General features: G+C 37.8%; 56 protein-coding genes (1 of these 56 only partly in view). 35 read left to right on the forward strand and 21 right to left on the reverse strand.

Features of this window, described 5'->3' with window-relative positions; genetic code table 11:
* The 4 genes from H6G25_RS21520 to H6G25_RS11875 all read right to left on the reverse strand — a co-directional run.
* Positions 1–127 carry the 5' portion of a hypothetical protein gene (locus tag H6G25_RS21520; RefSeq protein ID WP_277881750.1) on the reverse strand. The gene continues 2 nt to the left of window position 1, outside the view, so 127 of the gene's 129 nt are visible here — the first part of the coding sequence; its start codon is at positions 125–127; the stop codon is cut by the window's left edge — 1 of its three bases falls inside, at position 1.
* 44 nt (positions 128–171) lie between these two features.
* On the reverse strand, positions 172–1080 hold the full coding sequence (locus H6G25_RS11865) for a DUF4351 domain-containing protein (protein WP_190392660.1): 909 nt from the start codon (positions 1078–1080) through the stop codon (positions 172–174).
* A 167-nt stretch (positions 1081–1247) separates the two neighbouring features.
* Complete coding sequence (locus H6G25_RS11870; RefSeq protein ID WP_190392661.1) at positions 1248–1499, reverse strand: type II toxin-antitoxin system HicA family toxin; 252 nt, start codon at positions 1497–1499, stop codon at positions 1248–1250.
* On the reverse strand, positions 1492–1644 hold the full coding sequence (locus tag H6G25_RS11875) for a hypothetical protein (protein WP_190392662.1): 153 nt from the start codon (positions 1642–1644) through the stop codon (positions 1492–1494). Before H6G25_RS11875 ends, H6G25_RS11870 begins: the two co-directional genes overlap by 8 nt.
* Positions 1645–1950: 306 nt before the next feature.
* Here H6G25_RS11875 and H6G25_RS11880 point away from each other — a divergent pair, with 306 nt between their 5' ends.
* Positions 1951–2262: a hypothetical protein gene (locus tag H6G25_RS11880; RefSeq protein WP_190392663.1), complete on the forward strand. Its 312-nt coding sequence runs from the start codon at positions 1951–1953 to the stop codon at positions 2260–2262.
* 113 nt (positions 2263–2375) lie between these two features.
* On the opposite strand, the gene H6G25_RS11885 is transcribed toward H6G25_RS11880, so the two are convergent.
* A complete protein-coding gene (locus H6G25_RS11885; RefSeq protein WP_190392664.1) occupies positions 2376–2534 on the reverse strand; it encodes a hypothetical protein in 159 nt (52 codons plus the stop codon).
* Positions 2535–2782: 248 nt separating this feature from the next.
* Here H6G25_RS11885 and H6G25_RS11890 point away from each other — a divergent pair, with 248 nt between their 5' ends.
* The 8 genes from H6G25_RS11890 to H6G25_RS11925 all read left to right on the forward strand — a co-directional run bounded on the left by H6G25_RS11890 (position 2783) and on the right by H6G25_RS11925 (position 7709).
* Positions 2783–3004, forward strand: a complete 222-nt coding sequence (locus H6G25_RS11890; protein WP_190392665.1) for a hypothetical protein — start codon at positions 2783–2785, stop codon at positions 3002–3004.
* On the forward strand, positions 3001–3420 hold the full coding sequence (locus tag H6G25_RS11895; RefSeq protein ID WP_190392666.1) for a type II toxin-antitoxin system VapC family toxin: 420 nt from the start codon (positions 3001–3003) through the stop codon (positions 3418–3420). Before H6G25_RS11890 ends, H6G25_RS11895 begins: the two co-directional genes overlap by 4 nt.
* Before the next feature lie 71 nt (positions 3421–3491).
* Positions 3492–4346 carry an ATP-binding cassette domain-containing protein gene (locus tag H6G25_RS11900; protein WP_190392667.1) on the forward strand — a complete coding sequence of 285 codons (855 nt, stop codon included), beginning with the start codon at positions 3492–3494 and terminating at the stop codon, positions 4344–4346.
* A 25-nt stretch (positions 4347–4371) separates the two neighbouring features.
* Positions 4372–5157: an ABC transporter permease gene (locus H6G25_RS11905; RefSeq protein ID WP_347239176.1), complete on the forward strand. Its 786-nt coding sequence runs from the start codon at positions 4372–4374 to the stop codon at positions 5155–5157.
* 19 nt (positions 5158–5176) lie between these two features.
* Positions 5177–5635, forward strand: a complete 459-nt coding sequence (locus tag H6G25_RS11910) for a MarR family transcriptional regulator (RefSeq protein WP_190392669.1) — start codon at positions 5177–5179, stop codon at positions 5633–5635.
* Positions 5601–6866 (forward strand): MFS transporter, encoded by a 1266-nt coding sequence (locus H6G25_RS11915; RefSeq protein ID WP_190392670.1) that lies wholly within the window; start codon positions 5601–5603, stop codon positions 6864–6866. Before H6G25_RS11910 ends, H6G25_RS11915 begins: the two co-directional genes overlap by 35 nt.
* Before the next feature lie 100 nt (positions 6867–6966).
* Positions 6967–7386, forward strand: a complete 420-nt coding sequence (locus H6G25_RS11920) for a XisH family protein (protein WP_190392671.1) — start codon at positions 6967–6969, stop codon at positions 7384–7386.
* Positions 7374–7709 carry a XisI protein gene (locus H6G25_RS11925; RefSeq protein ID WP_190392672.1) on the forward strand — a complete coding sequence of 112 codons (336 nt, stop codon included), beginning with the start codon at positions 7374–7376 and terminating at the stop codon, positions 7707–7709. Before H6G25_RS11920 ends, H6G25_RS11925 begins: the two co-directional genes overlap by 13 nt.
* Positions 7710–7740: 31 nt before the next feature.
* Here the strand turns inward: H6G25_RS11925 and H6G25_RS11930 are convergent, their stop codons facing one another.
* From H6G25_RS11930 to H6G25_RS11950, 5 genes are all read right to left on the reverse strand, one after another.
* Positions 7741–9561 carry a tetratricopeptide repeat protein gene (locus tag H6G25_RS11930; RefSeq protein WP_190392673.1) on the reverse strand — a complete coding sequence of 607 codons (1821 nt, stop codon included), beginning with the start codon at positions 9559–9561 and terminating at the stop codon, positions 7741–7743.
* Between the two features lie 81 nt (positions 9562–9642).
* Complete coding sequence (locus H6G25_RS11935; RefSeq protein ID WP_190392674.1) at positions 9643–10242, reverse strand: thioredoxin family protein; 600 nt, start codon at positions 10240–10242, stop codon at positions 9643–9645.
* Positions 10243–10327: 85 nt separating this feature from the next.
* A complete protein-coding gene (locus tag H6G25_RS11940; protein ID WP_190392675.1) occupies positions 10328–11236 on the reverse strand; it encodes a TauD/TfdA family dioxygenase in 909 nt (302 codons plus the stop codon).
* Positions 11237–11280: 44 nt separating this feature from the next.
* Positions 11281–11952: a glutathione S-transferase family protein gene (locus H6G25_RS11945; RefSeq protein ID WP_190392676.1), complete on the reverse strand. Its 672-nt coding sequence runs from the start codon at positions 11950–11952 to the stop codon at positions 11281–11283.
* Between the two features lie 157 nt (positions 11953–12109).
* The gene (locus H6G25_RS11950; RefSeq protein ID WP_190392677.1) at positions 12110–12715 is read right to left on the reverse strand and encodes a nitroreductase family protein; all 606 of its coding nucleotides are present in this window, start codon (positions 12713–12715) and stop codon (positions 12110–12112) included.
* A 176-nt stretch (positions 12716–12891) separates the two neighbouring features.
* On the opposite strand from H6G25_RS11950, the gene H6G25_RS21525 reads away from it, so the two are divergent.
* The 10 genes from H6G25_RS21525 to H6G25_RS11995 all read left to right on the forward strand — a co-directional run bounded on the left by H6G25_RS21525 (position 12892) and on the right by H6G25_RS11995 (position 23243).
* Positions 12892–13014: a hypothetical protein gene (locus tag H6G25_RS21525; RefSeq protein ID WP_265915503.1), complete on the forward strand. Its 123-nt coding sequence runs from the start codon at positions 12892–12894 to the stop codon at positions 13012–13014.
* Positions 13015–13422: 408 nt separating this feature from the next.
* Complete coding sequence (locus H6G25_RS11955) at positions 13423–14766, forward strand: LLM class flavin-dependent oxidoreductase (RefSeq protein WP_190392678.1); 1344 nt, start codon at positions 13423–13425, stop codon at positions 14764–14766.
* A gap of 216 nt (positions 14767–14982) precedes the next feature.
* On the forward strand, positions 14983–16347 hold the full coding sequence (locus tag H6G25_RS11960) for an LLM class flavin-dependent oxidoreductase (protein WP_190392679.1): 1365 nt from the start codon (positions 14983–14985) through the stop codon (positions 16345–16347).
* 405 nt (positions 16348–16752) lie between these two features.
* On the forward strand, positions 16753–18291 hold the full coding sequence (locus tag H6G25_RS11965) for an amidohydrolase family protein (RefSeq protein ID WP_190392680.1): 1539 nt from the start codon (positions 16753–16755) through the stop codon (positions 18289–18291).
* Positions 18292–18459: 168 nt separating this feature from the next.
* Entirely contained in the window at positions 18460–19122 is a 663-nt protein-coding gene (locus H6G25_RS11970; protein ID WP_190392681.1) for a PHB depolymerase family esterase, read from the forward strand.
* A gap of 167 nt (positions 19123–19289) precedes the next feature.
* A complete protein-coding gene (locus H6G25_RS11975; RefSeq protein ID WP_190392682.1) occupies positions 19290–20288 on the forward strand; it encodes an aldo/keto reductase in 999 nt (332 codons plus the stop codon).
* Positions 20289–20378: 90 nt separating this feature from the next.
* A complete protein-coding gene (locus tag H6G25_RS11980; protein ID WP_190392683.1) occupies positions 20379–22214 on the forward strand; it encodes an ABC transporter ATP-binding protein in 1836 nt (611 codons plus the stop codon).
* Positions 22215–22339: 125 nt separating this feature from the next.
* Entirely contained in the window at positions 22340–22627 is a 288-nt protein-coding gene (locus tag H6G25_RS11985) for a DUF1778 domain-containing protein (RefSeq protein WP_190392684.1), read from the forward strand.
* Positions 22627–22800, forward strand: coding sequence for a hypothetical protein (locus tag H6G25_RS11990; protein ID WP_199319739.1), 174 nt, complete (start codon positions 22627–22629; stop codon positions 22798–22800). Before H6G25_RS11985 ends, H6G25_RS11990 begins: the two co-directional genes overlap by 1 nt.
* Before the next feature lie 98 nt (positions 22801–22898).
* Complete coding sequence (locus tag H6G25_RS11995; protein WP_190392685.1) at positions 22899–23243, forward strand: hypothetical protein; 345 nt, start codon at positions 22899–22901, stop codon at positions 23241–23243.
* 51 nt (positions 23244–23294) lie between these two features.
* Here H6G25_RS11995 and H6G25_RS12000 read toward each other — a convergent pair whose 3' ends face one another.
* Entirely contained in the window at positions 23295–24071 is a 777-nt protein-coding gene (locus H6G25_RS12000; RefSeq protein WP_190392686.1) for a sulfite exporter TauE/SafE family protein, read from the reverse strand.
* Between the two features lie 220 nt (positions 24072–24291).
* On the opposite strand from H6G25_RS12000, the gene H6G25_RS12005 reads away from it, so the two are divergent.
* From H6G25_RS12005 to H6G25_RS12030, 6 genes are all read left to right on the forward strand, one after another.
* Complete coding sequence (locus H6G25_RS12005) at positions 24292–24963, forward strand: glutathione S-transferase family protein (RefSeq protein WP_190392687.1); 672 nt, start codon at positions 24292–24294, stop codon at positions 24961–24963.
* 206 nt (positions 24964–25169) lie between these two features.
* Positions 25170–26129, forward strand: coding sequence for a sulfurtransferase (locus H6G25_RS12010; RefSeq protein WP_190392688.1), 960 nt, complete (start codon positions 25170–25172; stop codon positions 26127–26129).
* A gap of 113 nt (positions 26130–26242) precedes the next feature.
* Positions 26243–26380, forward strand: coding sequence for a hypothetical protein (locus H6G25_RS12015; protein WP_190392711.1), 138 nt, complete (start codon positions 26243–26245; stop codon positions 26378–26380).
* Positions 26381–26391: 11 nt separating this feature from the next.
* Entirely contained in the window at positions 26392–27378 is a 987-nt protein-coding gene (locus H6G25_RS12020) for a formylglycine-generating enzyme family protein (RefSeq protein WP_190392689.1), read from the forward strand.
* Positions 27379–27502: 124 nt separating this feature from the next.
* Positions 27503–29842 (forward strand): arylsulfatase, encoded by a 2340-nt coding sequence (locus H6G25_RS12025; RefSeq protein WP_190392690.1) that lies wholly within the window; start codon positions 27503–27505, stop codon positions 29840–29842.
* 88 nt (positions 29843–29930) lie between these two features.
* Positions 29931–30803 carry a bile acid:sodium symporter gene (locus H6G25_RS12030; protein ID WP_190392691.1) on the forward strand — a complete coding sequence of 291 codons (873 nt, stop codon included), beginning with the start codon at positions 29931–29933 and terminating at the stop codon, positions 30801–30803.
* Between the two features lie 160 nt (positions 30804–30963).
* On the opposite strand, the gene H6G25_RS12035 is transcribed toward H6G25_RS12030, so the two are convergent.
* Positions 30964–31770 carry an SDR family oxidoreductase gene (locus H6G25_RS12035; RefSeq protein ID WP_190392692.1) on the reverse strand — a complete coding sequence of 269 codons (807 nt, stop codon included), beginning with the start codon at positions 31768–31770 and terminating at the stop codon, positions 30964–30966.
* A gap of 175 nt (positions 31771–31945) precedes the next feature.
* Between H6G25_RS12035 and corA the strand changes: the two genes are divergently transcribed.
* The gene (gene corA / locus H6G25_RS12040) at positions 31946–33094 is read left to right on the forward strand and encodes a magnesium/cobalt transporter CorA (protein ID WP_190392693.1); all 1149 of its coding nucleotides are present in this window, start codon (positions 31946–31948) and stop codon (positions 33092–33094) included.
* A gap of 660 nt (positions 33095–33754) precedes the next feature.
* Here the strand turns inward: corA and H6G25_RS12045 are convergent.
* The 3 genes from H6G25_RS12045 to H6G25_RS12055 form a co-directional block, all read right to left on the reverse strand.
* Positions 33755–34111: a Rieske (2Fe-2S) protein gene (locus H6G25_RS12045; RefSeq protein WP_028091133.1), complete on the reverse strand. Its 357-nt coding sequence runs from the start codon at positions 34109–34111 to the stop codon at positions 33755–33757.
* A gap of 83 nt (positions 34112–34194) precedes the next feature.
* Positions 34195–35250 (reverse strand): tellurite resistance TerB family protein, encoded by a 1056-nt coding sequence (locus H6G25_RS12050; protein ID WP_190392694.1) that lies wholly within the window; start codon positions 35248–35250, stop codon positions 34195–34197.
* 28 nt (positions 35251–35278) lie between these two features.
* Entirely contained in the window at positions 35279–35683 is a 405-nt protein-coding gene (locus H6G25_RS12055) for a hypothetical protein (RefSeq protein ID WP_190392695.1), read from the reverse strand.
* A 204-nt stretch (positions 35684–35887) separates the two neighbouring features.
* On the opposite strand from H6G25_RS12055, the gene H6G25_RS12060 reads away from it, so the two are divergent.
* The 4 genes from H6G25_RS12060 (at position 35888) to H6G25_RS12075 (ending at position 41867) form a co-directional block, all read left to right on the forward strand.
* Positions 35888–37384, forward strand: a complete 1497-nt coding sequence (locus tag H6G25_RS12060) for a phospholipid carrier-dependent glycosyltransferase (protein WP_190392696.1) — start codon at positions 35888–35890, stop codon at positions 37382–37384.
* A gap of 466 nt (positions 37385–37850) precedes the next feature.
* Complete coding sequence (locus tag H6G25_RS12065) at positions 37851–40115, forward strand: ATP-binding protein (protein WP_190392697.1); 2265 nt, start codon at positions 37851–37853, stop codon at positions 40113–40115.
* Complete coding sequence (locus H6G25_RS12070; protein ID WP_190392698.1) at positions 40105–40551, forward strand: response regulator; 447 nt, start codon at positions 40105–40107, stop codon at positions 40549–40551. Before H6G25_RS12065 ends, H6G25_RS12070 begins: the two co-directional genes overlap by 11 nt.
* Positions 40552–40706: 155 nt before the next feature.
* Complete coding sequence (locus tag H6G25_RS12075) at positions 40707–41867, forward strand: hybrid sensor histidine kinase/response regulator (RefSeq protein ID WP_190392699.1); 1161 nt, start codon at positions 40707–40709, stop codon at positions 41865–41867.
* A 238-nt stretch (positions 41868–42105) separates the two neighbouring features.
* Here H6G25_RS12075 and H6G25_RS12080 read toward each other — a convergent pair whose 3' ends face one another.
* Positions 42106–42750: a DUF3386 domain-containing protein gene (locus tag H6G25_RS12080; protein WP_028091127.1), complete on the reverse strand. Its 645-nt coding sequence runs from the start codon at positions 42748–42750 to the stop codon at positions 42106–42108.
* A 103-nt stretch (positions 42751–42853) separates the two neighbouring features.
* Between H6G25_RS12080 and H6G25_RS12085 the strand changes: the two genes are divergently transcribed.
* The 3 genes from H6G25_RS12085 (at position 42854) to rlmN (ending at position 45766) form a co-directional block, all read left to right on the forward strand.
* A complete protein-coding gene (locus H6G25_RS12085) occupies positions 42854–43519 on the forward strand; it encodes a LuxR C-terminal-related transcriptional regulator (RefSeq protein ID WP_190392700.1) in 666 nt (221 codons plus the stop codon).
* A gap of 98 nt (positions 43520–43617) precedes the next feature.
* Positions 43618–44448 carry a metallophosphoesterase gene (locus H6G25_RS12090; RefSeq protein ID WP_190392701.1) on the forward strand — a complete coding sequence of 277 codons (831 nt, stop codon included), beginning with the start codon at positions 43618–43620 and terminating at the stop codon, positions 44446–44448.
* A gap of 247 nt (positions 44449–44695) precedes the next feature.
* Positions 44696–45766 carry a 23S rRNA (adenine(2503)-C(2))-methyltransferase RlmN gene (gene rlmN, locus H6G25_RS12095; protein WP_190392702.1) on the forward strand — a complete coding sequence of 357 codons (1071 nt, stop codon included), beginning with the start codon at positions 44696–44698 and terminating at the stop codon, positions 45764–45766.
* A 259-nt stretch (positions 45767–46025) separates the two neighbouring features.
* On the opposite strand, the gene H6G25_RS12100 is transcribed toward rlmN, so the two are convergent.
* From H6G25_RS12100 to H6G25_RS12115, 4 genes are all read right to left on the reverse strand, one after another.
* Positions 46026–46205, reverse strand: a complete 180-nt coding sequence (locus tag H6G25_RS12100; protein WP_190392703.1) for a replication restart DNA helicase PriA — start codon at positions 46203–46205, stop codon at positions 46026–46028.
* Between the two features lie 399 nt (positions 46206–46604).
* Entirely contained in the window at positions 46605–47381 is a 777-nt protein-coding gene (locus tag H6G25_RS12105; protein ID WP_190392704.1) for a sulfite exporter TauE/SafE family protein, read from the reverse strand.
* A gap of 308 nt (positions 47382–47689) precedes the next feature.
* The gene (locus H6G25_RS12110; protein WP_190392705.1) at positions 47690–48007 is read right to left on the reverse strand and encodes a hypothetical protein; all 318 of its coding nucleotides are present in this window, start codon (positions 48005–48007) and stop codon (positions 47690–47692) included.
* Positions 48008–48118: 111 nt separating this feature from the next.
* Positions 48119–49384 carry an acetylornithine/succinylornithine family transaminase gene (locus H6G25_RS12115; RefSeq protein WP_190392706.1) on the reverse strand — a complete coding sequence of 422 codons (1266 nt, stop codon included), beginning with the start codon at positions 49382–49384 and terminating at the stop codon, positions 48119–48121.
* Positions 49385–49902: 518 nt separating this feature from the next.
* Here H6G25_RS12115 and H6G25_RS12120 point away from each other — a divergent pair.
* Together H6G25_RS12120 and H6G25_RS12125 are read left to right on the forward strand one after the other, a co-directional pair.
* Positions 49903–50127, forward strand: coding sequence for a 2-oxoisovalerate dehydrogenase (locus tag H6G25_RS12120; protein WP_190392707.1), 225 nt, complete (start codon positions 49903–49905; stop codon positions 50125–50127).
* Positions 50124–50369 carry a type II toxin-antitoxin system HicA family toxin gene (locus H6G25_RS12125; RefSeq protein ID WP_028091119.1) on the forward strand — a complete coding sequence of 82 codons (246 nt, stop codon included), beginning with the start codon at positions 50124–50126 and terminating at the stop codon, positions 50367–50369. Before H6G25_RS12120 ends, H6G25_RS12125 begins: the two co-directional genes overlap by 4 nt.
* 472 nt (positions 50370–50841) lie before the next feature.
* Here the strand turns inward: H6G25_RS12125 and H6G25_RS12130 are convergent.
* On the reverse strand, positions 50842–52751 hold a 1910-nt coding region (locus tag H6G25_RS12130; protein ID WP_347239175.1), incomplete at its 5' end, for a type ISP restriction/modification enzyme.

Below are 52751 nucleotides of genomic sequence, written 5' to 3' on the forward strand. Positions count from 1 at the left end.
AGCTTACAACCTTTCCTAAAAAACTGTCGAAAGAATTACTATTTATTAACCCATTTTCTGCCAATACTCGACGCACAGCTACCAAATGCACAGGTTGAACATACACCTGTTGTGCGTAAGCTGGCAAAATGACCAAAGTTCCTGACAATGGATATTGATAGATTTAATGAATTAGATTAAGTGTTGGGTTAACCAAGCTTCTAAATCAGCAACACTAGAAAAGTCTAATAATGCCTCTCCTAAATTTTCTAACTGTTCAATTGATAATCCTGTAATTCGCTCGATTAATAACGCATCAATTTCACCAATCCGACGATGTAGTAAACGCAGTATTAAGTTTTTTTCTCCTTCTTGCTTTCCTTCTTGTCTTCCTTCTTCTTTAGCTTGTTCTCTATTTCTTTGATAAAGTGGTTCTAGTCGCATAATTAACTCCCTATCATCTGTTTCTAGTTTTTGATTTACTCTCAAATTTTCGCGCAAGTTGTAAACTAATTCCAGGGTGGTTTTTTGGTAAGGGTGATCTAATGGTAACGCTTGCAACTCGATAATTGCTTGTGATTGTACGCTTCCCCTACCTAAAAGCCTCAACCATAAAGTCTCCGGTGTTTGTGGTAGTTGGTGTATTACCACAATTGCTGTTCGCAAGGGATCTGCTAAAAAGTGTACTCCCGATAACCAACCTTCTTTTTGGATAGTTCTAAAGCTAGATAAACGAGTTTCAGAGATAGTGGGGGTTAAAATCCACAATTTAGGAATTTCTGACTCCTGAAGTTTGATTTTATTGGCTTTGGCTTCTCGTCGCAATGAAGCCTTGACTTCTAATAACTTGAGAATACAGTCGCAGATTTCATCGCTAGAAGCTGGATTGCGGTATGGTTCTATTATTGCAGGATTTTCGGCAAGTCTTCCTAGTAACCCCAGTATTTGTAATTTAGAACTTTGTTGTTTAGCAGGTGTGAATAAAACATCAATTTCTTTAATTTCTCCTGAGACTTTTTCTGATGCTTTGACTTCTCCATAATCTTTTAATAATTCTTCTAGATAGTCTTTGGCGAATTTATCATGTATAAACCTAGTCATTAAATTTTAATTTTGAGTAAAATCTGGGAAATAACTTAGACTTCTATTATATAGCATTTAGCAATTGATTATGCACAAGTTCTGAAACCTGCTTTATCTTTTGAACAGGAAACTTGGGTAAGGGAGATTTTGGATAAAATTTAGACAGTGTAATTATAGGTGAAATTTTAGCTTGCAACCTTTGCTAAAAAACTGTCCAAAGAATTGGTACTGATTAACCCATTTTCTACCAATATTCGACGTACAGCTACCAAATGCACAGGTTGAATATAAGCCTTTTGTTCGTAAGCTGGTAAAATGACCAAAGTTCCTGACAATGGATATTGATAGATTTGTTGAGAACCTGTTGTTGGTACTTTAGTAAAACCTATTTTGAAAAGCAACTGTTCTAGGTCAGTAAACTGAATATCTCTAACCATGATGACGAATCACTCCCTTTAACTGTTTTAAAATATCATTCCGGTATTCAGCGAATTTCTGAATTGCCTCTTGATCTAGTATATTTGTTTTGGGCAAATGAACGGTAACACTTTCACCAACTTTAGATAGATCAAAACTTGGCAAAGTTTAGCAAGTGGAGCTTATTAATGATTACAATAGTCTTTGGTTAAGAGTTTTTGTAGGTTGGGTTAAGCGACAGCGCAACCCAACAAACGTCCGTAAATGTTGGGTTTCCTAACGTCAACCCAACCTACCTGATTTAATGTTTTTAGATTATAACTACCTGACAAATAATGTATTGGTGATGCTTGTATATTTTATCAGAAGTTAGGCATAACGCAATCATAAAATAATCATTAATTATACAGGATTGGATGTATTTGGGTTTACGGTAGTATTTAGTTCTTTAACTTTTATCTTATATATCCCATGAAACCTCAAGATGTAGTTGAAATTTACAATACCGCAAAGAAAGTGATCGCACCATTTTCCTGGGTCAAGTCAGCCACTGAAACCTTCCAGTTTTACATGAATGCTGGAAAGTGGGTTTGGAAAACGATTTCTGATTCTTCTAATTCTGATAGGTCGGGGCAGTGGCGCGTTACGGTTCGTCCAAAGTACGGAAGGGATTTTGGTGCGGTTAACGATCAGCACTTTTACTTTGAATCTAAATCGGATGCACAAGATTTCGTAGACATGAAGGAACTAACTGATACCGAGTCAATGTTTCTAATTTCGTAGACATGAAGGAACTAACTGATACCGAGTCAATTGTTTACATTTATAAGCCGAGAGGATAAGTTATGGATTAGACATTTCCGAAAAATAATGTAGAGACGTTCCATGGAACATCTCTACAATGGTTTCAAACTATGGACATAAAATGTAGTGCGATGCTTGCGGCAGCAGTTAGCGATCGCACCATAGGTATCGCACTTTAACCAGAAATAGCGATAGACAAAATTGGCGATCGCCTGATACTTTCGCAATAGTTCTATTTTTTTGTAAATCAAACGAGATTCCTATACAAAATTAGCAGTTGTAGCGGCTAAAACCTATCCACAATAGACGTGTCCATTACATAAGCGTTTTCTAAAACCCCTGTAAAGACGTTCTATAGAACGTCTCTACATTAATTTTCACCAAATATCTAATAAATAATAGTATAGCGATCGCCTACACCAGTGCGGAAAGCGATCGCTCCATTTAAATGAGTAGACACTGAAAGTACAATAAAATTATCCTTCATTTAAACCCCATCATGGTTATCCCGGAACTCGAACAACAACTCCTTCAGCTTTCGCATAACGATAAACTGTATATTATTCAACTCCTTGCCCAAAGCCTAACTACAGGTAATACCAACTCAGAACAACCTACTAAAATCTCAGAATTTTTCCGTCAATCCCCCTTGGCTGAACTCGCTGAAGAACTCGACTTGAACCGCGATCGCAGTCTACCCCGCGATACCTTCAACCCATGACCTACCTTCTTGATACTTGTCTAATTTCTGAACTTGTTGCCAAACAACCAAATCAAAAAGTTTTAGATTGGGTAGATGCCCAAGTTCCAGAAACACTTTACCTCAGTGTAATTACTATTGGCGAAATCGCTAGAGGCATCTGTAAACTTACTCCATCTAAAAGAAAAGAATCTCTCACAACTTGGCTAAATGAAACCCTACCCAATCGCTTTGAAAACAGAATCTTAACTATAGATGTCTCCACAATGGTGTTATGGGGAAATTTAATCTGTCAACTAGAACAGAATGGCCGACCTTTACCCGCTATGGATTCTTTAATTGCCGCTATCGCACTTCAACACTCTCTATCACTTGTTACTCGTAACGAAAAAGATTTTGCTGGTACTGGAGTTGTCATCATTAATCCTTGGTCTTGACTTTTAGAAAAAATATGCCAAACTAATATTTAGATACTCTAATTATTTGAAAAAGGAAGTGTCTTCCAATCGTGACGAAACTTACGGGAAGAATAGAATCTGCGGAAATATCTGCACAAGTCCCAAAGTCGCTAATATTGCAAACCTTGGAACTGACGCGCCGCTTTGAAAAATTTACAGCCGTTGATAACTTAAATATCTCCGTAACAGCAGGAGAGGTTTTTGGTTTACTAGGTCCCAACGGTGCGGGAAAAAGTACAGTAATTAAGATGTTAACTACCTTGCTACCAGTCAGTAGCGGAAAAGCATACTTAGCCGGTTATGATGTGACTCGTCAACCTGATGCAGTCAGAAGAGTAATAGGTTATGTACCCCAGGCTTTATCAGCAGATGGGACTTTAACAGGTTATGAAAATCTTTTAATATTTTCCAAATTGTATGATATTCCGCCTCGACGCAGAAAACAGCAAATTGCTGAGGTGCTGGAATTTATGGGTTTAGAGGATGCAGCACATCGCTTAGTGAGAACCTTCTCTGGAGGAATGATTCGTAAGTTAGAAATTGCCCAAGCCATTTTACATCAACCCCAAATCTTATTTCTAGATGAGCCAACAGTGGGATTAGATCCAGTTGCAAGAACCCAAGTATGGCAACTTGTACAGCAACTCCGTAGAGAGTACGGTACAACGATCTTTTTAACTACCCACTTTTTAGAAGAAGCGGATAATCTTTGTAACCGAGTGGTGATTATGAACCAAGGTAAAGAAATTATCACCGGTTCACCTTCAGAATTAAAAGCTGTCATAGAAAAACCAGACGCAACTTTAGATGATGTCTTCATCCACTACGCAGGAAATCAATTAGTATCAGGAGTGAGTTACAGTGAAACTGCAAGAACTAGACGTACCTCCCAACGATTGGGTTGAACCGAAATATAATCGCCCCAAAGGGATTTTTTCTGGCATCAAAGAACTATTTACCAAAACCCTGGTAATTACTGAGTTAGAAGTACGAAAACTGCGCCATGATCCTAGTGATTTAGTGATTAGGGCTGTACAACCGGCTTTATGGCTAATTATTTTTGGACAAGTTTTTACTCGCACTCGTGCTATCCCTACAGGTAATATACCTTACTTGGATTTTATGACTCCCGGTATTTTGGCTCAAAGTGCCTTATTTGTGGCCATTTTCTCTGGGGGAATGACGTTAATTTGGGAACGCGATTTAGGCATTGTTCATAAATTTCTGGCCGCACCCATCCCCCGCGCTGCCATTGTTTTAGGTAAAGGTGTAGCTTCTGGTGTGCGTTGCTTTTCTCAAGTGGTGTTTATTTATATCTTGGCTTTGTTGTTAGGTGTACACTTAAATCACAATCCTTTGGCTTTTTTACAAGTAGTTTTGATTGTGTTTTTAGGTGCTGGTTGTTTTTGTACTTTTTCCTTAATTATCGGTTGTTTGGTGAAATCACGGGAAAGGTTTACAGGAATTGGGCAATTAATCACCATGCCGTTATTTTTTGCCAGTAATGCGATCTATCCTATTTCCTTGATGCCAAGTTGGTTAAAATTAATTTCTCACTTGAATCCTTTGACTTATGAAGTGGATGCTTTACGCGGTGCAATGCTGGCCAATGGCTCAAGTATTTATGGATTTGGGTTAGATTGTACAATTCTCTTGCTAACATTAATAGGTTTAACCTACATCTGTGGCCGACTTTATCCACGGGTAGCAATGTAATCTGGAGAAAAACAGTCTTATGAGTTTGGATAAACCCTCTAAAGAATGTGCAGCTAGGGTGATGGAAACAGTTCCCTTATTGATGCGGTTTATCCGAGCCGAAATGCGGACTCACAGTTCTGACTCTTTATCTATACCACAATTGCGATCGCTCGCGTTTCTCAATCGCAATCCTGGTGCATCCTTGTCTGAGGTAGCAGAACATTTAGGTGTCACCTGTGCTACAGCATCCACAACTATAGAAAAATTAGTGCAACGAAATCTGGTGCAACGTACAGATAACCCTCAAGAACGACGGCGAGTAGTCCTGAATTTGACGAGAGAGGGAAAACTGCTTTTAGAGCAGTCCCAGGAAAAAACTCGCGGGGAAATTGCGGAAATTCTGGAGGGTTTGACACCAGAACAAGTATCAAAAATTGAAGAAGGGTTAAGTCTACTAAAAAATGTCTTTGAGCAAACAGAAACAAATCCTCCCTAATATTCAGGCTGCACACGATCCTTTTGCAGCCATGAGATATCGAGATTATCGGTTATTTACTATTGGGCGTGTTCTCTTATTTACAGGAGGACAAATGCAAACCGTGGCCATTGGTTGGGAATTATACGAGCGTACCCATTCTCCTTTGGCGCTGGGTGGAGTGGGATTAGCCCAAGTAACACCCATGATATTACTCACATTAATAGCAGGTCATGTTGCTGATAAGTATAATCGCCAACGCACTACTTTACTAGCAATTTTCCTCCTGGCAGTATGTTCCCTGGTCTTAGGGGTTATTTCTTATACTCAAGGGGCAATTTTCCTAGTTTATGGCTGTTTAGTATTAATGGGTGTAGCTAGGGCATTTCTCAAACCAGCCAGTGATGCTTTAATGTTTCAGTTGATACCGACTAATCTTTTTTCTAATGCGGCGACTTGGATCAGTAGTAGCTTTCAATTAGCATCGGTGATAGGTCCATCCTTGGGAGGATTGGGTATTGCTTTGTTCAAAAGTGCTACAGGAGTATATGTAGTAGCAGCGATCGCCTCACTATTATGTTTAGCCTCTGTAGCCGCCATTAAACCCCAACCAACGAATTTTAGCAAAGAACCAGTATCTTTAAAATCCCTAGCTGCGGGGGCTGAATTTGTCTGGAATAATCAATTAATTCTCGCAGCCATTACCCTTGATTTATTTGCCGTTTTATTTGGTGGTGCTGTAGCATTATTACCCGTTTTTGCAAAAGATATTTTACACGCTGGTCCGGTGGAATTGGGCTATTTACAAGCTGCCCCATCTATAGGCGCATTGATTATGGCAGCATTATTAGTATATTTACCACCTATCCGCAAAGCTGGAGCGGCTTTACTGTGGTCAGTTGTGGGATTTGGGGTTGTAACAATTGTTTTTGGTTTATCTCGTTGGGTGTGGTTGTCGTTGTTGATGTTGGCATTCAGTGGGGCGTTAGATAGTATTAGTGTGGTGATTCGTCATACTTTGGTGCAAATTAAAACCCCTGATCATTTACGGGGAAGAGTTGCGGCTATCAATAGTGTGTTTATTAGTGCATCTAATGAGTTAGGAGGTTTTGAGTCTGGTTTGACTGCGGCTTTATTTGGTCCAGTGTTGTCTGTTGTTGGTGGGGGTATTGGGACGATTCTGGTAGTGGTTGCGACGGCGATGATTTGGCCGGAGATTAGGAAGTTGGGGGCTTTGCATGAGGATTTATAGGGGAAAGTATCTCACGCAAAGGCGCAAAGGCGCAAAGGCGCAAAGGAAGAAATGCGTTAATATTGTAAGATATATGTAGGAAATATAATTAGGGATCAGTATGTCGGCTAAAGATGTCTTTCATGAAGTTGTCAAAAAAGCTCTACAGAAGGACGGTTGGCAGATTACTCACGATCCCCTATCAATTAGTGTAGGCGGGGTAAATTTGTCTATTGATTTAGCCGCAGAAAAGCTGATTGCGGCGGAAAAACAAGGAGAAAAAATTGCTGTTGAAATCAAAAGTTTTTTGGAGAGATCATCTGCAATTTCGGAATTTCATACAGCGTTAGGACAGTTTATTAATTATCGAGGTGCATTAAGAAGACGACAGCCAGATCGGGTTTTGTATTTAGCAGTACCTTTAACAACCTATAAGACATTTTTTAATCTTGATTTTCCTAGAGATATGATTGAAGAGAATCAAGTCAAAATGATTATTTATGATGTAGAGCATGAGGTGATTACAGAATGGATAAACTAACTAAATATCGCCAGCTTGTACAGCAGATTTTACAAGAATATAGCGAACAAAAACCTGCTAACGGGAATATAGAAGTTGAGACAATTTTTGATACACAACGTGACCACTATCAAATAGTTCATGTAGGTTGGGAAGGTCAAGAATGGATACATAGTTGTATTATTCATATTGATATTAAATGTGAAAAAATTTGGCTGCAATGGAATGGTACTGAAGATGATATTGCAGAAAATTTAGTTGCTGTGGGAGTTCCCAAGGAGGATATTGTTTTGGGATTTCAGTCTCCTTTTATGAGGAAGTTTACAGAATATGCTGTGGGTTAGGGTTTGATGGTAGTCCAGATAATCTGATTATTTATTCTTGCAATAATGCTTGAAACCGTGGGTCATTGCGAATGTTGTCAAAATCAGAATCAGTTCTTGCTAATTCTCGACATTCTTCAGAATTTAGATTAATGGCTTGTTGTAAGTTATAGATTGCTTGATCAAGATTTTTTAATGAGATGTAACAGCAAGCTTTATTGTACCAAGCTTCATAGTAATCAGGTTTGATATTGATAGAAGTATCATAAGCAATTATTGCTTCTTTCTTTTTACCTAATGCAGATAGGGTAAGACCTCTATTATACCAAGCTTCATGATCATCAGGTTTGATATTGATAGAAGTATCATAAGCAATTATTGCTTCTTTATAGTTACCTAAATCATAAAAAGCATTACCTTTATTGTACCAAGCTTCGTAGTCGTCAGGTTTAATATTGATGGCAGCATCATAAGCATTAATTGCTTCTTTTTTATGACCAAATTGAGAAAGCTCATATCCAAAGTTAAATATAGAAGATAACATTTCTGTAGGATATTGCCTTTCTAGTTCTACAAGCAAATTCGATAACTGTAATATATATTTACCTGATTCTATCCGTCTTCCTTTTGCTTCAATTTGTCCATCACGTGGTTCTAAAATACGTTCACTATAAATCAAGAACTTCATCGCTATCCGAATTTGCCACCCGTACCATAAATGCTGCAAAATATTACCACCAGCTAAAAGTTTTGCCGTGGCCTCTACAGTAAATCGGTAAAGCTGGATATCAAATTGCTCCAATAAATCCACAGCATCATAAATATAAGTTGCAACAGGATATTGTTTGACTATCTTTTGATAGCGTTCCTTCCAAGTCCCTTTTAGTGTGGGGCGAAAGGTATCTATTGTCAGAAACTGATCATAATTTTTTGTACTGCGGATATTCTCAACAATGTTTCTAAAAGTGCGATCATTTCTTTGAGCAATGCGAGAATAATCATCAGGATTAGCTTGGATATTCGCTTGGGGTATCGTTTCTCTCAAAACTCCAATGATTGCTTCTTCATTAGGTTCAGGTAAATCATAAATTTCAAAGCGTTTCCAAAATGAATATTTATCAAATTCTAGTTTTTCCCATTCGCTGGGTTCATCAGAAAATTCTCTTTCTTTTTCATTTCTGGCTGTAGCAATAATCCGAATATCTTCTTTACGACAGAATTGTTCGTAAGCTTGTAGTGTATTAAACAACCGTTCTTGTAGTGGCTTATTTAAGGGTTGTAGTGGATTATCGGCCTTTGGTGATTGTTCAATGCGTCCACCAGACATTTTATTATTCAGATCATCAAGAAAAAAAAGCAACTTGCGATCTGTGCCAATCTTATCTTCTGGTAATATGGGTGGTGCTTCCAGCCATTCACCACGCTTGAGTTTAAGAATTGTCCAGCCTTCGTTATTAAGTCTATCGGCTAAATTTGCTGCTTCTCTTGTTTTACCCCATCCTGTTGGTGCGAGAATCAATAACCAACGATGTTGATCTAATTTCTGTTTAAGTTCATCTTGAGTATTACGCCCTGGAACACGATCCTGATAGGGGATTTTGTAATCAGCTAATGGATCATTTTCATTACCACCCAAAAGTATTTGTAAGGCGTTGCTTTGTGGTTTAATAACCTCGAATGGGAAAGTATCAGGTAGAAGCTTACGCTTGCGATTTTGCTGGACTACCCACCAGATAAAGCGTACAATGGCAAGTAAGCTACCTGTGCCAAAGGAGACAATAAAAATATCTTTGTTGTTAATAATAAAATGCTGGATTTGATCCCATAAGTCTTGGCCTTGCTGAAGCCAAATGTAGAAAGCCTGATTATTCATAGGGGTGTTGGTAGCTACATACATATAGATTGTAGCATCTGTTTTCTACACCCCACATGAGAATTTTGAGAAAATCCCTAACTACCCAACCGCTACCGGAACTTTATAATAAACCGGCTCATTCCCTGCTTTCCATTTGATATTACAACCAATACTCGGCTTTTGCTCCCAAGTAATTTGCTCATCTGCTAAAACATAATTAATCGCTTTCCGTAAATCTTGTCCAGTTACAGGTAAACCATTTTTTGGACGACTATTATCTAACTGTCCTCGATAAGCCAACTTTCTATTAGCATTAAATACAAAAAAGTCTGGAGTACAAGCTGCAAAAAAATCTTTAGCTACTTTTTGACTTTCATCATAAAGCAAAGGATAGGATAAATCTATTTCTTGGGCGAAATCTTTGAGTAATTCTGGTGCATCATCAGGATGAGTATTAATATCATTAGAACTAATGGCGACAATCCCGACATTTTTATTTTTGTAATCTTGTCCCAACTTTGCTAATTCCAATTTGATATGTTGCACAAAAGGACAATGACGACTCAGAAAGATAACTACCAATACTTTTTTATCCGCAAAGTTTGCCAATGAAATCGTTTGACCTGAAACCACATCTGGGAGATAAAAATCAGGTGCTAAAGTCCCCAAAGGTAACATGGTCGAAGGTGTTAAAGCCATAAAATCCAATTCCTTAAATTATCAAATTTATGATCAAAATGGTGTGTTACCGCAAAGTGTAACGCACCCTACAGTTAACTAATGATTAAGCTGCTACAAGATTGGGAATATATGCCGCAGAATCTCCTTGAATGGCTTGACTATACCCACCGTCAATACCTAAAGGAAGATCACCAGCAATGGTTACACGCTGCACCCGACGGGGTTGATCTCCATAATCGGCAATGGCATAATGTTGAGTAGCGCGGTTATCCCAAAATGCCACATCACCAACTTTCCACCGCCAACGTACTGTATTCTCAGGTCGTGTAATATAAGATTGCAACAAGCGCAGAATATCGGCTGATTCAGTGGGAGATAAACCGGGAATTTGGCGCACAAAACCACCAATAAACAAACCCTTTTCCCCAGATTCAGGGTGAATTCTCACCACTGGATGCAAGGTTTCATACACTGTTGAAGTAAACACATCTCGGTAAGATTTTACCTCTTCAGGTATATCGAAGGCTGTGGCATAATCATAAGCATTACTATGTACAGCCCAAAGTTTATCCGCTAAATTCCGCAAATGCTTCGGTAAATCTTGGTATGCAGTCACCGAATTTGCCCAAATAGTATCCCCTCCCGTCGGCGGAATTACCAATGCCCGCAAGACCGAGCCAAGGGGCGGACGATCTACAAATGTTACATCTGTGTGCCAGCTATTCGCACGGGCAACGGTGCGGCTATAATCTAAGTCCAATACTTCTGGATGTCCAGGAAGTGATGGAACTGTGGGATGTGCAGTAGTTATTTTACCAAAACGCTGTGCAAAAGCTACTTGTCCATTAGCATCTAATTCCTGTCCACGAAAGAAGATGACTTTATATTCAACTAGGGCTTTTCTAATTTCGCCGATGATTTCATCACTGAGGTTTTCAGCTAGATTAACACCTTTAATTTTTGCCCCAATACGTCCAGCAATTGGTTTAACTTCTATGTTTTGATAACTCATAAATTTGTGTTCTCAATTTAGGAATAGTTGAATGCAGTGTTTGACTAAGCAGCCACAGGAACAGGAGCAGCAAATTTAGCATATCGCTCAATATAGAACTCTTTAGACTGAGCGATTGCTTTGACTGATTCACGTTCTTTAAGCGCGTGTTTCCACTGTTTCACACGAGTGAATTCAGCAGGGATACCAAAGCCACGATAATGTTTAAGAGCAGCCCATCTTTCAAACCAGGGGAAAAAGGTAAAATCGGCCAAACTGATAGATTCACCAAACCAGTATGGACCATCTCCCGAAAGTTTTCCTAACCCTTCATTTTCAATCAATTCTAGATGTTTGTAAAGTTCTTGTTTCGCTTCTTCTTGTTTTTGGAAATCTGGACTGCGTAACAGCGTAGAAAAAGCAGGAACTAATCTAGTATTAGCAAAATCTATCCAAATCCGAGCCTGAGCTTTGGCAATGGGGTTGCTAGGTAAAAGGGGAGGATTAGGAAATACTTCATCCAGATATTCGTTAATAACTGCTGATTCCCAAACTCGATTTTCCCCATGTGTAATCGCAGGTACTTTTCCGTATGGAGAAACTTCTGTAAATCCTGCTGGTTTATTCTGCAAATCAATTTCAATCAAATCGAAATCAATGCCCTTTTCTTGAAGTACCAAGCGGGTACGATGAGCATAAGGACAAACTACCGCACTATAAATCTTAATGTCAGCCATGTTTAAATTCCTTTGTCAATTAGGACTTGTGCTTCGGCATTGGGAAATAGATATTTAATCCAAAATCCCAAATCTTAAATAGTTAGTGTTATAAACCTGAATAGGCTTGTGGCAAAAGATATCAAATACTAACTAAACTTTGAATATTTTGTGAACTCTAATCTTTCAACAAAAATGAGGTTTTTCCCCACTTTTGGGTAAACACAAATTCCTGTAAAGGTTTACGGACACGGGGAGCTAGTTCACGTTCTTTGAGTCCATCAGGAAGACTCTGTGGATCTCCTGGATAGCCAATCGTGAGTGCTGTAGCGGGTTCATAGTCCTCTGGAATCTGGTATTCTGTTTTGGCTTTGTCTCCATTAAATCCCCCAATTTGATGGGCAAATAAACCAAAAGAAGTGGCTTGAAGAATCAGGTTTTCTAAGGCCAGTCCGACATCATGAAATGCGTATCTGTTGATTTTGCCATCATCAGTGCGAACTTTAGCAACAGCCAGTATCAGCACAGGAGCGGTTTTTGCCCATCCTTGATTGAACTCAACCAAGATACTCAGTAACCGATTGTATTCCGTGGGGTCATCTTTGGTAGCAACAATAAAACTCCACGGTTGATGATTGTAAGAAGAAGGAGCCCAGCGAGCCGCTTCTAGTAATGAGAGTAGCTTCTCTTGTTCTACAGATTGCTCGCTATAAGCTCTAGGACTCCAGCGACTGCGAATCAATTCATGAATAGGGTAGTCGTTAAGCGCAAGTTTTTCTGTCATTTGAATGAATTTTCTGATTGGTATTGGGTTTTTAACATCTGTCAGTAGTTCAAAAACCCTTTTTTGGACAAAAAATCTAAATACTACTGTAATCTGATAAAGTAATAGTATTTTTTTGATGATACTGCATAAATCCAAAAGTAGTCAACTATTTTTTGTTCTCAAAATCTAAGAAAATGTCCAATACAGCATTAATTGTCGGGGCAGGAAGTGGATTAAGCGCGTCCTTAGCTCGTTTATTAACAAAAGTCCGTCAACCTCGCAATGCTTGGACATGGGAAATCGAATTACGTCGTTGAGGAATTTTGACTAGAACAACACTCGGCAGGAGTAGTAGTATATTAGTTCTATGTATTTTGTTCAAATTGAGCGATCGCCCACTCTGCACACCCTAGAGTCATCAAATACTTAGAATATCTAACAATTAGCTGCTAATAAATTTAGTTCACCATATTTTTCTTAAAAGGTACTTGCTTTTTCATGAGAGTTATGAGATTATACTATTAATCTATGATAAATCAGTCGAGATACAGTAGTTTTATCGGCAACCCACCACTAACGCTAATGCCTACAACGATGGCCAAGGAGTTGAAAAAGCCTTCCCAACAAACATGAGGTAGTCACATTGATATATATGACAACTGCCAGACCAGAAAATTTTTATCATCCTATATTCATTTGATAAAAAATATTACTTAGAGTCTGATATGAGCAAACAACAAAAACAACTAAGACTAGGTGCATTTTTACCCGGAGCAGGCCAGCACGTAGCAGCTTGGCGACATCCTCAAGCACGGAGTAATGGCGCTCTCAACTTCCAGCATTATCAGCAGATAGCCCAGACAGCCGAGCGCGGTAAATTCGACGCATTTTTTCTTGCCGACGGTTTAGCCTTACAACATCGTCCTGGTGCAGAAGGCCGCACAGCCTTTGGTGGAGACTTTGAACCTGTAACCCTATTTTCAGCTTTGTCTGCGGTAACAGAAAAGATTGGTTTTATCGCCACAGCCTCTACCACTTATGAAGACCCGTATATTCTGGCACGCAAATTTGCTTCCTTAGATCATATTTCTGGAGGACGAGCAGGATGGAATGTAGTCACAACAGGAAGTAGTGAAGCAGCCGGTAATTTCGGATTGGAAAACCATCCTATTCATGCAGAACGCTATATTCGCGCCCACGAATTTATTGATGTAGTCAAAGGTTTGTGGGATAGCTGGGAAGATGATGCTTTTATCCGTGATCAAGAGACAGCTTTTTACTACGACCCCAATAAAATACATCAACTGAACCATAAAGGTAGATTCTTTTCTGTGCGCGGACCATTGAATATTGCCCGTCCGCCCCAAGGTTATCCTGTAATTGTGCAAGCAGGTTCTTCTGAAGATGGTAAAGAACTAGCTGGTAGAACTGCTGAAGTTATATTTACTGCCCAACAAACTCTAGAAGATGCCCAAGCCTTCTATGCAGATGTTAAAGGTAGATTAGCAAAATATGGACGTACCCCGGATCAACTCAAAGTTATGCCCGGTGTCTTTCCAGTCGTGGGACTAACAGAAGCAGACGCAAAAGCTAAATATCAAGAACTGCAAGATCTAATACATCCCCAGGTTGGTTTGGCCTTATTACAGGGACTCATAGGCACGGATCTTTCCGCTTATCCTCTCGATGGACCATTGCCAGATTTACCAGAAACCAATGATAACAAAAGTCGCCAAGCATTATTAATTGATATTGCTCGTAGACACAATTTTACCATTAGAGAACTTTATCAATGGATTGCGGGAGCGCGTGGCCACTGGACAATTATCGGCTCACCGGTACAAATAGCAGATCAACTAGAAAGCTGGTTTCTTAACCATGCTGCTGACGGCTTTAACATCATGCCGCCTTATCTTCCTGGTGGACTGGATGATTTTGTTGACTTAGTAATTCCTGAATTACAGCGGCGGGGATTGTTCCGTACTGAGTATGAAGGAAAGACTCTGCGGGAAAATTTGGGCTTATCTCGTCCAGTTAACCAATATCAAAAGGTATTAGCAGCAGTTTAAATAATTGCCATTAGACAAAAATTTCAGGACTTACGCAAAATATCTCTCAAAACCTCATTTCTCTGTGAACTCTGTGCCTCTGTGGTTCGTTTTTCAGTGACTTGCGCGTAAGTCCTAAATTTATGACTTTCGGTTTTTCAGAAGAAGACTGAATTGATTGAACCATAAATGTAGGTATCCCTTACCAGACCCAAGGAATAAAGGAAGAGAAGATATATGAGCAAAACACGCAAGTTTCGTTTGGGTGCATTTATTCAAGCTACTGGACATCATATTTCTGCATGGCGACACCCCAATACACAAATAGATGCGGGTTTGAATTTTGAGCATTACAAAGAAATTACCCAAACTGCGGAACGTGGATTATTTGATGCGGTTTTTCTAGCAGATAGTCCAGGAATTTGGGGTGGTTCGCCAGAAACTCAAAGTCGTAACGGTAAAATTGCTCATTTCGAGCCTGTGACTCTGTTTTCTGCGTTATCATCTGTCACCAAAAACATTGGTTTCATTTCCACGGCTTCCACTACCTACGAAGACCCTTACACATTAGCACGGAAGTTTGCTTCCCTAGACCATTTAAGTAACGGTCGGGCGGGTTGGAACGTAGTCACCACAGGGAATGAAAATGCGGCGGCTAATTTTGGACTAGAACACCATCCAGAACACAGCCAACGTTATGAACGGGCCCAAGAGTTTGTGGAAGTGGTACAAGGATTATGGGATAGTTGGGAAGATGATGCCTTTATTCGTGATCGAGAATCAGGTGTTTATTTTGATGCCAACAAACTGCACACACTGAACCACAAAGGCAAACATTTTTCGGTGAGGGGTCCTTTAAATGTTGCTCGTCCACCCCAAGGTTATCCGGTCATTGTACAAGCTGGCGCTTCTGAACCAGGTAGAGATTTAGCTGCCCGTACTGCTGAGGTAATTTTTACGGCTAATCAGACTTTAGCTGATGCTCAAGCGTTCTATACAGATGTCAAAGGGCGGTTGGCAAAATATGGACGTTCTCCCGATGATCTCAAAATTATGCCAGGAGCTTTCCCCATCATAGGACGCACTGAAGAAGAAGCTCAGGAAAAATATGAGTTTCTACAATCTTTAATTCATCCCGACGTTGCTTGGGGCATCCTCAAAAATTATTATAAAGGTGTGGATTTATCACAATACTCTTTTGATGATCTAGCGCCAGAACTACCCAGCAATACTAACAATAATAAGAGTCGCTTGAAACTGGTCACTGACCTAGCTACTCGTGGTGGTCTTACCCTGGGTCAATTGTATCTATCCTTGGCGACTGCACGGGGTCATCGTACCATTTTGGGGACTCCTGAAACTATTGCTGATCAATTAGAAGAATGGTTTATCAATGGTGCGGCGGATGGTTTCAATATTATGCCACCTATTTTACCTACAGGGTTGGATGAGTTTGTAAATTTAGTCGTTCCTGTTTTGCAAAAACGTGGACTATTCCGTACTGAATATGAGGGTAGTACGTTGCGTGAAAACCTTGGTTTACGTCGTCCAGTAAATCGTTTTGCTGTTAAACAACAGGAAAAAACATTGGTGTCGGCATAAATAAAAAACTTTGGTGCATCAGTCGAAAATTTGTTGCTAATAAGTAAGTAGGCTTAATTAATTGTTAGATAGTGGAACAGGCTTCTAGGCTGCTGACGGGCAAGATGCCCATCCCACATTTTATATTTAATTGTAACCAGCTACTTAGCCAATTTATCGCATCTGACGCACCCTATAAGAGATCGTCAGCACAGACGTTAAAAGCCTACCGGAGTTTCAAACTATCGGAAAGTTAAGCTTGTCCAAAAGACAAGAATCTTTAATCTCACGTATCAAACTCAAGTCAAAATCAACAGCACAATCTCCCACAAATCCCTGATTTCTTGAAAATTCATAACTTTTAGATTCTGCAATTGTTTGAGGAATCAGGGATCTAAGTTGTCTTGTAACTTTTCTAAGGAAAATATGACTAAATATAGCAAGTTGAAAAGCTCTCCCTCAGCCGCAGTTAGAGCCAATCTCGATTATCCTGTCATTGATACTGATGTTCACACTAATGACTTTACTCCTGCACTGGAGGATTATATTGCTCACTACGGCGGTGTGAAATTGGTAGATGAATTACGCAAAGCCGAATTTTATCGTCTCAATTCTAAGATTGATGGTAAAGACTGGTATCAACAAACCCCTGAAGAACGTCAATATAACCGCACATTGAGATCGCCTTGGTGGGCTAGAGTTACCCGTAATACCTTAGATTTAGCTACCTATACCCTCCCCGCATTACTGTATGAACGTCAAGGGGAGCAAGGATCAGATTATTCGGTATTATTTCCCAATAATGCCTTAGCTGCGGCTGGTGCAAGTAAGGAGAATCGCCAATTATTGCAACGGGCAATTAATCACTATCATGCCGATATTTACCGCAAATATAGCGATCGCCTGACTGTGGTAGCTGGTATCCCTATGACTACTCCCCAAGAAGCAATTGAGGAGTTAGAGTTTGCAGTAAAAACACTGGGTTTAAAAGTTGCAAATATTCCTGGTGGTGTGAGACGGCCAATTAAGGCGATCGCTGATAAATACCCAGCCGATCAATTCCCAGGGATTGGCAAATATGCCTCTTATATTGACTTTTTCGGATTAGATAGTGAATACGACTATGACCCCTTCTGGGCTAAAGCAGTTGAGTTAGGCGTACCACTCACCACCCATTATGGTAGTCAAGGATGGACTGGACGTTCCTCCATTAGTAACTACATGAACAACCATATCGGTCACTTTGCTGATGGTTCACAGGCATTTGCCAAAGCCTTGTTCTTTGGTGGTGTAACTAAACGATTCCCGCAATTGCGTGTGGGTATGCTAGAAGGTGGTGCAGATTGGGGCGCTCACGTCTACATTCATTTAGTGGATCGTTTTTCCAAACGGAGTTTAGAAGGATTGCAAAACTATAACCCAGATTTAGCTAACCCCGATGAGTTGTTTGAGTTGTTTGAAAAGTATGGTGGTGACATTACTCAAGGATATTCCCTCAGCAAAGAAGAATTAACCAAGAGCGTATTGGGAGCTTCCTTTAACCGTCACAGCCGTTCACCAATTGGTAGTGAACTGGAAGATTTTGGTGCAGCAGGGATTAAGACAATTGAGGATATCCGCGATCGCTGGGTGAACAGTTTCTTCTTTGGTTCTGAATCTGACGATCGCACCATTGCAGCCGCATTCAACGACAAAGCCAACCCCTTGGGAGTCAAGCTTAACGCCATTTACTCCTCTGATGTTGGTCACTGGGATGTACCCGATCTTACCGCACCTTTAGCTGAAAGCTGGGATTTGGTCAGAGAAGGCGTGATTTCTGAAGCTGACTTCAAGGCTTATGTATTTGGCAATCCCTATAAATTCTACACCGAAGCCAACCCCGATTTCTTCAAGGGTACAGCAGTAGAATCCAAACTACCTAAGATTGAATCTCAAGCTGAGAACAAAACTTTGGTAGGTGTGTAAATGACTTTGTGATGTTGTAGCCATAGAGACGTTATATATAACGTCTCTACATCAAATAATGAAGAAAACGAACCACAGAGGCGCAGAGAACGCAGAGAAATTAAGAAGAGAGAAGATTCGTGAATTGTTGTCAAATATTTGTAAACGCACATTTGAGGATTTAAAACTATGCCAGTTGAAAAAAGATCCCACGATACCAGCAATAGTTCATTACCTTATATTTTCTCCTCTGCTAACAGTAACAAACCCGCTCCTCTAGTATTATTTCTACATGGAGCAAAGGACAGAGGAACAGATATTAATGTTTTACTAAAAAAATGGGGTTTCCCTCTTTTTGTAGATTCATCACCATCCTTACCTTACGTCTTTGTTGCTCCTCAACTTCCTGAAGGACAAACTTGGGTAGGTAGAGCAGAAGATGTAATTGCTTTACTTGATCATATTATTGCCACCCAACCCGTAGATCCATCCTGTGTGATTATATCTGGATTCAGTTTAGGCACTGCTGGAGCTTGGCATATTGCCGCTTCCTATCCAGGTCGTTTCGCCGGTTTGGTAGCCACATCAGGTCGTGTACCTCAAACATTAGAAGCAGCCCAAATAGCCGCACTCAAAGAAATTTCCATCCAAATATTCCAAGGGGCAAAAGACGAAAAACTGTCAATTGAAGATACACAAAATGTTGTTAATACCCTGCGTAAAGTGGGAGCAAAAGTAGATTTTACTGTCCTACCAGGCGATCATTTTATTGCCAATGAAGTGTACAGTAATCCAATATTACAACAATGGCTCGTTTCACAAAGCCGTCGCCAAGCAGTAGTAGTGAGTTGAATCAGAGAATAATAGGGGAACACCCTTATATCAATTATATCAATATCATCCGAGGCTGCACAGAATTATGAAATCAATGGATTTATCCCTCTTCATCTGTGTTCATCTGCGTTTATCTGCGTTTAATTATTTTTGCGTGAAATAAAAATTCTACAACCAACATTTCCATGACATTACCAACCACTAAACTAGGTCAAACCGGACTCACCGTTTCCCGACTCGTTCTCGGTACAATGACCTTTGGACTACAAACTGATGAAGAAACCTCTATAAAAATCCTCGATACCGCCGCCGAAGCTGGAATCAACTTTCTCGATACGGCTGATGTTTATCCCCTTGGTGGTGGACTACCCACTGCTGGAAGGACTGAGGAAATTATTGGCCGTTGGTTAAAAGGCAAACGCGAACATTTTATTGTTGCTACTAAGGCCGTCGGTAAAGTTGGTCCTGCACCTTGGGACCAGGGATCTTCACGCAAACATATCTTAGATGCTATTGATGCTTCCCTCAGACGACTGGGAACTGATTATGTTGACCTGTATCAATTACATTCTGATGATGCTTCAACTCCTCTGGATGAAACCCTAGAAGCTCTGGATACAATAGTTCATGCTGGTAAAGTCCGCTATATCGGAGTTTCCAATTTCTTAGCTTACCGACTAGCCCGCGCTTTAGGTCGTGCAGATGTGCGTCATCTGACTCGTTTTGTTTCCATTCAACCCCGCTATAACCTTTTATTCCGGGAAATTGAGCGAGAATTATTACCCCTGGCACAGGAAGAAGGTTTAGGTGTCATTCCCTACAATCCTTTAGCCGGGGGATTACTGACAGGGAAACATAAACTTGCTGAAGGTCCAACATCAGGTACTCGTTTTACTTTAGGTACTGCTGCTGAACGTTATCAAGAACGTTATTGGCATGACCGTGAGTTTAATACTGTGGAAGAATTACGTACAGTGGCAGATTTGGCAGGATTATCGCTGACTACTCTAGCATTGGCTTGGGTTTTAGCTAATCCAATTATTACTGCTCCTATTATCGGTGCGAGTCGTCCAGAGCAACTTATAGACAGTCTCAAGGCTGTGGAAGTCAAACTTGATGACAATTTGAAACAGAAATTAAATGACATTACCACCGAATATCGTCGGGGAGATGCTCTGCGTTAAGTGACTTTTGGATGATTTTATTAGACCTCACCTTAAACTTGACCTGACGGTTGATCTAGCCGTCTATCTATTTTTATTTTTTACAGCAGCATGATGAAAAAGATAAGACTTTCTCAATCGTTTCAACGCGCTCCCAATGCGCCCGAATTACCAGATACTCCTTTCCTATTTATTTGTTATTTTGTGAATCAGTTTCGCTGGTGGTATGTGTTAATGGTGCTTCTGGAAATCGCCCACGCTACCTGTGGAATTATGTTACCCTATGCGATTGGTGAAATGATCCGCAGTGTGACACGACACTCCACGGGGGACAGTAAACTAATTTTTGATATTTTGAGACAACCCTTGATTCTGTTTACGTCTTTGAGTATAGGTGAGGTGGTATTTGGGCGTTCCGCTGGACTGTTACAAACTATTCTCCATCCCATCCACAGACAGCATATTGTGCGATCGCTATATGCCTATTTACAGCAGCATTCCCATCGTTATCTCAGCAGTAGTTTTGCTGGTGCGTTAGCCCATCGCATTGCGGAAACTTCCCTGGGTGTTACCCAAACGATGCAAATGATGATTACGGAATTTATGCCAGTAATTATCGTTTATATAGTCTCCACAATTCTACTCTATCGCGCCTATCCTCCCCTAGCGGCAGTTGTGGGGATTTGGGCAGTTTTGTTTATCAGTATTTCCTTCTGGTTGGCGACTCGATGTCGAATTTACTCCCGCAAAGCCGCCGCCGCTAGAAGTGAAACCACTGGGATTATTGTAGATTCTGTGACAAATCTCACTAGTAGTAGACTTTTTGCCCGTTTGGGTTTTGAACGCCGCTATTTGAATGACCAATTAAAACGCGAACTCAGGGAGGTGAGAAAATCTAACTGGTATTCTGAACGAATTCGCTGGTTTCAGTTTATTTCAGCAGCAATTCTGAAAATTGGTACTCTATATTACTCACTTTCTCTGTGGAGTCAAGGAAAAATAGCTGCGGCTGACTTTGTTGTGGCTACCAGTTTATCACTCTTAATCATTAGTGAAGCTCGCAATTTAAGCAAACGGTTTTTAGAATTTTTTGAACATATCGGCAATGTAGCTAATGGCGTTCACACTATCATTCAACCCCATGAAATTATAGATCGGGATAATGCTATAAATCATGCCATCACTAAGGGTAGTATTGAATTTCGCCAGGTGTATTTCAGTTACTCGTCAGAGAAGACGGTATTTACTAATCTGTCTGTTACTATTCAACCAGGGGAAAGAGTGGGACTGGTGGGTTTTTCTGGTTCTGGGAAGTCTACTTTTGTTAATTTAATTTTGCGTTTATTTGACCCGCAATCGGGACAAATATTGATTGATGGTGTGGATATTAAGGATATGACTCAGGAAGCCCTACATTCGCAAATTAGTTTGATTCCTCAAGATCCTTCTCTGTTCCATCGCACTTTGTTAGAAAATATTCTCTATGGACGTTTAGAAGCATCACAGGCGGAATTGATAGAAGCAGCACGGAAAGCCTATGCTGATGATTTTATTGCTCAGATGAAGGAGGGTTATGATTCTTTAGTGGGTGAACGGGGTGTTAAATTATCTGGGGGACAAAGACAACGAATTGCGATCGCCCGTGTTATCCTCAAAAATGCGCCTATCCTCATCTTGGATGAAGCTACTTCTAGCCTTGATTCCATTACTGAAAAAGCGATTCAAGATACTTTAGATTCAGCAATGAATGGAAAGACGGTAATTGTGGTAGCCCATCGTTTATCTACTATCGCTCATTTAGATAGAATTTTGGTATTTGATCGCGGTCGGATTATTGAAGATGGTACTCACTCTAATTTATTGGCTAAGGGTGGCGCTTATCACAGATTATGGCAAATGCAAGCCGGTGGATTTCTGCCGGTAACAGCTATGGTAGGTGACGGTTGACAAAGTTAAAAAGATTGTTGGTGTAAGGATTTTTAGAATGCAAAAATACGGATTCTGCACTTGCTTGACAAACGGCAATCTGCCGTATTAAATTGTATTTAATAATCCATCTCAAACTAATTGATATGAATGTTTCACCTATTCCAAAACAGATAGCGAGACTTGAGGCTCGTATCACTCCAGAAACTAAAGCTCTGTTGCAGAAAGCAGCAGATTTAGAAGGACGCACTTTAACTGATTTTGTGATTAGCAGTGTTCAGGCGGAGGCGTTGCGAGTCATCGAACGACACCAAACCCTCAAGCTAAGTATGAGCGATGCTGAATCTTTTGTTGATGCTATACTTAATCCTCCGCAGCCAAATGATGCCTTGAAAGCAGCAGCACTAAGATATAAGCAAGTAATTTCAGTATAATGGTTCTCAAAATAGAAGTTTTAGATAGTCGTAGGCATATCCGCACTGAATTTTACTGTGGAAAAGATAGTTTAGATAATTATCTATACAAACAAGCATCTCAGGATCTCAAAAAAAGAGTTGCAACTGTATTTGTTTTGGATGAAACTTTATATTCCGATGCAATCAGTTGAAGAGCTTGTTCAGAATTTGGGTTAGTGATAGAGCGATCGCTTCTTCTGTGTAATAATTATAATTTATACATCAAATTGGAGAAAAATTACTATATTTGTTGGAGTCTAATGAAGTACAAGGTAACGAATACTTTCGACTCTCTATTTTAAGCCTATTTACTAAAAATCAACATATAAATCATTTTTCAAATTTGGCTAGACAATATACTTCTAGTGAACCATTTGCTAGAAGAGAAATACTATTATCAGGAAAACAAAATTTAGCTTTTGATTGGCTTCGAGAATATAAAGAGAGCTATCAAACAATGGATTCTTGGCAACAATCTGCATATATCTATGGTTGTTCAGGATTCCCAAAAGATGAAAAGATGTATTTTTTAAATAGATTAAAGCCTAGTAGACCTTTTGAGATTGTCCTAGCAAAATGGGCAAAAAAGGTCTAACATTATGTAGTAACGGATAACTTCAATGATAGCCGAAAATAGTGATTAGTTTTATCCCCTAATAAAAAAGTAAGTAGTCATACTAAAACCAACAACAATCACGAATATCCGCACAAAACGAGGATCTAGTTTCCGCGCATAATGAGCGCACAAATAACCACCAAGAGAACCACCCACAGCCATTAAAATAGCCTGATGCCAAGCAATTAAACCAGCGAATATAAAAGGAAAAATAGCGATACCATTGATACAACTACCAAGAAAAGATTTAAAAGCATTCATAGTGTGAATATTTTTAATACCTAAAAAACTTAAAGTTGCTAACATTAAAATTCCTAAACCTGCACCGAAAAAACCACCATAGATAGATATTGCTAATTGTGCAATCACGAGAATTAATAAAGGTGGAGATTCTGATAATGATTTCTGGCCTTGAAATTGTAACCACATTTTTAAAGGTTCGCTAAATGTAAATATCAGCGTTGCTGAAAGTAATAAGTAAGGAAGTAGCTGTTTAAACATATCCGCTGATGTATATAGCAAAATTACTGAACCAATTCCCCCACCAATTAAACTGGTAATACATAGTATTAAAAGTTCTCGTTTTGGGATGTTTAAATTGTGACGATATGCACCCGCACTGGCCATAGCTGCAATCCATAAAGCAGTATTATTTGTGGCATTAGCGGTAATTGGCGATACACCAGTAAATATTAAAGTGGGAAATGTAATAAAACTACCACCGCCCGCTACAGCATTAAGTGACCCGGCAATGAACGCGGTACTGAAGAGAAGCAAGCTATGGACAAATGTTAAATGGTTGGGCATCTTCGCTCCAAATTTTGCGAATAATGTTTGCTAAAAGACTTGTTTTTTAGTGAACATTATGAAATACTCATAATATAATACGATAATCTGACCGATAAACCGTAGATGATGTTAAACTATGCAGTGACATTGATTCACTTCTATCTTTGACTGTCATTCAACCCGCAATTTTGGCAATTAACCGAAAATTCAAACAAATCTCCATCAAGGAAAGGACGAAATGAGTAGCTTACAACTTTATTACACTAAAGGTTCTACCTTCTCCCAAAGAACCCGTGCAGTATTACAGGAAAAAGGAATTGATTATACACCCATTGAAATTGATTTACAGCACAAACCAGAAGGTTTTACTCAGATTTCTCGTTACGGTAAAGTTCCAGCGATTAAGCATGGAGAAGTAGAAATATATGAGTCTGCAATTATCAATGAGTATTTAGAGGAAGTATTTCCCGAACCTGCTTTATTACCTCATGATCCCGCTGAAAAAGCTGTTGCGAGAATTTGGATTGACTACGCTAATACTCGTCTAGTACCAGCTTTTAACAAATTGCTACGGGGTAAAGATACCCAGGAACAAGAACAAGGACGAAGAGAGTTTTTAGAGTCTCTTTTATATATTGAGAAAGAAGGATTAGGTAAACTTTCTGGTAATGGTCCTTACTGGTTAGGAGAAAATTTCAGTTTAGTTGATATTAGCTTCTATCCTTGGTTTGAAAGATTACCAGTTTTAGAGAAGTTTCGTAATTTTACGCTACCAACAGAAACACCGAAAGTATGGCAATGGTGGGAAAATTTGCGTCAACGTGAATCCATCCAAGCAGTTGCTAATCCTACAGAATTTTACATAGAGAGATTTACCAAAATTCTTGGTTTAACAATACCATCAGCGTAAAATGCAGTTTCTAATTAATAATACTGCTGATTAAAGTCATTACACGAAGCTTGGCATTCAGGATCTTAGCTATCAATCAACATCTCTGAAAATATGCTAGAGATATTCCCATGAAATGTCTCTACAAGGGTTATCAAAAATCCATATTCACCTATATTATAGAGATGTCTAATCAATAGTGTGAGTAAATACAAAGAAGGGTGAAAATGACATTTAAAAGTTTCTCTTGGAAAAATTTGAAAAAACCTAAGTTATTTGCTTTGGTGGCGATGTTTTTTGCATTGGTAGTCAGTATTCCCTTATTACCTTTGCCAGTATTATCAGCTAATTCTTCTGCTAAGATTCAGTTTGTTTCGCCAAATTGGGTAGCTGAAAACGCCAAAGATCCCAACTTGAGAATTTTAGATGTACGTAATTTTCCTCTTGACTATATAGAAGGACATCTTCCTAATGCCGTAAACATTGCCGACATAGCTTTTAGAGGTCCAAAAGAAGGATTACCAGTACAATATTGGAACAATCAGAAATTAGGAGAAATATTTGCCTATTCAGGAGTAACAAATAACAGTCGTGTACTTGTATATTCAGATGGTAGAGATGTTTTAGGTGCAACAATGGTTGCTTATTTACTAGAACGTTCTGGACTCAAAGATATTGCCGTCTTAGATGGTGGTTATGCTGGTTACAAAGCTAGTGAGGATGTCACCAAAGAATTTCCTAAATACTCAGTTGGTAAATTCACAGTCAAAGATAATCCTTCAGTGCGTGTGAGTTTAAATGATGTGAGAAAACTTATTGGTAAACCGGGGGTTGTTTTTATTGATCCTAGACCAGAAAAATTGTTTCGAGGTGAGGAAAATATTTGGATACGCAATGGACATATTCCTGGTGCGCGGAATATTCCTTGGGTAACATTTACAGATGCTAAAAATCCTCACAAATTAAGGTCATTAGATGAGATTAAGAAAATACTGGCAGATAAAAAGATTGTCCCTGAAAATGACATTATCGTTTCTTGCAGTACAGGACGGGAGGCTACATTACAATATGTGGTTTTAAAGCATCTGCTTAATTATCCCAAGGTGAGAATTTATGAAGGTTCTTGGACAGAATATAGCACTCAAAAAGATTTACCAGTAGCTACGGTCGAGGAGAAATTAACTTAGAAGAACACAAATTAAAAGTCTTTTAGCATGAATTCATAGTCTATGTTAACATCTGCCTCTTTTCCACAAATTTTTGAAAAATAAATCCATGAGCTATGCAAGTAATTTTGCTAATGACTACCGCAATTTTAATCTTTAGTCCAGTATATGTATTTGCTGCTAATAATCTCGACCAAGATAACTTGGTCAGTTGTAGAAGTAGTAAAGACAAACCTCCGAACGATTCTACAAGCGATCGCTCAGGAGCTTAATACAACGAAAAATGCGGTCTTTAATATTGCTACTAATTCAAGTAGTTGCACTGATATTGCTATTTAGCAATTCACCAGCATTAGCCGCTGTTAATACCTGTCCTCCGGGAATGGTGATGATTTCTGGAGGCACATTCAAAATGGGAGCAGATGATTCTGGTTTTGAGGAAGAGCGAGGGGCTGAAAATGTTACAGTTAGTTCCTTCTGCATTGATAAATACGAGGTAACAAACGCCCAATTTACTGAATTTATCAATGCCACAAACTATGTAACAGTTGCCGAACGCCCCTTATCAAAAGAACAGTTTCCCGACTTATCAGATGAAGAAAGATTACCAGGTTCTCTAGTTTTTCAAATGCCAAAACCAGGAGTTAAGCAAGTTCAGCTTCTGAGTTGGTGGCATTGGACACCCGGTGCTAATTGGCGGCATCCCTTTGGTAGTGACAGCACAATTGTAGGTAAAGAAAACTATCCAGTCGTACATATTGCTTACGAAGATGCACTAGCCTACGCCCAATGGGCAGGAAAATCATTACCTACAGAAGCACAATGGGAATATGCTGCTCCTGGAGGTTTAGATGGTGCAACTTATACATGGGGTAATCAGTATTCAGCCAAAAAAGCTAATACTTGGCAGGGAATTTTCCCTTTTTTCAACACCAAAGCCGATGGTTATATGGGTATAGCCCCGGTCGGCTCTTTTCCTGCCAATGGTTATGGACTCTATGACATAACTGGCAACGTTTGGGAATGGACCGGCGACTGGTTCGGCTTAAGAGATGACAAAAATGCCCATAGTGTTAACCCCATAGGTCATGGTAAAAGTTTTGACCCTAAAAAACCCACGGAGATTGCCCTTCATGTAATCAAAGGCGGCTCCTATCTATGTGCGCCCAACTATTGTAGTCGCTACCGCCCAGCCGCAAGGGAATCACAATCTCCTGATACTGGAACTACCCATATCGGCTTTCGCTTAGTCAAAAACTTACAAGACTAAGATGACAAGACTAGGAATTTATCGGTGTTTCCTGTTCCTCCATAGTTTTTTAAAAGATTAGGTTTCCTGTAAAGACCGCAGGGAGCAAGGGCGCGAAGTTGTAGATTTTTTGAGGGTTATTGTTATGTTACATTCAATTCGCAGGGTGTTATCTCTGTCTCTGGTTATCACATTATTAATGGTAACAAACCCCGCTCTAGCAGATACGGGAACGGTGTTACCAATTAATCCACCACCTTTCAGGGGAAAAATCGGTATAACCTACAAAGAGTCAACACCGGATTTTCCCGCACCAATTAAAGCCCCGGGAAAAGCCCCCAATGTATTATTAGTATTATTGGATGATGTGGGTTTTGGGCAAGCGAGTACCTTTGGTGGACCTGTAGATACACCGAATTTAACTCGTTTAGCTGAAAAAGGATTACGTTATAACCAATTCCATACTACAGCCCTTTGTTCTCCTACACGCGCTGCTTTATTAACTGGACGTAATCATCATTCAGTGGGTACAGGTGTAGTTGCAGAGTTAGCATCTGGTTTTCCTGGTTACACGACTATTTTACCTAAGAGCGCTGCTACTGTAGCGGAAGTATTACGGCAAAATGGTTATAACACCGCAGCTTTTGGTAAATGGCACAATACACCGGATTATGAAACTAGTGTAGCTGGACCGTTTGATCGCTGGCCAACATGGTTAGGATTTGAGTATTTTTACGGTTTTTTGGGTGGTGATACTAACCAATGGAGTCCGGCTTTAGTGGAAAATACTAAGCGGGTTGCACCCCCAACTAACAACCCTGATTACCATTTGACTCCAGATTTAGTAGATCATGCTATTAGCTGGATTCATTCTCAACAGTCTATAGCCCCTGATAAGCCTTTCTTTACCTATTTGGCTACTGGTGCTACCCATGCACCTCATCACGCCCCTAAAGTCTGGATAGACAAGTATCAAGGCAAGTTTGATCAAGGCTGGGATAAATTACGAGAAGAAACCTTTGCCCGGCAAAAACAACTGGGTGTAATTCCCGCTAATGCCCAACTTACCCCCCGTCCCAAAGAATTGCCAGCATGGGATTCATTATCTCCAGATGATCAAAAAATCTATGCCCATGAAATGGAAGTATTTGCGGGATTTTTAGCATATACCGACCATGAAGTAGGAAGATTAATTAATGCCATTGACCAAATTGGTGAATTGGACAATACCTTAATTTTCTACATCGTTGGTGATAATGGTGCTAGTGCTGAAGGTGGTTTATCAGGTAGCGTTAATGAATTAAAAGTTTTCAATAAAGTACCCGAAAGCCGAGAACAACTTCTAGCTTCTTTGAATGACTTAGGTAGTCCCAAAACCTTTAATCATTATCATGCAGCTTGGGCTTGGGCAGGTACTACTCCCTTCCAATGGACTAAACAAATCGCTTCTCATTTTGGTGGCACTCGTAACCCCTTAATTATTGCTTATGGCGATCGCATTAAGGATCAAGGCGGACTTCGTAGCCAATTTCATCATGTCATTGACATTACACCAACTATTTTTGAAGCTGCGGGAATCACACCGCCTACTACAGTTAACGGAGTAGAACAGCAGAAAATCGAAGGTACTAGTCTAGTTTACACATTTGATGATCCTAAAGCTGCTTCTAAACATGAAACCCAGTATTTTGAGATGTTTGGCAACAGGGCTATTTATGATCATGGATGGATAGCTGCGGCGCGTCATCCCCGATTACCTTGGCAGGGTACAATTAATGCTGACTTCGAGAAAGATCCTTGGGAACTATATAATAGTGAAGAAGATTTCAGCGAAGCTAATAATCTGGCGGCTAAAAATCCAGAAAAACTGGAAAAACTGCAAAAACTGTTTTTATCAGAAGCACGCAAATATAACGTTTTACCATTAGATGATCGCATTTCTGAAAGATTTGACGTGCAAGATCGTCCATCTCTTGCCTCTGGACGGACAACTTTTATCTACTATTCTAGTGGGGTCAGTATTCCCGAAGGTAGCGCCCCAAACCTCAAAAATAGATCCTTTACTATTACTGCTGAGGTAGAAATTCCCGAAAATGGTGCGGAGGGTGTTTTATTAACTCAAGGTGGACGTTTTGCGGGTTGGGGATTTTTCCTAGAAGATAGTAAACCAACTTATGTTTATAACTTTGTAAATGCTGAACGTTACATTATTCAATCTCCTGAAAAATTAGCCCCAGGTAAATCAACAATTAAATTTAATTTTGATTATGACGGTGGTGGAGTTGGTGCTGGAGGAATTGGCAGGTTATTCATCAATGATCAAGCGGTAGCTGAGGGTCGAATTGCCAAAACTATACCCTATCGTTTGGCTTTAGATGAAACTTTTGATGTTGGTCGAGACACCGGTACTCCCATTGTGGAAACCTATCAAGTACCGTTTGCATTCACAGGTAATTTACAGAAAGTTACTTTGAATTTGAAGTAATTGTTTTCTCACGCAAAGGCGCAGAGGCGCAAAGGAAGAAAGAAATATTCTTTGCGCCTAATGCGTTTATTGATGAAATGGAAAATTTATGAATGAAGTCATCTTAATACTTGACAAAATTGCATTTCTGGCTTTTGTTGTTGCCACTATGTTTGGTACAGGTTTAAAGTTAACTGTACAACAGATTTGGCAACCTCTTCGTAATATCCGTTTGGTTGTTTTATCGCTACTGACAAATTTTGTTTTAGTGCCACTTTTTGTATATTTACTGCTGCAAGTAATACCTCTCAATGAACCTGTGAAAGATGGTTTGATCATCATGGCATTGGCCTCAGGTCCCCCGGCTTTACCTAAACTTGCCCAAATAGTGAAGGGGAATTTAGCTTTTTCTACAGGGTTGATGATGATGTTAATGTTTGGTACTATTTTTTATATGCCGATGGTATTACCATTGGTTTTAGAAGGTGTAGAAGTCAATTCTTGGGATATTGCCAAACCTTTAATATTGATGATGTTAACACCGTTGGGAATTGGGTTATTAATTAAGGCAAAATATCAAGATATCGCTTTAAATCTCCAAACAATTACTTTCAAAATCTCTAATTTTGGATTGCTTTTAGGTTTAGGAGTGCGGTTGATAGTTCACTTCCATGAAATTCTTATTTTATTGAAAACTGGTGTGATTTTTGTTTGTGCTATTTTTATTATTTTCTCCTTTACTGTGGGTTATTTATTAGGTGGTCCTGGTATTGATACTCAAAGGGTTTTAGGAGTGGGAACTGCACAACGCAATTTTGCTGCTGCTTTATTAATAGGTACGAGTAATTTTGATGATCCCAATGTGATAAGTGTAATTATGGTGACGAGTTTATTAATGATGGTTTCAGTTCTAATTTTGGGTAAAAAGTTACCAGAATTAGATCAAGAACAGGGTGGGGAAATAAAGCAGTTTGAAGTTTAGTGATAACATGAAAATATGACATGAAAATGATTGTATTCTCTCAATATTTAGGGAGGAAAGTTATTCAGTCGAAGAGGTAACAATAAAGGTAAAACCAATATAGTTCAGAGAGAACAGGAAAAACTCATGTTGAGAAACATGAGATTGAAAATTTGCACAATTATAATTCTGAAAATAGTTTTTCCCAATCAATTATATCTGGTCTATTTCCTTGATTTACTATTTCAAAAACTTTGTTAACAGCACTTTGATGAAATAAACTTTCTACACAAGCTGCGGCTACATCAATACGACTAGAATCACCGGAAATTGTGTCTCCTATTCCAAAAACAACGTTTAATTTACCTGCGGTTGTGGCTTTGAGTAAAGTATTGAGATCATAGGATGTATAGGGTCCATCAATTAAACGTCCAGGACGAATGATAGTATAAGGTATTCCTGAATTAATAATTGCTTTTTCTCCTTTTTCTTTAGCGTCAAGTACACCAAAAAGATTGAGAATATTAAAAGGAAATTGATGTTTGCGAAGAATACCACAGGAGGAAACAAAGACGAAGCGATTTAAGTTTTTAGGTGCGGCTGATATCAGATTTATTACACCTTGATGATCAACTTTATCAGGGGTATTTTTAGCTTTATCTTCTAAAAATTGAGGATTGAATAGAGTAATTCCTAATTCAATAATGTTGGGATTTTGATTAAATTCCCATCTGGAAGAAGGAAAAGCGGTAGTTCCTGTACAACAAATAATAGAAGTAATATTTGTCATTGCTGCTGTTAAGCTGTCGGGTTCACGAATATCACCAATAACAATTTCTACTTGATCATTAAACATTTTGGTGGCTTTTTCTGCATTCCTGGTGAGAATACGAATGGGTAAGCCTTTTTCTAAAAGTTTACTAACTACCAGTTGTCCGACTCCACCGCTAGAACCGACAACTAAAATGATATCTTTACTGCTGTTCATACTTTGATTAAGCAATGCTATTTAATCTACAATAATTTTGACTCTAATAGTTTACCATAACTGGAATCTTTTTTGAATAATTCCCCTCACGTCAAGACCCAAAGGTAAGGATTTTACTGTTGACTGCTGTTTTATGTTAAAATTCTAATTATCAGTAGGCTGGAAATAAAGATTTATGGTTAAGAAAATTCGCCGAGTTTCCAAGATGATCAATAAGTCACACGATAAGGAGTTTTTTCAGCAAGCGGGAACTCCACCAGGAACAATCATTGTTGATGAAAATGCTGAACAACCCATTATTTTTTTAATTGACTATAACCAAACTGATCTCATTCACAAACAAATAAGTTATCCAGAAGAGTGTATTAACTATTTGGATACAGAATCCGTTTCTTGGGTGGATGTTCAAGGTTTAGGAAATAAAGATATTCTACACCGTTTAGGTCAATCTTTTGATTTACATCCTCTGGTTTTAGAGGATATTGTCAACATGGTAGAACGTCCAAAAATTGAGGACTATGAAGATCAATTAGTGATTATTGCCCACATGGTTGTACCTAATAATAATGGCAGTTTTTATAGTGAACAAGTAAGTTTAGTTTTAGGGAAATATTATGTATTAACAATACAGGAAGAACCTGAACATGATTGTTTTGATGGAGTGAGGATGAGAATTGATAAAGGTAAAGGGATCATTCGTAGACAAGGTAGCGATTATTTAGCTTATTCTTTATTAGATGCTATTATTGATGGATTTTTCCCGGTTTTAGAACTTTATGGTGAACGCATTGATGAGTTAGAGGAAGAAGTAATCGTTAATCCTAATCAAAAAACATTGCAAAAAATATATCAAGTTAGGCGGGAATTATTACAACTTCGTCGCGCAATTTGGCCTCAAAGAGACGCAATTAATTCTTTAATTAGAGACGGTAGTGAATTAATTAGTGATGAGGTGAGAATCTATCTGCGAGACTGTTATGATCATGCAGTCCAAGTTATGGATATAGTGGAAACTTATCGAGAATTAGTAGCTGGATTAATGGATGTCTATTTATCAGCAATTAGTAATAAAATGAATGAAATTATGAAACTGCTAACGGTGGTTTCTTCGATTTTTATTCCTTTGACTTTTATTGCAGGGGTATATGGAATGAATTTTAATACCGAAAAATCACCCCACAATATGCCTGAATTAAATTGGTATTGGGGCTACCCCCTATGTTTGGGAGTAATGGCGTTAGTTGCGATAAGTTTACTATACTTTTTTTGGCGACGGGGTTGGTTGACTAATTCTGTTAATTTCCAAAAAGACTTTCACCGCTAGATTTCATAAAAATTCATCAAAATTCATAAATAAAATAGAGACGTTTTAGGGAACATCTCTAAGTGGTAAATGGAATTAAATAACGGGTGCGGCTGTAAATATGAACCACAACAACAAAGCTAACATCAAGACACCGATTTTAACCAGCAGGTATGTATAAGCATGAGGGATAAGAAAATCTTGGGTCGTCATATTCCACCTCTACTTACTAGCGGTTAACTAGTTATTTATTAAATCTATTTTCTTACACTCCCATTATTGCTTAAAAATGGGTGAGAAACAGACTTGAGTTATGTTTCGTTAATATTTCTTAGCTTTATTTTGGATTGTCCTATGGCTTGATTAGCTAATTGTTGAATTTTTGGCCAATGGGATCTTGGGCTGAGTCATATTTTCTGATTCTAGGCTGGAGGGGGCTAGAAGCCCATTCCACAGGGATGATGAGCAGATTTTGATCTCCATGAGTTATGGGCGGGCTAGAAGCCCATTCCACAGGGATGATGAGCAGATTTTGATCTCAATGAGTTATGGGCGGGCTAGAAGCCCACCCCACCATAGGAAAGCCTACCCCACCATAGGAAAGCCTACCCCACCATAGGAAAGCCCACCCCACCATAGGAAAGCCCACCCCACCATAGGAAAGCCCACCCATTTACCTATTTATGCGGATGGCACATCAATTAAAATGTTGCCCTCTTCTACGCGCAGGGGAAATACTGGCAGGGTTTTTTCTGGGGAAACCATTGAGAGTAATTTACCTACTACGGGTGGAAATGGACACCAGGTTTTGACTTCACCGTTACCCAAGTCAAAAGCACTACGATGAAAGGGGCAAACTATCGCCCCATTTTCGATTTTCCCTTTTTTTAAGGACATTTTTAAGTGCGGGCAGGTATTATCTACAGCATAAAACTGATTTTCGTGATTTAAAAGTAGGATTTGGCGATCGCCTACTTTTACCACTTCTCGCGCACCAGTAGCTAGTGCATTAGCAGCTAAAACTTGAGTCCAAGCCATGATCTTCTCCTGATTTTGTGATTTTATAAACCCGTTCTTAGTTTCTCGCAATTTTGCTCTGTGCGATCGCCAATCTTGATAATTTAGATCTCCACAAACTCGATAGTTTTCACAAAGTTTAAAATAGTTTGTTTCATTTTCTCAGCTTCTTCTTTCACCGAACCGAGTGTTTCACCATTTAAAAGACTGCGTTGGCTACTAACTATATACAAACATTCACTATTGACAAAGGACAATAATCCTCTATAGGCATCTAACTTAATACCATGGCCATTAGTTTCCTGTTGAGAAATAGTTGCACCAGGGATATTTAATACTACATAGTAGTATCTTTTTAAAGGCTCTTGCCAATATTCTCTATGTCTAACTTCAGCATTTGGCACATTAGAAATAATCGTCTGGGGAACATATTCATTGATAATAACTTCATGGAGATAAGCTTCATATCCTTGAGTTTTGATCTCCTTAATTTCTTCTAGAGACAGAGGATAATAATCAATTCTCAATAAAGTTCCCATATCATCAGAAAAGCTCACCATTCCTTCATCTGTTTGAATTTTTCCTCCCTGTTCAGAATCCAGAGGAATAGGAACTGTAAAATTCCCCAAAGGTGACTGATAAAATTGTTCACCAGATTCATTGAATATTATTGATTCAAATTCTTCATCTAAATATTCTCCGTCATCTCCTTCTTGGACTGCGGCAATTACCTCTTCAATAATTTCTTCTGCTTCTTCATCTTCCAATTCTAAAGCTATTTGTAGTTGTTTAAGATAAGTTTTTTTATCAGCAGGAATAATCAAATCTTCAGCATCTAAAAGCATAATCACCCCAGCCGCAAAACCATCTAATACTACCTCCTCAGAAATAGCAGCATTAGCAGCATTAAATAAAGATCCTAATCCAGCATCTTCAGCAAGTTCTATGAGTGTATCCACGGTTTCTAACATTTGTTCTTCTGAGTATTCGTCAAAAATCTCAAATTCCCAGAGAATATCGGCTATAATTTCTCCATTTATATCTTCAAGGCCTACATCAACTGCTGTTGTAATTACAGCAATTGCTACTACCGCTTCTTCTGGATTCAATGATGCTGCTATTTTCTCTTTTGATTTGAAAATATAGTCATACTTCGTCATAATTTCTAGCTCCTTGTTCTGTTTTTACTTAATTACCTGGTTGGGAAATCCGGGTTTCAATATCTTCTAATGTCCGTAATAATAGACTATTTGCCTGTAATTGCCAACCCCACTTTTGAATTTTAAAAGCCGCTACAGTCCCCCCTATAGCTGCTAATAAGCCTATGGGTTGATTTAGAGAAATTCCCAACAGCAAACCCAAACCAGCAATTCCCCAAAATGGTAAGGCCACCACTTGTCTTTGCTCCTCTACAATTTCTGCAATTTTACTAGATGGCATTGTACCTAATAACGCGGCTTTTAGTTGCCGTTGTTCTGCTAATGATAACGATAAACTAATCCGACGGCGAAGTTTTTCCATTTTCCGGGCATCAGTGCTATACTCCGTTAGTTCATCTTCTGCCATTTTTAACCATCGTTCTAATTGTGACATAGTAGATTCAACCTGATTCTTGGACTACAGCTATTATTATTAATAATATTCTACATTTGTACTCCAATGCCAAGGGATCATAGGGAAAATGAAAAACTTTTCCAGAGAAGAGATTTACCAGGGGAGTTCTTCCACAAAAACATTCTCTAAGTATAATAGTATTGAACTGCTGCTATTTCAAAAACTGCCAAAATCACAAATAACATGAACAAAACTTGGTTTCGATTGGGAATTATCGGCATATTTATCTTTTCATTCAGCTTACGTTTTTGGGGATTAAGCCGATTTAATACTTTAGTATTTGATGAAGTGTACTTTGCCAAATTTGGTAATAACTATCTGACCCACACACCATTTTTTAATGCTCACCCTCCCCTCAGTCAATATTTGATTGGCTTGGGTATTTGGATTAGTCATCATATTCCCATAGGCCGAGAAACTGATGTCAATAGTCTTACAGGTTCTTTATTATCCCCTGGGAGTTATCGCTGGTTAAATGCTCTGACAGGTTCATTTATTCCTGTAGTCGTGACTTTATTAACTTATCAAGTAAGTTATCGTTATCGTTTGGCTTTATTGGCAGGATTTTTCACAGCTTGTGACGGATTATTTTTAGTAGAATCTCGTTATGCTTTAAGTAATATATATATAGTTATTTTTGGTTTATTAGGACAATGGTTATTATTATTAGCATTGCAGAAGCAAAAACAAAAACGTGGGTTTTGGTTGCTGCTTTCTGGGATAAGTTTTGGTGCTTGCGTAGGAACTAAATGGAATGGTTTGTGGTTTCTTGGAGGTGCTTATAGTTTATGGATAGCAGTTTGGATAATTCAATACCTACAGTCTTTTGATTCTACATCTCGTACCCCATTATTTCCTTATTTACACTTTTTTCAAAACTCCCATAATTCCCAGATTATTACTAGAAAAACACCATTACAAAACCTGACAGAAATAAATATTTGGCAGATGTTTTCCTATTTAGGAATTATTCCCGCAGTTGTTTATAGTTTGATTTGGATTCCTCATCTCCAACTTGATCAAAGATATGGATTTATTGAAGTTCATAAACAAATTTTACAATTTCATCTGCAATTAGGTGGTAATAGTCCTAACATTCATCCTTATTGTGCTGCATGGTATAAATGGCCATTATTAACCCGGCCAATGGCTTATTATTATCAAACTGCTCAAAGTATTCATGATCCCTTACCTGTATTTGGACCACCTTTACCTGATGGTACTGGTAAGATAATTTATGATGTTCATGCTATGGGTAATCCATTTTTATGGTGGTTTGGTTTAGCTGCTATGATATTTTTAATTGGTATGGTGATCATCAACATGACTATGCCAGGAATAGAAAAAAAGCTAGTATTTATCCCGAAAAATCTCAGCATTGATACTTGGATTGGTCTATTTTTAATTATAAATTATGGAGCTAATTTGCTCCCTTGGGTAAAGGTAACAAGATGTACTTTTATCTATCATTATATGTGTGCCGTAATCTTTACATTCATAGCCATTGCTTGGTTTGTAGACCAATGTTTACTCAGTTATTATCGCACATTGCGGTTTTTAGGTGTAACTATAACTTTTATAATTATAGCGGCCTTCATTTTCTGGATACCTATTTATCTAGGTTTACCCCTCTCTCCTGATGATTATAGAATGCGGATGTGGTTTAATTCTTGGATTTGATAGAAATACCTAATAAGTCAAGTTGCTAGTTATCTATTTGAGGCTGGTAATGGGTAATTGGTGAGTAATTTTCTGTTTTCATCCTGTTGATTCTTTAGTCTTGGATATTATCTCGACCTTGCTCGATAACCACCTGATTATGACATTTTCCCTAACTAGCAACTTACGTTAATATGAATTTTATCTGGGTTTATCTGTAGTCAATTATTCTGGCAATATTATTCTATTTGGTATTGCTTAATATAAATATACAAAGACTGTAGCTTTGATCAGCTTAACTTTTACATTTCTTATCTATATATTAGGTGACAAACAGTTAAATTGTGTAAGAATAGAGGTCAAGAGCGATTGTACCTATCAACAGTACCACTGTCAAAGGTACTAAATTAAAAAAATTTTTATAGGTGTGGGGAATTTAGATGCAATCTACATATTTTATACTCCAAAATCATGGAAGGAAGGATTTATGGATATCAATGTTAAGCAACAGCATATTAATATCACAAGCTTAAAAGAAGCGCAAATACATTTGATTAGTGAAATTCAACCCCATGGGATTTTGTTAGTCTTACAAGAGCCAGATTTACAAATATTACAAATTAGTGAAAATACTTTTAATACTTTTGGCATATCCCCAGAAGATATGGTACAAGAGGAATTAGAAGATTTACTAGATCCTTACCAAATACAGAAAATCAAATTTTGGTTATCAGAAGAAAATCTAGATTTTATTAACCCTACAAAAATTTGGATCAGGAAACAAGGAGATGAATATACAATATTTGATGCTACTTTTTATCGAAATTCTCAAGGGTTTTTAATCTTAGAATTAGAACCTACAGCATCTCAAGAGAATATTCCCTTTTTAAGTTTTTATCATTTAGCTCAAGCCTCAATTAATCGCTTAGAAAAAACTAAAAGCCTCCGTGATTTTAGTCAAATTATTGTTCAAGAAATCCGCAAAATCACCGGATTTGACAGAGTAATGTTATATAAATTCTGTGATGATGGACATGGTTCTGTAATTGCTGAAGAAAAAATAGATAGTTTAGAGTCTTATTTAGGATTACATTATCCAGAATCAGATATTCCTCAGCCAGCACGACAATTATTTCTCGAAAATTCCGTTAGAGTTATTCCCGATACAAACGTTCAATCATCAGTAGAAATTTTCCCAAAAATTAACCCAGTTAGCGGAAAACCCATTGATTTAACTAATTCCACTCTCAGAAGTGCCGCACCATGTCATATAGAATATTTACATAATATGGGCGTAGGTGCATCTTTGACAATCTCCTTAATTAAGGATCACAAACTTTGGGGTTTAATTGCTTGTCATCATCAATCACCCAAATATATTTCCTACGAAATACGGAAAGCTTGTGAATTTTTAGGAAGAATTATATTTTCAGAAATTTCTGGCAAAGAAGAAACAGAAGATTACAAATATCAGATAAATTTGAAACAAGTTCAATCCCAATTGGTTGAATATATGTCTCAAGAACAGAACTTTATTGATGGTTTAGTCAAAAATCAAATAAATCTGCTAGATTTAACTAATGCAGGGGGAGCAGCAGTTTATTTTGGCGGAAAATATACTCTAATTGGTAATACTCCTCCAGCAGAAGAACTGAATTTTTTAGTAGCATGGCTGAAAAATAATGTCAAAGATGAGGTATTTTCCACAAATTCCTTAGCTGAGATCTATCCAGATGCGATTAGCTTGAAAAACGTCGCTAGTGGGTTATTAGCTATTCCCATTTCTCAGAAAAATTATCTATTGTGGTTTCGACCAGAAATGATTCAAACTGTAAATTGGGGTGGTAATCCCCATCAAGCTTTTTCAGTTGATGAATCTGAGGGAAATGTCCGGTTGTGTCCGCGTAAATCATTTGATTTATGGAAAGAAATAGTTCAATTAACATCTTTACCCTGGCAAAATGTAGAAATTAAAGCTGCATTGGAATTACGAAAATCCATCATCAATATTGTTCTCCGTCAAGCTGATGAATTAGCCCAATTAGCTGAAAATTTACAACGTTCTAATGCAGAATTGAGAAAATTTGCCTATGTCGCTTCCCATGATTTGCAAGAACCATTAAATCAAGTAGCCAATTATGTGCAACTTTTGGAAATGCGCTATGCAGCAACAATAGACGCAGATGCAAAGGAGTTTATTGGTTATGTTGTCGAAGGAGTAAGTTTAATGCAGACCTTAATTGATGACGTACTCGCATACTCCCAGGTAGATACATTAGGAATTGCTTTTCAAGTTACCGAGGTAGAAACTGCTGTAAATCGGGCTTTGAAGAATTTACGTCAACGGATTAGGGAAACTGGTGCAATCATTACCCATGATCCCTTACCCACGGTCATGGCCGATGAAACACAATTAATCCAGCTATTTTTAAACCTCATTGGTAACGCTATTAAATTCCACAGTAGTCAACCACCAAAAATTCATATTGGTGCGGAAAGATTAGAAGATGAATGGTTATTCTCAATTCAGGATAACGGCATTGGTCTAGATCCGCAATTTAGCGATCGCATTTTTATCATCTTTCAACGTTTACACACTAGAAATGAATATCCCGGTACAGGAATGGGTTTAGCTATTTGTAAAAAAATCATTGAATGTCATCGAGGAAGAATTTGGGTAGAATCACAACTTGGTCAAGGTGCAACTTTTTACTTTACAATTCCCGTTAGAGGTTGTGATCGTGAGCGTTAAAATGGCAGAAACACACAAAATAATCTTTTTAGTGGAGGACAATAAAGCTGATGTTCGTCTCATTCAAGAAGCATTAAAAACCAGTTCATTACCTCACCAAGTAGTTACAGTTAGAGATGGTGTAGAAGCTATAAATTATCTCCGTCAAGAAGGAGAATATGCTAACACACAACGACCTGATTTAATTTTATTAGATTTGAATTTACCCAGAAAAGATGGGAGAGAAGTATTAGCAGAAATTAAATCTGATCCTCGACTAAGACGCATTCCTGTCATAGTATTAACCACTTCAAAAAATGAAGATGACATTTTCGATAGTTACGACTTACACGCTAACTGCTATATTACCAAACCTCGTAATCTGAGTGAGCTATTCCAAATCATCCAGAGTATTGAGGGATTTTGGTTTTCTACCGCGACTTTACCATTAGAATAAAACTATAGCAGGAGTCAGGAATAAAAGTCTTTTGCTATATGGCTTTTACCGGAAATTTTGTATATCCGTTGCATAAAGCTATATTTGATATATCCTTGAAAACTCATCTAATAAAAGTTTATTTTACTCAGAACTCATCAGAGTCAAACCAGAAAATGATTACTACAACTTCCACACTAAAAATCCTATTAATTGAAGATAACTTAGCAGAAGCTAGGTTATTACAAGAGTTTATTAAACTGACAAAATCTCAAAATTTCAGTTTAGTTCATGTTCAAAAACTCCAGGAGGGAATCAACAAATTAAACAACGAAAAATACGACGTAATTTTGTTAGATCTAACTCTTCCCGATAGTCAAGGATTATCTTCCATACCCCAGTTACTCCAGCAAAATCCTAGTATTCCCATCATAGTTCTGACTAACACAAATGATGAAGAATTAGCCATTGAAGCAGTGAAACAGGGAGCGCAGGATTATCTAGTGAAAAGGCACGTTAATCCAGATATATTGGTGCGTTCCTGTAGATATGCTATAGAACGTAAAAAATTTTTAGAACAATTACATGAAGTTAATCAAACATTAGCAAATCAAGTTGAAGAAAGAACCACAGAACTTTTAAAATCCCAAGAAAGTAATCAGCTTAAATCTGAATTTGTTTCCATGCTTTCCCATGATATTCGTAATCCTTTAAATACGATTCTCTTAGCGGCTCGATTACTACAAAAGCGTGATCAAGAATTAACAAATGATGGCAAAATAAATCATTTACAACTTATTAGTTCTGCGATTAAAAATGTCTACAATTTATTAGATGAAGCTTCAATAATTGGTAAATCTGATGCTGGTAAATTATGCTATCAACCACAGATACTCGATTTAGAAAAATTATGCTATGAATTAGTAGAACAATCTCAATTATTGGCTCAAGAAAAACAGTTGAGTTTAATTTTTACCAGTTCTGAACACTGTTTTAAATTTTTGGGAGATGAAACATTATTAAAGCATATTGTCGGTAATTTACTCAATAATGCCATTAAATATTCAAGTCCCGGCGGTAGGATTTTATTGGAAATAATTAAACAGGAAAAATCTGTAATTTTGAGATTTCAAGATCGGGGAATTGGGATTACAGAATCAGACCAAAAACAAGTATTTCAAGCATTTCATCGAGGAGAAAATATAGGAATAATTCCTGGTAGTGGTTTAGGATTAACAATTGTCAAACAGTGCGTTGAAGTACACGGGGGTGAGATTACAGTTAATAGTCAAGTGGGAGTTGGTTCAACTTTTACGGTGAGTTTGCCAATAAAATAAATAGGAATTGTTGAATAAGTTGTCTGTGAGGGCAGGGAACTCTTAACAGGGAACAGGGAACAGTTTTAATTCAATGCTTACATTGTACAGCAAATTCAGTTTGAGTGAGTTACACTTGATGCGGGCAAGATGCCCGCACCACAAGAGTTTTATCATTAATATCTGTACTTCAGAATATCGGGAACTGCTGTAAGATAGGCATTTTGCCTATCTTAAAAACTTTTAACGATTCAAAAATCTAGCCTAACAACTCAATATTAGAAAAGATAAAATCTTGAATAGAAAGACTGTTGGCTATTTCCGTGCGAATTTCCCGACGGTTGAGAATGTAATAATTACCTACTTTTTCATATTCATCAGTAAAATCGCTTTTTCCGCCCTTTTGTGCGCCGGTTTCTGGGTCATGGTACACAGAATTATAAGTATGAGAAAGATATCCTGCCCCTGTATCATGACTGGTAAAGGTGTCAATAGTCACAAAAGTACCGTGAATTAAACGGTGAACGTGGCAAACTTCATTGTTACGCACTTTGTATTTATCTCCTTCTGACTTACCACCAACAAAAATTTCTACCGCGCCAGTTGCATCCGTGCTACCATATCTAAAAGTATTTGCGCCGTGAGTTTGTGCAAAAGGACGACGCACACGGTGAACAGCGATTTCCCAGGCTTGACCGTGAATAGCTTTTTTAGCGGCTTCGTCCTCGACATTGAGAACTTCAGCTTTGAGACTGGCATCAATTCGGACTTGACCTGTGATCACTTGGCCATCATACTTATAAGTAATATCTGCGGTATAACCGGGGAAATTTTCATCCCAGGTATAACGGTTTTCGTAAGCAGCCTGAAAAAGTTCTTGAGCAGAGATTTGAGTGACTGTCATGGGGAAAAATCCTCTATAGGAAGTGAAAATAGCATTTTATTCTTGCTGGTATTAGCATAGAAGTAATTATCAAGGTTCGCATAGTCCCCAAATGGGTACACTTATGGCTAAAACACTCCACGCCATTTTCCAGGCGATCGCTAATGTCCAAAATGAGCAAGAATTAAAACTAGCTTTAATGGATACCATTGGCGAACATTTTGCGGTTCAACATTGGGGTATTAATCTCCTAGATTACCAGTTAAATACTAAAATCAAAATTCCCGAAATTCCCGCTGTTTGCTTAGAAGCTAATCCCATTGGGCGTTATGTTATGGAACGTCACGCTCCCACCCATGAACAGTTAATTTTATCTCCTGAAGATTGGAAAAATTACTGTACTCGTCACGAGCACGTAATGACTGGTCCGATAGTTTGTGATGGTCAATTAGTGGGGACTTTAAATTTTGCCCGTGACCCCGGAAATCTGCCTTTTGATAGTAATGATTTAGCTGATTTAAGTGCAGTTTGTCTGCATTTGTCGGCTAAAATTGCCACATTACGGGTACAATCAAAAACCTTTTTATCTGTGGATAATTGTCCCTTAACAGCGCGAGAATTAGAAATTGCCAAACTAGTAGCCCAAGGTTTCACTAATGGCGAAATTGCAGCTAAATTATGGATTACTCAAAATTCTGTTAAACAGGCTTTAAAAAGAATGTTCCGTAAATTAGAAGTTTCTACCCGTGCGGAAATGGTGGCCAAAATAGATCCCCAACTTCTTAAATAATTATTAAATAAATTCGGAATCTATAAGGATTGAGAATCAAGTGAGTTGTATTCATATTAAGTGATCAATCAAATCTAATAGATATTAGTTATTTATTTATGCACAAGTTATTATCTGGAGCTTTAAGCACAGAAAAATTAGTCGTAAAAATCAAAAATTTACATCCATCTTTAGTAGGATTAAAACTGGTACAGATGTCAGATTTTCATTATGCTGATGGTCTATTATCAGAGAAAATGTTAACAGAAGCGATCGCAATTAGTAATGCAGTCAAACCAGACCTAGTAATTTTAACTGGTGACTATGTGAACGCAAAAGCAAAACCAATTCATCAATTAGCACCAAAACTGAAAAATCTCCAAAGTCGCCATGGTGTCTATGCTATTCTGGGAAATCATGATATAGCTTTTCCCAGTTCCAAACCAGAAATTACAGCTGCTTTAACCAAGGTCGGGATTAAAGTTCTTTGGAATCAAATTGCTTACCCCTTGGGAAACAAATTACCCCTAGTCGGATTAGCAGATGTTTATTCACGAGAATTTAACCCAGAACCAATCATGAACCAACTTGATTCTACTATACCTTGTATTGTCCTATCCCATAACCCAGATACAGCAGAAATACTGCAAAAATGGCGAGTAGATTTACAATTATCTGGTCATACTCACGGGGGACAAATTGTTATTCCCGGTCTAGGACCAGCAATAATTTACTACACAAAAATATTGAAAAAAATCCCCAGAAAAATTAGCCGCAAACTACCATTTTTACGGAAAAGCAATTCCATATTACACCATTGGCAATGGTCAGAAGGTTTACATCAAATAGGAAATAATCAATTATATGTAAATCGTGGTTTAGGAACTTATTTCCCAGGGCGGTTATTTTGTCCGCCAGAAGTTACTATTATTACCTTGGATGTCCCTTAATCTATTTCTGGCTTTGCGTCTTTGCTCCTTGGCGCGAAATAAAAACAATATATAGGACTTCTATTTGATTTTTGATAGCTTGCGTGGCGTAGCCATACAAGACTCAGTAGATATCAATTCTGTCTTTCTTCCTGTGTTCCCTGTTCCCAGTTAAGAGTTCCCTGTTCCCTGACCACACAAATAAATTCAGTAATCAAACCGGATTCCTATAGTACAATAGGGAATTAGCATCAATTTGTAATTTATTATGTCTGCTACGCCCCTTGTATCTCAAGTAGATTCACCTAACTCCGTAAAATCTGAACTTCTTCCTCCTCTCCTGGGCGCTTCGGTAACGGAGTTAACCGCTTGGGTACAGCAACAGGGACAGCCCAGTTATCGGGGTAAGCAATTGCATGATTGGATATATAATAAGGGAGCGCGTTCCCTGGCTGATATTTCTGTATTTCCTAAAAATTGGCGTTCCCAAGTGGCAGATATTCCCATAGGCCGTTCTTCTCTACATTACCGCTCTGTGGCCCCTGATGATACGGTTAAATATCTGCTGAAATTGGCTGACGGGGAAATTGTGGAAACTGTGGGTATTCCCAGCGATAAACGCTTAACTGTCTGTGTTTCTACTCAAGTGGGTTGTCCCATGGGCTGCGATTTCTGCGCTACTGGTAAAGGTGGTTATAAGCGCAATCTGACCCGTGGGGAAATTGTTGATCAAGTTCTAACTGTTCAAGAAGATTTTCAAGAACGGGTTAGTAATGTGGTATTTATGGGCATGGGTGAACCGTTGTTAAATACGGAAAATGTAATTTTAGCAATTAAATCTATTAATCAAGATGTGGGCATTGGTGCGCGATCGCTTACACTATCTACTGTAGGCATTCCCTCGCGTATTCGTCAAGTAGCCACACACCAATTACAAATTACCCTCGCTGTCAGTCTCCACGCACCTAACCAAGCATTACGGGAACAACTCATTCCCAGCGCCAAACCCTACCCCATAGAAGACTTACTCGCAGAATGTCGAGAATATGTGGAAATAACCGGACGCAGAGTAACTTTTGAATATATTCTTCTGGCTGGAGTCAATGATTTACCTGAACACGCTTTAGAATTATCAAAACGGTTACGAGGCTTTCAAAGTCATGTGAATTTGATTCCTTATAATCCCATTCAAGAAGTAGATTATAAAAGACCCAACCGCGACAGAATAGAAGCTTTTGTTAACGTTCTTCAACAACAGAATACCGCCGTTAGTGTGCGTTATTCTCGTGGTTTAGAAGCTGACGCTGCTTGTGGACAATTGAGAACAATTAAAAGGTAATATCATGTCTGTTCAGGCTGGTAATGGGTAATGGGTAATGGGTAATTGGGAAAAGGCAATACAATGATGAACTATATCGTCAGTGATTGAGCGGACATGATAAGCTGTTACGCACCTGAATTGTATAATCCTAAAATGGTTAAATCTTGTGGGGTGGGCATCTTGCCCGCCAGACTTATACAAATTAAATACACAACAGCTTATAATTTATCATTAAAATTGTCAAAAATTGTCATTAAAATTGTGAGAAAATTGTCAATTATTTCTTAGCATAAATACCTGGTGCATAAGCCTCAATGACTTTACCAGTGCGAGTGCAAGTTATCATCAGGTAGTCGCAACTAGGGCATTGTGTCCGCGTAATTTGACTATCAGCAATATAGTGACGTTCAGCCGCACTACCGCAATTTGGGCAATGAATCTTTTGTGATACTTGCATTTTTAAAACCCTGAAATTAATAATTTTTGATTTGAGAAAAATTAACAAAAATTGACAAAAAAATGTTTGATTGTCCTGAACTTGATATCTTTTATTATCTTAAACATGATAATTATTATCATCATGCTTTAGATATATAAATTTACTTTAGATGTAACTTTTTTAGATTAGCTTTAGATTAGCGTTGATCCCTATGGTGTAATCCTTGAGATAGTCTTGTTTATTTTTTGGGAAAAAATGAGTTATTTTCCCATTCAAGCGTTACCAGATGGAAAAAACTGTAATCAAAATCACAAAATTGGTAGTTTTATATTTAATTAATCTTTGTTCCCTGTTCCCTGTAACCTGTAACCTCTTCCCTGTTCCCTTGTCATAACGACAATTTTTAACGCTACTTACTTAACTATGAATAAAAAAGTAGGTAGTCATAGCAAAAGCTACCACTATAACAAATTTTCGCACCAAACCGGGTTCTAATTGGCGAGCAAAATGAGCGCACAAATAACCACCTAAAGAACCTCCGACTGCCATGATAATAACTTGATGCCAGGCAATCAAATTAGCGAACATAAAGGGAATAATTGCCACACCATTAATACAACTTCCTAACCAGGTTTTAAAAGCATTAATAGCGTGAATATTTTTAATACCTAAAAAGGTTAAAGTTGCTAACATTAAAATGCCTATACCAGCACCAAAAAAACCACCATAAATAGAGATTAGCAATTGAGAAATTAGCAAAATAAACAAAGGTGGGGTTGCAGAAAAATCATTTCTAGTCCTAAGTTGCAGCCAGCTTTTCAAAGAATCACTAAATGTAAATATCAAGGTTGCTGATAGCAACAAATAGGGTAGCATCTTTTTAAATACATCCGGTGATGTATATAATAAAGCCACTGAACCAATAACACCACCAACTAAACTTGTGCCAGTCAGTAGTAATAATTGTCGTTTTTCGATACTCAAATCTCGACGATAAGCCCCCGCACTGGCTATAGCTGCTATCCACAGAGCAGTATTATTAGTAGCATTAGCAGTAATTGGTGCGACACCTGTAAATATCAGAGTCGGAAATGTAATAAAACTACCACCACCCGCTACAGCATTTAGTCCACCGGCAATAAAGGCCGTACTGAAGAGAAGTAAGCTATGAATGAAGGTTATATCTTGCGGCATTTTTGTAATTAATAAACCTAGTTATACTGTTTTACAGTAAAATACCGCAAGTTTATGAAATCATCTCATGTCCGGTTGAACATTTATCATATCTGTTGAGGCTGGTAATGGGTAATTGGTAATTGGGAAAAGGCAATACCATGATCAACTATATCGTCAGTGATCATCATTGTTTAAATCTTGTTAAAATTCCGCTTTTTATTTGTATTACGTCTTATTCTAGGGTTAATATAGAAGATGATATATCTATTACCAAACGTCTATTTTTCAACCATTTACGACCAAGTAAAATTTCCGGTAATCCTTAATCATATTTTACCACACACTCCAGTTTCATTAATTCGGAAAACGTGCAGTTTGACATTTGGGTATTTCTGATGTGCTTGTTGTGCGGCTAAAAAGGGATCTTCATTAATAAAATATTCACAGCTATTTGGCTCAATTGCTATGTACCAGTTATAGTGAGTTTTAATTAGTTCTGGTTTTAACTGCTCAAAAATTATTTTACATTCTTGAGATAATTTTTCCCGTTCAGCTTGCCATTGCGTCTTCTGTTCTTGATTCCATTGAATTTCTGGGAATATTCTTCCTCTGCGGACTATATGAGTAGATTTTGTTTCTGGCATAGCTTTGTTTTGTACTAATGAATTTATTTCAAATTGATATGTTGTAATTTACAAGCTGAAAAATTCGTAATTGATAATTCTTAAAATTACAAATTACGAATTTTTAATTACCTATGCTATTACTTTAGCTAGTGCTTTTTCTACGGCTTTTAATGCTGCGTTGATTTCTACCTCTGTCACAGTCAGAGGAGGCACAAACCGGACGACTTTGGGACCTGCGGGAACAAGTAATAAACCTGCTTCCATAGCAGCTTTGACAATTTCCGCCGCAGTTAAGGGAATATCCGCTTTGATTTCCATGCCATTAATTAAACCCCAACCGCGCACTTCTGTGATATACTGGGGATATTTAAGAGCGATCGCTTTTAATCCTTCTCGTAAATGTGCGCCCTGTTCTGTAACATTCTGTAAAATATTCTCTTTTTCCAAGGTCTCACAAACACTCAGCGCCACACCACAAGCAAAGGGATTACCACCAAAGGTACTTGCGTGTTCTCCTGGTTGGAAAATATCACAGAATTTCTTACTCATCATCGCACCAATGGGAATACCACCGCCCAAACCCTTGGCGCTGGTGAAAATATCTGGTTCTACTCCCAAATGTTCATAACCCCATAATTTACCACTGCGTCCCATACCTACCTGCACTTCGTCGAAAATCAACAAAATACCGGTTTCATCACAAATCTCCCGCAATCGCTTAAAATAGGCAATATCTCCAGGACGAACTCCACCCTCACCTTGTAATGGTTCAATTAAAATAGCTGCAACACGATAATTACCTTCATCTAATTCGGTAACAGCAGCCTCAACTGCTCTAATATCGTTATAATTGACATAATGGAAACCAGGAACTAAAGGATCAAAGTGCTTTTGATACTTGGGTTGTCCGGTAGCGGTAACGGTTGCTAAAGTACGCCCGTGAAAACTCGCATGGGCGGTTAAAATAATCGGGTTAGCAATCTCTAAAACCGTGTGTCCATATTTACGAGCTAGTTTAATAGCTGCTTCATTAGCTTCAGCCCCAGAATTGCAGAAAAATACTTTATCTGCACAAGAATGATCAACAATCCATTTAGCTAATTGACCTTGTTCGGGAATATAATACAAATTAGAGACATGATGCAGTTTTTGAATTTGTCTAGTTACGGCTTCTACCATTGCTGGATGAGCGTGTCCTAGAGTACAAGTGGCTATTCCCGCGACAAAATCCAGATACTCCTTACCCTGGGTATCCCAAACACGACAACCAGCGCCCCGTTCTAAAGCTAAGGGAAAGCGTCCATAAGTGGACATGACGACTTGATTGAAGCTATCTGCACTAAAGGGGATGTTTGAAGGGATTGTAGGCTGCTCAACTAGACTTTGGATACTCACTACCGCACCTCCTGAAAATTTTTATTTTAATAGATATTTACCAGATTAACGCGAGAAAAGGTTGGTTTTAATGAATATAATTAATTATTGCAAATAGGGAACAGGGAACAGGGAACAGGGAACAGGTTTTGTTTTTTATCGAACCACAGAGGACACAGAGAACACGGAGAAAATGTCAAAATTATCTGCGTTTATCTGCGTTTATTTGCGTTTAATTTTTGATATTTTATCCTGAAAATCCTTTAATCCTGGTTATCCTGATTCTGACAATTTCTTTTTTTTTATCGAACCACAGAGGACACAGAGAACACGGAGAAAATGTCAAAATTATCTGCGGTTATCTGCGTTTATCTGCGTTTAATTTTTGATATTTCATCCTGTACATCTTTTAATCCTGGTGATCCTGATTCTGACAAGTTCTTTTTTTTTATCGAACCACAGAGAACACAGAGAAAAAATATCGGTAATGATGATATTATAATCATAACCTAAAATTTCATGATTGAACATTACACATCATGCAAGAAAATAACATCAAAGAAATTATTTTTCTAGTTGAAGAAGATGATGAAGGTGGTTATATTGCTCAAGCAATTAATCAATCAATTTTTACTCAAGCTGATACTCTTCCAGAGTTACGAGAATTAATCAAGGATGCTGTTCATTGTCATTATCCTAATGTCCAAAATCGTCCTCAATTAATTCGTTTACATATTGTTAGAGATGAGATAATTGCTTCATGAAATTACCTAGAGATTTATCAGGATCAGCACTTACTAAAGCTTTAAGTAAATTAGGATATGTGATTGATCATCAAACAGGTAGTCATATTCGCTTAACTACTCAAGAAAATGGTGAACATCATATTACTATTCCTAATCATAGTCCTATGAAAATCGGAACTCTGAGCGCAATTTTACGAGATGTAGAAAATCATTTTAATTTGACTCGTGAAGAATGTGTAAATCTATTATTTTACAACTGAAAACACACAGACAAATTCCTCATCCTGAAAATCCTTTAATCCTGGTTATCCTGATTCTGACCATTTCTTTTTTTTATCGAACCACAGAGAACACAGAGAACACAGAGAAAATGTCAAAATTATCTGCGTTTATCTGCGTTTATCTGCGTTTAATTTTTGATATTTCATCCTGAAAATCCTTTAATCCTGGTTATCCTGATTCAGACAATTTCTTTTTTTTTATCGAACCACAGAGGACACAGAGAACACGGAGAAAATGTCAAAATTATCTGCGTTTATCTGCGTTTAATTTTTGATATTTCATCCTGAAAATCCTCAAATCCTGGTTATCCTGATTCTGACAATTTCTTTTTTTTTATCGAACCACAGAGGACACAGAGAACACGGAGAAAATATCAAAATTATCTGCGTTTATCGGCGTTTATCTGCGTTTAATTTTTGATATTTCATCCTCTACATCTTTTAATTCTGGTTATCCTGATTCGGACATTTCTCTAATTATTTTCATTGTTTCTACACTCACGCTACAAACTCTCATTAATAAATCTATTACCTGTTGTTTATAATCTGCGAAACGATAGGTATTGAATTTTTCCGCAATGGTGGGATCTTTTGGTTTTTTCTCTTTATATTGATCTAATATCCATTCTAATGCACTACGATTACCTAACATATATTCCCACGCGATTTTAGGAATGTTTGATAATGTGGTGACATCATCTAAGATGATACTATCTTTGGTTTTATCTGCTTTTAGTTTCGGTTTGGGTGTTTTTTGGTTATCTTTTAAGGGAATATCAAGACGGGTTAGGTTATAAGGTGTAACTGTTTCATAGTTAATATGAATTTCCATGAGTTGTTTTCCCCAATTAACCCATTTTCGGAAGTTTTCATAATAGGGTAAGCGGGGAAATTCCCGTTTTAGGTTGAGTTCGTATTTGCTGCGATAAGCTGGGTTATGTAGGACTGCGTAGGTATAATGAAAGATGTCTATTTTGGTAATTGTTTCATCTTGGTAATGGGTTTGAATTTGTTTTAGTCCCCAGTCGGTAATATTATCAATCCGTTTTCCTTCTTTGTCGTAACGGTAGAGAGGGAGACACTGAGTTTGTTCAAGAAAGTGATAATCACAAGGTTTTTGAGATACAAAGACTTGAAAAGGTTTTGATAATGGAGTTCCAGAAAAATAGATAACAATATTACTTTTTTCAAATCTTTTACCGAATAAAGTACAATGATTTGCAGTTAGTACATCATTGAGAATAAAATCGCAATAAAAGCATTGTTGAATAAATGGTCTGTATAAAGAAATTTGAATTAGATTTTCATTAAAACAAACATCTTTATAAGATAATAATTTTTTCTTTAAATCTCTACTCCATTTAATTGTATAGTCAACAAAATCATCTAAGTTTTCAACTTTCTCAGCTTTTTTGTATCTTTGAATCTCAGAATTATAAAAATCAATAAAAAAGTTTATTTTATTAGATAAAACATCTTTTTCAAAATCATAAACCCAATCATCTCTATTGCTTTTAATTCCATTTGTATAAAATTTAAAGATTGCTTTTTCTTCTAACTCATTTTTTGCATCTTTAACATTCTTATCAACTAAAGGTATTAGAATATCAAAGTTAGTATCAGCTAGATTTATCCAGTTACTATTATTATCTGGTTTAAGATGAGTAAAACCTAAATCTCTAAATTTTTGAGAACTAAAATAACTTTTCTTTTCATCTGCATTTGCATAATCTTTAATAGCATTATAATAAACCTTAAAACCCTCAGTTTTGTCATTTCTGACTAGAAAATAAACAGCTATACCTACTCTAATTTCATCACTAAAGACATTACCACCTTCTTTACGTCGTCTTTCTCCGCTAGTTCTTGCATTACCTTTCATATCAATAATATGAATTTCATTAAATTCCTTAGCTACAACTTTTCTAAAACCATCATAACTAATAGAATCTATAAAAGAACTATTAGAAACAAACGCAATAATCCCATTTTTACCTAGTCTATCAGAAGCCCATCTAATAAATCTAGTGTACATATCATAAGCTCTTGTTTTCTGAGCATTACTATGTTTTACATAACTTTCTTGAATTAATTTATCAATGGCTGGATAAAAACGATTTTTGTTATTATCATTTTCATTCTGTTGATTTGCATTATAAGGAGGATTACCAATAATCACAGAAATAGTTCTATCATTCTGTCTTTTAATTCTCGCAGTATTCTCCACAGTCATAGCAAACAAATCCATTTGCTTACCCTCAAAAGAGGTATTATCCAAAGTATCCACAAAACAAATATTTTCAAACTCCTCATACACCCCCATTTTCTGCTTATAGGTAAATTCAATATTCAAATTCGCAA

This window comes from Dolichospermum sp. FACHB-1091 (genome assembly GCF_014697585.1).
Lineage (GTDB): Bacteria > Cyanobacteriota > Cyanobacteriia > Cyanobacteriales > Nostocaceae > Dolichospermum.

What these genes read in the sequence shown, in the direction of transcription:
- H6G25_RS12060 (WP_190392696.1), top strand. Translation starts at nt 35,888, where the DNA reads ATGAACAAAACTTGGTTTCGATTGGGAATTATCGGCATATTTATCTTT.
- H6G25_RS12000 (WP_190392686.1), bottom strand. Translation starts at nt 24,071, where the DNA reads ATGCCCAACCATTTAACATTTGTCCATAGCTTGCTTCTCTTCAGTACC.
- H6G25_RS12025 (WP_190392690.1), top strand. Translation starts at nt 27,503, where the DNA reads ATGTTACATTCAATTCGCAGGGTGTTATCTCTGTCTCTGGTTATCACA.
- H6G25_RS11980 (WP_190392683.1), top strand. Translation starts at nt 20,379, where the DNA reads ATGATGAAAAAGATAAGACTTTCTCAATCGTTTCAACGCGCTCCCAAT.
- H6G25_RS12005 (WP_190392687.1), top strand. Translation starts at nt 24,292, where the DNA reads ATGAGTAGCTTACAACTTTATTACACTAAAGGTTCTACCTTCTCCCAA.
- H6G25_RS12020 (WP_190392689.1), top strand. Translation starts at nt 26,392, where the DNA reads ATGCGGTCTTTAATATTGCTACTAATTCAAGTAGTTGCACTGATATTG.
- H6G25_RS11985 (WP_190392684.1), top strand. Translation starts at nt 22,340, where the DNA reads ATGAATGTTTCACCTATTCCAAAACAGATAGCGAGACTTGAGGCTCGT.
- H6G25_RS11865 (WP_190392660.1), bottom strand. Translation starts at nt 1,080, where the DNA reads ATGACTAGGTTTATACATGATAAATTCGCCAAAGACTATCTAGAAGAA.
- H6G25_RS12110 (WP_190392705.1), bottom strand. Translation starts at nt 48,007, where the DNA reads ATGCCAGAAACAAAATCTACTCATATAGTCCGCAGAGGAAGAATATTC.
- H6G25_RS11915 (WP_190392670.1), top strand. Translation starts at nt 5,601, where the DNA reads ATGTCTTTGAGCAAACAGAAACAAATCCTCCCTAATATTCAGGCTGCA.
- rlmN (WP_190392702.1), top strand. Translation starts at nt 44,696, where the DNA reads ATGTCTGCTACGCCCCTTGTATCTCAAGTAGATTCACCTAACTCCGTA.
- H6G25_RS12085 (WP_190392700.1), top strand. Translation starts at nt 42,854, where the DNA reads ATGGCTAAAACACTCCACGCCATTTTCCAGGCGATCGCTAATGTCCAA.
- H6G25_RS11945 (WP_190392676.1), bottom strand. Translation starts at nt 11,952, where the DNA reads ATGGCTGACATTAAGATTTATAGTGCGGTAGTTTGTCCTTATGCTCAT.
- H6G25_RS11950 (WP_190392677.1), bottom strand. Translation starts at nt 12,715, where the DNA reads ATGACAGAAAAACTTGCGCTTAACGACTACCCTATTCATGAATTGATT.
- corA (WP_190392693.1), top strand. Translation starts at nt 31,946, where the DNA reads ATGGTTAAGAAAATTCGCCGAGTTTCCAAGATGATCAATAAGTCACAC.
- H6G25_RS12010 (WP_190392688.1), top strand. Translation starts at nt 25,170, where the DNA reads ATGACATTTAAAAGTTTCTCTTGGAAAAATTTGAAAAAACCTAAGTTA.
- H6G25_RS12030 (WP_190392691.1), top strand. Translation starts at nt 29,931, where the DNA reads ATGAATGAAGTCATCTTAATACTTGACAAAATTGCATTTCTGGCTTTT.
- H6G25_RS11940 (WP_190392675.1), bottom strand. Translation starts at nt 11,236, where the DNA reads ATGAGTTATCAAAACATAGAAGTTAAACCAATTGCTGGACGTATTGGG.
- H6G25_RS11970 (WP_190392681.1), top strand. Translation starts at nt 18,460, where the DNA reads ATGCCAGTTGAAAAAAGATCCCACGATACCAGCAATAGTTCATTACCT.
- H6G25_RS11955 (WP_190392678.1), top strand. Translation starts at nt 13,423, where the DNA reads ATGAGCAAACAACAAAAACAACTAAGACTAGGTGCATTTTTACCCGGA.
- H6G25_RS12045 (WP_028091133.1), bottom strand. Translation starts at nt 34,111, where the DNA reads ATGGCTTGGACTCAAGTTTTAGCTGCTAATGCACTAGCTACTGGTGCG.
- H6G25_RS12055 (WP_190392695.1), bottom strand. Translation starts at nt 35,683, where the DNA reads ATGTCACAATTAGAACGATGGTTAAAAATGGCAGAAGATGAACTAACG.
- H6G25_RS11870 (WP_190392661.1), bottom strand. Translation starts at nt 1,499, where the DNA reads ATGGTTAGAGATATTCAGTTTACTGACCTAGAACAGTTGCTTTTCAAA.
- H6G25_RS11990 (WP_199319739.1), top strand. Translation starts at nt 22,627, where the DNA reads ATGGTTCTCAAAATAGAAGTTTTAGATAGTCGTAGGCATATCCGCACT.
- H6G25_RS12035 (WP_190392692.1), bottom strand. Translation starts at nt 31,770, where the DNA reads ATGAACAGCAGTAAAGATATCATTTTAGTTGTCGGTTCTAGCGGTGGA.
- H6G25_RS12120 (WP_190392707.1), top strand. Translation starts at nt 49,903, where the DNA reads ATGCAAGAAAATAACATCAAAGAAATTATTTTTCTAGTTGAAGAAGAT.
- H6G25_RS12105 (WP_190392704.1), bottom strand. Translation starts at nt 47,381, where the DNA reads ATGCCGCAAGATATAACCTTCATTCATAGCTTACTTCTCTTCAGTACG.
- H6G25_RS12125 (WP_028091119.1), top strand. Translation starts at nt 50,124, where the DNA reads ATGAAATTACCTAGAGATTTATCAGGATCAGCACTTACTAAAGCTTTA.
- H6G25_RS11960 (WP_190392679.1), top strand. Translation starts at nt 14,983, where the DNA reads ATGAGCAAAACACGCAAGTTTCGTTTGGGTGCATTTATTCAAGCTACT.
- H6G25_RS11975 (WP_190392682.1), top strand. Translation starts at nt 19,290, where the DNA reads ATGACATTACCAACCACTAAACTAGGTCAAACCGGACTCACCGTTTCC.
- H6G25_RS12065 (WP_190392697.1), top strand. Translation starts at nt 37,851, where the DNA reads ATGGATATCAATGTTAAGCAACAGCATATTAATATCACAAGCTTAAAA.
- H6G25_RS12075 (WP_190392699.1), top strand. Translation starts at nt 40,707, where the DNA reads ATGATTACTACAACTTCCACACTAAAAATCCTATTAATTGAAGATAAC.
- H6G25_RS11890 (WP_190392665.1), top strand. Translation starts at nt 2,783, where the DNA reads ATGGTTATCCCGGAACTCGAACAACAACTCCTTCAGCTTTCGCATAAC.
- H6G25_RS11880 (WP_190392663.1), top strand. Translation starts at nt 1,951, where the DNA reads ATGAAACCTCAAGATGTAGTTGAAATTTACAATACCGCAAAGAAAGTG.
- H6G25_RS21525 (WP_265915503.1), top strand. Translation starts at nt 12,892, where the DNA reads ATGTCCAATACAGCATTAATTGTCGGGGCAGGAAGTGGATTAAGCGCG.
- H6G25_RS12090 (WP_190392701.1), top strand. Translation starts at nt 43,618, where the DNA reads ATGCACAAGTTATTATCTGGAGCTTTAAGCACAGAAAAATTAGTCGTA.
- H6G25_RS11920 (WP_190392671.1), top strand. Translation starts at nt 6,967, where the DNA reads ATGTCGGCTAAAGATGTCTTTCATGAAGTTGTCAAAAAAGCTCTACAG.
- H6G25_RS12080 (WP_028091127.1), bottom strand. Translation starts at nt 42,750, where the DNA reads ATGACAGTCACTCAAATCTCTGCTCAAGAACTTTTTCAGGCTGCTTAC.
- H6G25_RS12015 (WP_190392711.1), top strand. Translation starts at nt 26,243, where the DNA reads ATGACTACCGCAATTTTAATCTTTAGTCCAGTATATGTATTTGCTGCT.
- H6G25_RS11935 (WP_190392674.1), bottom strand. Translation starts at nt 10,242, where the DNA reads ATGGCTTTAACACCTTCGACCATGTTACCTTTGGGGACTTTAGCACCT.
- H6G25_RS11925 (WP_190392672.1), top strand. Translation starts at nt 7,374, where the DNA reads ATGGATAAACTAACTAAATATCGCCAGCTTGTACAGCAGATTTTACAA.
- H6G25_RS11895 (WP_190392666.1), top strand. Translation starts at nt 3,001, where the DNA reads ATGACCTACCTTCTTGATACTTGTCTAATTTCTGAACTTGTTGCCAAA.
- H6G25_RS11965 (WP_190392680.1), top strand. Translation starts at nt 16,753, where the DNA reads ATGACTAAATATAGCAAGTTGAAAAGCTCTCCCTCAGCCGCAGTTAGA.
- H6G25_RS12100 (WP_190392703.1), bottom strand. Translation starts at nt 46,205, where the DNA reads ATGCAAGTATCACAAAAGATTCATTGCCCAAATTGCGGTAGTGCGGCT.
- H6G25_RS11910 (WP_190392669.1), top strand. Translation starts at nt 5,177, where the DNA reads ATGAGTTTGGATAAACCCTCTAAAGAATGTGCAGCTAGGGTGATGGAA.
- H6G25_RS11930 (WP_190392673.1), bottom strand. Translation starts at nt 9,561, where the DNA reads ATGAATAATCAGGCTTTCTACATTTGGCTTCAGCAAGGCCAAGACTTA.
- H6G25_RS12050 (WP_190392694.1), bottom strand. Translation starts at nt 35,250, where the DNA reads ATGACGAAGTATGACTATATTTTCAAATCAAAAGAGAAAATAGCAGCA.